This window comes from Bradyrhizobium sp. CCBAU 53421 (assembly GCF_015291625.1).
Taxonomy (GTDB): Bacteria; Pseudomonadota; Alphaproteobacteria; order Rhizobiales; family Xanthobacteraceae; genus Bradyrhizobium.
Map to the genome: position 1 here is coordinate 5,091,929 of NZ_CP030047.1, position 55,339 is coordinate 5,147,267.

The window sequence follows — 55,339 nt, forward strand, 5'->3', positions numbered from 1 at the left end:
TAGCTGACCTGCGACAGGTTCGCCGCCGAGACATCGATCTCGGTGTTCGCCGCCTGGGCGACGCCATTGACCACAAAGTGACCGTTGCCGCCGGTGTCCCAGAACGCGTACTGGGTGATCGTATCGTTGTCGGCATCGCTGACCGAGAACAGGCTCGAGGCAGGCGCCGACGTCTGCCCGTGATTGGCTGTTACGTTCTGCGCCGTCACAACCGGAGCGGCATCGCTCCCCGGCCCTGCTATGATCGCTTTCCAAGGCCCCCACAACGTTCCGTCGTTCGCCTTGATGTACAACGTGTCAGGGGCTGATCCCGGAGGCCCGAAGACGTAGCTCAACTGCGGCAACTGCGACGCAGGAATATCGATCTCGGTGTTGGCAGGCAGAGCCACACCGTTCAACGCCCAGTGGCCACTCCCTCCGGTGTCCCAGAGGGCATACTCGGTGATCGTGTCGTGATCCGGATCGCTCACCGTGAACAGGCTCGATGCGGCAACCGACGTCTGGCCGTGCGCCCCGGTCACACTGACCGCGTTCACGGTTGGCGCGGTGTCCACAAATCCCGTTGCCGAAAATTGAGTCCAGCCGCCCCAAACCGTGCCGTCATTGGCGCGAACGTAAAGCGTATCGGCCGGAGAGCCACTTGAGCCGAAGACGTAGCTCACCTGCGACAGGTTCGCCGCCGCAACGTCGATCTCGGCATTGGTGGGCTGGACGACGCCGTTGACGACCCAGTGTCCGCTACCTTGGGTGTCCCAGAACGCATATTGGGTGATGGGATCGCCATCGGCATCCGAGGTGGTGAAGAGGCTGGACGCGAGCGCAGAGCTCTCGCCACGAACTGCCGTGACATTGGACGCGGACGTGACCGGTGCGACGTCGGCCCGCGTCGTGACCAGCGTGCCGGTGCCGGAATCCGCGCCGACGCTGAAGCGCACGCCGGGCGTCGTATCAAGCTGCAGATCGAAGGAGGAAGCCCCTTCGGTGACATGCAGGATGTTGCCGGCGAGCAAGGTCGCCGACCCGCCCGAGACGAAATTGAGGCCCGCCAGATCGATGCTGTCGCCCAGCACCAGACTGCTGATGGTCGTGCCGACCAACGACGTGCCGTCGATCTTGAGCTGTCCGCCGGACCCGCTGAAGGTGATGCCGCCGGTGGCAACACTGCCGGCCTGCAACTCGATCAGGCCGCCGGAGATCGTCACCGGCCCTGTGGAGCCACCGGAGGAAACGACCTCCTTGCCGCCGCCAAACACCGCGACGTTGTTGGTCACTGCGCCAGCCACATTGAACGTGCCGCCGCTGGAGACGGCGACATGGTGGGCGGTTGCCCCGGACTGAACGTTCAACACGCCGCCACTGATGACGGTCGTGTGGTCGATCGCGCCTCCCGACGACACGTTGACCGTGCCACCCGAAATCCCGGTTCCGGAGCCGGTCACGCCGGTGACCACGCCTCCGGAGAACACGTTCTCGATGCCGCCGGCAAAGACCCCGACGTTGCTCAGAACCGTGCCGCCGACGTTGAAGACGCCGCCGCTCGAGACGGAGATATGGTCTACCGTCGCGCCGGACGAGACATTCAGGTCGCCGCCAGCGAAGACGGTCGCATATTCGAAGGAAGCTCCGGAGAGAACGTCGACCAGCCCGAAAATTGCGGTGCCCGAACCGGTGACGCCGGTAACGGAGCCACCCGCAGAGACGATTTCGTGGCCGCCGTTCTGGACAGTGACATTGCTGGTGATCTTGCCCTGCACGTTGAGCGTGCCGGACACGTTGATCATGCTGGCCGAGCCTCCGGCCAGGACGTTCAGCGTCGCACCGGCCGCGATGAACGTCCCGGTACCGGCCGTGCCGCTGATGGTGCCCTGGATGACGCCACCGGACGAGACGTTCTCGGTGCCACCGCTCAGGACCGCGACCGTATTGGACGTGGTCCCCGTCACGTTCAGAGTGCCGCCCGCCGAGATCGTCGCCACGGTGGCAAATCCGCCAGCCAGCACGTCGAGCGTGCCCCCGGAGACGAGCGTTCCGCTGGCCGCGCCGCCACTGCTGACAAACATCGTCGCGCCGCTTGCCACGACGGCATTGGTATCGCTGCCCGCGACCGCTTCGGTGCCGCCGGAAGAAACAGTCGTGCCGGTGTCGTTGCCGCCCTTGCTGATGGTCAGAAGCCCGCCGCTGCTGACCGTGGTGCTGACGGCTGTGCCGCCGGAGGCAACGAACATCGAACCGCCATTGAGGACGGTATCACCGGTGTCGGTTTGGCCGCTCGACACCGTGTAGGACGATCCGCTGCTCACGGTCACCGGAGCGCTTTCGATAACGACTGTGCCGCCGTTGCTGGTGACGTTCGTGACATTGGCGCCGGCAATGAGAATCAAGGTGCCGCCGCTATCGACAGTGATGCCGCTTGCGGTGCCGCCGGACGAAACGACCTCGGTGCCGCCGGAGCTGATCACCGTGGCGCTGGCGGTCCCGCCCGCCATGACGACCTCTGTACCACCGGCGCTGATCACCGTGGTCCTGGCGATGCCGCCGGACGAAACGATTTCGGTACCGCCGGAGCTGATCACCGTATTGCTGGCGATGGGGCTGTACACGCCACCGCCCCACACGATCTGTTCACCGCCCGCGATCAGCGTGGTGGAGATCGCCGTTGCGCTTCCGCAGTATTGGCCACTGCCGACATATTGGATGCTGCCGCTGCCGGTGACCGTCGTGCTGACGGCCGTGCCGGTTTCAACGTAGCCGTATGGCGCAATGTACTGGATTCCACCGCTCGTGATGGTGGTATTGCTTGTGACACCAATACCCGCGGATCCAAAGGCGGCGTAGCCGACGTACTGTATCCCGCCATTGATGACGGTGTTGACCGCGGTGGCAGCCCCGAGAAATCCTACGATCTGTTCGGAACCGCTTCCCGTCACCGTGGTGTTGGATGCGACTGCGCTGCCGTAGGCGCCAGGGTTGTTGTTGTAGTCGTTTGTGACGTACTGGTACCCGCCGTTCTCGATCGTCGTGTTGATGGCGGTGCCACCAAAGATTTCCTGAAACCCGCCATCGAGGGTAGTGTTGCTGGTGGTTCCGCCGAACAAGTACAACACGCCATGACCACCGACCGAGGTATGGCCGACCGAGGTGTTGATTGCGGTGGAGCCACTGTCGACCGACATTTCACCAATGTCGATCGTGTCGGTCGCAGTTGCAGCTCCAATCGTGTTTGTGTACGGATCGCCGCCGACGACCAAGTTGCCGCCGCTGACCACGGCGCTGATGACAGTGCCGAGCACGTACAACTGCGCGCCACCGTTCGAATCGAAGGACACGGTGTCGGCGAAATCGGTGCCACCAGAGGAAACAACGACGGTACCAAAATCGACGGTGTTGCTGATATAGCCGCCATTCAGCACGTAGAGCGTGCCGCCGTCCTGGACTGTGTTGCTGGTCTGCGTATCGGACACAGAAGCGCTGGTGCCGCTGGCAACGTTCACACCCATAGACCCCTCCCCGGAAAAAACTGATCTCGAAATCCAATAAGTCTGTCCGGCAATTCGACCCGCGGCCAAGTCTGGCCGATGGCCTGCCGACACCTCAATCAAACGCCCGCAAGCCCTCGCCAATTCGCTTGGCGCGAGCTTTTGATCACTGAGTTTTGGAGAGCAGTTGAAATGCTGGCGGGACGCGAGCCAGATTCAAATTACCACGTCATCCAAAATATAAAGGCCGGTCCGAATTAAAAACGCGATCAGCTTACAATTCGCGCAAAAGCCGTCAAGGTCCGGTCGGCGAAAGTTCAATGTTCCTCGCCTGTTGTTCACATTCTGGAACCGGCGCGCCCCACTTCTCGCTCTCGGTGAGTGCAAATGTTTCTGGGATGAAATGATTCATCCACATCGTCATGCATTGCGGTCTGGGTCCTCCCGCCTCAGCACCAGGCCCAGATGCAGCCGACGAATCGATAGCGATAGATCCGCACCTGGTGGACGCCGGACGCGCGTCGCGGCCGGGCCGTATTCGGCTCGGCTGGCACCTTGGGGTCCTGGCTCCCCGGGTCGACCTGAACCGCCCGGCGCCGCAGCTCGGCCGCCTTGGCCGGATCACGCGCGCCAAGCAATCCACGCTCCTGCATGACGGCAAGGTACTTCAGGGAAAATCCATCGTTCAGATCGGCCGCCTGCTGAAAATATTGCGCGGCCGCCTCGTAGTCGCGCGGCGTTCCCTTGCCGTAGAAATACATCAGGGCGGTCTGCGCGAGCGCAAAGGGATCGCCCGCCTCGATCGCCTTCTGATAGAGCTCGAGCGCCCTCGCCGGGTCCTTCTTCACGAAATTGCCGTTGGAATACATCGCGCCGAGATTGCTGATCGCGCCCGGCTCCCCGGCGGCGGCCGCCTTGCTGAAGAGCTCGAAGGCCCGTGGCATGTCTTCGACGACGCCGCGCCCGGTCGCGAAATACACCCCGAGCTTGCCTTGCGCCGGCGCGTAGCCGGCTTCGGCGGCCTTGGTCAAATAACGCTGCGCCGCCAGATAGTTTTTCGTTCCGCCATAGGCGAGGCCGAGCAGGAATTCGAGACGTGGCTGATCGGGATTGGCACGCAACGCCGCTTCGCAGATCGGGATCGCGGCAGCGTAATCATGCGTGTTCGCGATCTTCAATTGTTCAGGACTGGCGAACGGCGGCGCAGGCGCAGCCGCGCGCTCGCATTCGCTGTCCGGGCCGCCGGCGGCAGTCGGCGTCTGCGATGTGACGCGATGCGGATCGACCGGTGCGTCCGCCTGTGCCGCGACCTGGGATGGAGCAACCTGTTGCGGCGTCGCGGGCGGCGCTGCAGTGGCGACCGGGGACGGCGAGGCCGCCAGATAGACATCGCCGACCAGAGAAGAACTATCCCAAGGCGTCTGCTTCCGGTCAGTCGCCACGAGCACGTCGCCGCGGACCCTGGACAGCATCTGGCGCACTTCGATCCCGGGCGTCGCGATATGTTTCAGCAGCGCGGCGGTGAACGGCGAATTCCGCCCGGCGCCGTCGAGCGCGACATTGTTCGGTTGCGTCGAGTAGACGATCAGCGAGCCCTGCCCGGTCGCATCGACGCGGCCGAGGCCGCGCGTGGGTGCCGCGCGGCTGCCACGTGCGAGCTTCTCGAGAAAGGGATTGTTGCGGCAGGCGTCGAGGATGATGATGTTGGCGCGCCCCGCCCCCTCCATCTCCTGCTGGATGTCGGTCAGGTTCACGGTGTTGAAACGCACATCGGCGGGCGTTTCGATTTTCGCGTCGACCGGGACCAGATAGTTTTCACCGTTCATCTGGAGGCCGTGGCCTGCGTAGAAGAACAACGCGACGTCGGCACCGTTCAGGCGCTTGGAAAAATCGCGTACCGCATTGGCCATGGCCTCGCGGGTCCCGTCGCGCTGTTCGATCACGTCAAAGCCGATGCCGCGCAAGGCCGTGGCAAGATCGGCTGCGTCATTGGCGGGATTATCGAGGGCAGGAACGGCTTGATAGTGGCTATTGCCGAGCACTAGCGCGAGGCGCGTGCCGGCGACAGCCTCGATCGGCAGAACGGTCAACGCAAGGCAAAACGCGACGAGAAGCAACCGGCAATGGAGTTGATGCATCGTGCTTGCTTGCGGCTTGCAGTATCGGCTGAGACCGGGATTGAGAGATGCAAATCATACCGGCAACGCCGATGCCAGTCAAAATCCTGATCCAACGGGATCGCTTCTCGAAACCAAGTGGCAGGCGAAGACCACCAAACAATCTTGCTTCTATCTGCACGGAACCGCACACAACATCGTGCGGTTCACTCACCGCACAAGATCAGCAAGCGTTGTGTGACCTCCGCACATCCGTGACGATGCGTGCGTCGATCCGATCGGCAGTGTGAGCGAACCTCACGCCGCCTTCTTGCTCTCGGCGAGATTGGCCAATTGGCGCAGGATCTCGGTGGTGCCGGCGAGCCGCTCTTCCGGCGTATCCCATTCCTGGAAGAACACCACCTTCATGTCGGGCCGCACCTTGGCGGCCTGGCCGTGCTGGCGGATGAAGCTCACCAGCCGCTCCGGATGCGCAAAGCTGTTGTCGCGGAAAGCGATCACGGCGCCCTTCGGGCCGGCATCGACCTTGCCGACATTGGCTCTGCGGCAATAGGCCTTGATCGCGGCGACCTTGAACAGATAGCGCACCTCGTCCGGCAGCACGCCGAAACGGTCGCGCATTTCTGCTGCGAAGGCGTCGATGTCCTGGTCGGTGTCGAGATCGGCGAGCCGGCGATAGAGCGACAGCCGCACGCTGAGGTCATTGACGTAGTCCTCGGGGATCAGCACCGGCATGCCGATCGTGATCTGCGGCGACCAGCGGTCGGCGGCGGGCTCGGCGACGCCGGCCTTGAGGTTGACGATCGCCTCCTCCAGCATCGACTGGTACAGCTCGAAGCCGACTTCCTTGATGTGGCCGGACTGCTCCTCGCCGAGCAGATTGCCGGCGCCGCGGATGTCGAGGTCGTGCGAGGCGAGCTGGAAGCCGGCGCCCAATGTCTCCAGCGATTGCAGCACCTTGAGCCGCCGTTCGGCCTGCGCCGTGATCTTCTGCTGCGCCGGCAAGGTGAACAGCGCATAGGCGCGCAGCTTGGAGCGGCCGACGCGGCCGCGCAGCTGGTAGAGCTGGGCGAGGCCGAACATGTCGGCGCGATGCACGATCAGCGTGTTGGCATTCGGGATGTCGAGACCGGATTCGACGATCGTGGTCGACAGCAGGATGTCGTATTTGCCGTCGTAGAACGCGGACATGATGTCCTCGATCACGGTCGGCGGCATCTGGCCGTGGGCGACCGCGACCTTCATCTCCGGCACATTCTTGTCGAGGAAATCCTTGACGCCGGCGAGGTCCTCGATCCGCGGCACGACGTAGAACGCCTGCCCGCCGCGATAGCGCTCGCGCAGCAGCGCCTCACGGATCATCAGGGGATCGTGCGGCGCGACGAAGGTACGCACGGCGAGACGATCGACCGGCGGCGAGGCAATGATCGAGAGCTCGCGGACGCCGGTCAAAGCCAGTTGCAGCGTGCGCGGGATCGGCGTTGCCGACAGCGTCAGCACGTGGACCTGGGCGCGCAGCTGCTTCAGCCGCTCCTTGTGGCTGACGCCGAAATGCTGCTCCTCGTCGACGATCAAGAGGCCAAGGTCCTTGAACTTGATGGCCTTGCCGAGCAGCGCATGGGTGCCGACGACGATGTCGACGCTGCCGTCGGCAAGCCCCTTCTTGGTCTGGTTCAAATCCTTGGTCGAGACCAGCCGCGACGCCTGCGCGACATTGACCGGAAAGCCCTTGAAGCGCTCGGTGAAGGTCCGCGAGTGCTGGCGCGCCAGCAGCGTGGTCGGCACCACGACCGCGACCTGCCGACCTTCCAGCGCCACGGCGAACGCCGCGCGCAATGCCACCTCCGTCTTGCCGAAGCCGACGTCGCCGCAGATCAGGCGGTCCATCGGGCGGCCGATCTCGAGGTCGTTCAAGGTCGAAGTGATGGCGCCAAGCTGATCCTCGGTCTCCTCATAGGGGAAGCGCGCGCAGAACTCGTCATAGATGTGCGGCTGCAGCGGGAATTTCGGCGCCTCGTGCAGCTGCCGCTCGGCGGCGATCTTGATCAATTCGCCCGCGATCTCGCGGATGCGGTTCTTGAGCTTCGCCTTGCGCGCCTGCCAGCCGCCGCCGCCGAGACGATCGAGCTCGACATTGGCGCTGTCGGAACCATAGCGCGACAGCAGCTCGATGTTCTCGACCGGCAGGAACAGCTTGGTCTCCGCCGCATAATGCAGCTCGAGACAGTCATGCGGCGCGCCGGAGACTTCCAGCGTCTGCAGGCCCACGAAGCGGCCGATGCCGTGCTCGACGTGCACGACGAGATCGCCGGTCGCAAGGCTCGTCACCTCCGAGATGAAATTGTCGAGCTTGCGGCTCGCCTTGCGCGGCCGCACCAGGCGGTCGCCGAGAATGTCCTGCTCGCTGATAACGGCGAATTCGTCGGTCTCGAAGCCGGACTCCATGCCGAGCACGGCCAGCATGGTCTCGTTGCGCGGCGTCGCCTGCACGATCCGCCAGGTGTTGACGCTGGTGGTGTTGAGCAGCTTGTGGTCGCGCAGCATCGCGCCCATGCGGTCGCGCGAGCCCTCGCTCCATAGCGCGACGATCACCTTCTTGCGCCGCGACTGAAGCGCGCCGATGTGGCCGACCACGGCTTCGAACACGTTGACATTGCTGTCGGCGCGCTCGGGCGCGAAATTGCGGCCCTGCCGCGCACCGGCATCGAACAGGTCGCCGGAGCCTTCGGGCACTGCGAACGGCGTCAGCCGCGCCAGCGGTGCGTCGCCGAGCAGTTTTGTCCATTCGGCTTCGGTCAGATAGAGCTTGTCCGGCGGCAGCGGCTTGTAGATCGCGCCGCTGCCCGGATGCTCCAGCGCTTCGCGCCGCGCGTCGTAATAGTCCGATATCTGCGAGAAGCGTTCGCGCGCGGCGTCCTCGCCCTGCGGCTCGATCGCGATCGTTGCGCCGTCGAGATAGTCGAACAGCGTGTCCATCCGCTCCTGGAACAGCGGCAGCCAGTGCTCCATGCCGGGATGGCGCCGTCCCTCGGAAACCGCCTCATAGAGCTGGTCGTCGCGCTCCGGCGCGCCGAACGCTGCGACATAGCCCATCCGGAAGCGGCGGATGGTCTCGGTGGTCAGCTGGAATTCCGAGACCGGCACGAGATCGAGCCCGCGCATGTCGAGCAGCGTGCGCTGGGTCTCGGCATCGAAGGTGCGGATCGACTCGAGGCTGTCGCCGAAGAAGTCGAAACGCACCGGCTGGTCGAGGCCGGCCGGAAACAGATCGAGGATGCCGCCGCGCACGGCATATTCGCCGGGCTCGCGCACGGTCGACGAGCGGGTGTAGCCGTTGTGCTCGAGCCAGGCGACGACCGAGTCCATCGGCACGACGTTACCCGGTGCAACCGACAGCGCCTGCGCCGCCACCTGATCGCGCGCCGGCACCCGCTGCACGGCGGCGTTCACGGTGGTCAGCACGATCAGCGGCTTGTCGGAGCCGACCAGCCGCGACAGTTTTGCCAAGGCGGTCAGGCGTTGCGCCAAAATGCCGGAATGCGGCGAGACGCGGTCATAGGGCTGGCAGTCCCAGGCCGGAACCTGCATGACCGCGATATCGGGCGCAAAGAACTCCAGCGCGCGGGCGAGCTGCTGCATCCGCGCGCCGTCGCGGCACACCACGGCAAGACTGACCGCGGGCCGCTTCGGCTGCGCGGCGATGGCGCGCGCGAGATCCGAGATGACCAGCCCCTCGGCGCCCTCGGCGACGTTGGCGATGGTCAGCACCCGGCCGGGCGCGAGCATCGCGGCCGGTGATTTCATCGGCTGCTTCATGCGCTGGGATCCGCGACGCGGAACGCCTTGATGCGGGCAAACAGTGCGGTCTGATGCTCGGCGGCCAGCACCTTATCGCCGGTCAGCGCGGCATAGAGGTCGGGGTCCGGCACCTCGATCAAATGCTCGAGCTCGCCGAGCTCCTGATCGGACAGGTCGGCGATGGTCGAATCGGCGAACCGGCCGAGGATCAGGTCCATCTCCCGGGTGCCGCGATGCCAGCAGCGAAACAAAAGCCGCTTGCGGCGGTCATCGAGCCCCTGGCTCGATCGTGTCGATCCCGTCATGTCCCAAAATCCATCGAACGCCAAAAGCCCGGACGTGCCGGGCGGGCTTGATATAGCGATGGCGGGGGCCGATGTCAGCCCTCTTTCGCCGCCTGAGTGGCATGCCGTCACGGCCGAGCCTGCAGACAGGACCGGCCGTCCATACCGGCTCCAAAAACATGCCGGCTCCAAAAAAAGACGTGGATGCCCGGCACAAGGCCGGGCATGACGTGTCGAAACGGACCTAGATTCTCCTGATGCGCCCCAGCCTGCTCAATCCGCTGTTTGCCCAGGTCACGACCCTTCAGGGTGTCGGCCCGAAGCAGGACAAGCTGCTGCGCTATCTGCTCGACCGCAGCGAGACACCGCGGCTGGTCGACCTGCTGCTGCATCTGCCGGCGAGCGTGATCGACCGCCGTGCGCGGCCGAAGATCCGCGACGCCGCGGTCGGAACCATGGTCACGCTCGAAGTCACCGTCGACCGCCATCGGGCGCCGCCGCCGCGCAATTCGCGTGCGCCCTATCTCGTCTACGCCAGCGACGACACCGGCGACGTCGTGCTGACCTTCTTCCGCGCCCAGCCCGGCTATGTCGAGAAGCTGCTGCCGGTCGGCGAGAAGCGCTACGTCTCCGGCACGCTCCAGATGTATGACGGCATTCCGCAGATCGTGCATCCGGACCGCGTCGTCGATGAGGCCGGCTTTGCAAAACTGTCCGGCATCGATCCGGTCTATCCGCTGACCGAGGGCCTTGCGATCGGCTCGCTCCGCCGCGCGATTGCGCAGGCCCTGACCAAGCTGCCGGACCTGCCGGAGTGGATCAGTCCCGAGGTGCTGCGCCGCTGCAACTTCCCGCCGATCAGGGAGGCGCTGACCCGCGTCCATGTTCCGGTCGAGCTGACCGACATCCTGCCCGACGGCCCGTTCTGGTCGCGGCTCGCATTCGACGAACTGCTCGCCGGCCAACTCGCGCTGGCGCTGATCCGCGCCACGCTGCGTCGTCCCGCTGGCGTGCGCAATGCCGGCGACGGCCATCTGCGCAACAGAATCATCGACGCCCTGCCCTATGCGCTGACCAAATCGCAGCAGCAGGCGGTCGCGGCGATCACCGAGGATCTGCGCCAGCCGGTGCGGATGCTGCGCCTCGTGCAGGGCGATGTCGGTTCCGGCAAGACCGTGGTGGCGCTGCTGGCCGCGGCCGCCGTCACTGAGGCCGGCAAGCAGGCCGCGCTGATGGCGCCGACCGAAATCCTGGCGCGCCAGCACATCAAGACCATCGCGCCGCTCGCCGAGCGCGCCGGCATGCGCGTTGCGATCCTGACCGGCCGCGAGAAGGGCAAGGAGCGCCGCGAGCTATTGGCCCAGCTCGAGGCCGGCGAGATCGATCTCCTCGTCGGCACCCACGCGCTGATCCAGGACGACGTGATCTACAAGGCACTGGCGCTCGCCGTGGTCGACGAGCAGCACCGCTTCGGGGTGCGAGAGCGGCTGGCGCTGACCTCCAAGGGCGAGGCCGTCGACGTGCTGGTGCTGAGCGCGACGCCGATCCCGCGCACGCTGGTGCTGACATACTTTGGCGACATGGACGTCTCCGAGCTGCGCGAAAAACCGGCTGGCCGCCAGCCGATCGACACCCGCGCGGTGCCGATGAGCCGGATCGAGGACGTCATGGACGGAGTCGGTCGCGCGCTCGGCGCCGGCAAGCTGGTGTATTGGATCTGCCCGCTGGTCGATGAATCCGAGGCCGAGGGTACCGAGCATCTGACCAACGCGACCGAGCGTTTCGAGAGCTTGCAGCAGCGGTTCGGCGATCGTGTCGGCCTCGTGCACGGCCAGATGAAGGGCACCGAGAAGGATCGCGTGATGGCGCAATTCGCCGCGCACGAGATCGGGCTGCTGGTCGCGACCACGGTGGTCGAAGTCGGCGTCGACGTGCCGGCGGCAACCATCATGGTGATCGAGAACGCCGAACGCTTTGGCCTCGCGCAACTGCATCAGCTGCGCGGCCGCATCGGCCGCGGCTCGGAGGCCTCGACCTGCCTGTTGCTCTACAAGGAGCCGCTCGGGGAAATGTCGAAGGCGCGGCTGAAGGTGATCCGCGAGACCACCGATGGCTTCAGGATCGCCGAGGAGGATCTCAAGCTGCGCGGCGAAGGCGACGTGCTCGGCATCCGCCAGAGCGGCCTGCCCGGCTACCGCATCGCGCGTTCCGAGGTGCACGGCCAGCTCATCACCCAGGCCCGCGACGAGGCGCTGCGGATCATGAAGGACAATCCGAAGCTGAAGGGCGAACGCGGCGAAGCACTGCGCGTCCTGCTCTACCTCTACGAACGCGACGAGGCCGTGCCGCTGATCGGCGCAGGGTGATTCAACGCGACACACGCTGCCGTCCGTCCCGTCATCCTGAGGAGCGGCCCTTGGCCGCGTCTCGAAGGATCGACGGCCACAGGCGGGGCCGATTCATCCTTCGAGACCCGCGCAAGAGCGCTCTCCTCAGGATGACGGTGCGGTAGCTCGATCGTACGGCTGGACACGCCGCATGGGCGCGCCGGCCCCTAGTCCACCTTCGCCGGCGCGGGCTGCGTGGCCGGCTGCAGCGAGGCCTGGTTGGCGACGCGTGCGGCATTGGCCATGCCGGCGAGCGCCGCGGCGCGTTTCTGATCGTTGGTGCCGGGCTGCACCACGCCGGCCGACATGATCAGCGTCGCGGCATCCTCGGTGCTCATCTCGATCTCGATGATCTTGCTCTTCGGCACATAGAAGAAGAAGCCGGTGGTCGGGTTCGGCGCACACGGCAGGAACACCGAGATATGCTCCTCCTCTCCGGGGAAGCTGGCCGCGAGCTCGGCGCTCGGCGCCTGCGAGATCAGCACGATCGACCACATCCCGGGCGAGGGAAACTCGACCAGGCCGACGCGACGGAAGCTGGAGCCGTTGCCGGAGAACAGCGTCTCGAACACCTGCTTCAGGCCGCGATAGATCGCACGCACCGCAGGGATCCGCCCGAGCAGCCGCTCGCCGAGATCAACCAGCGTTCGCCCGATCAGGTTGGCGGTAAGGAAGCCGAGCAGGGTCAGTGCGACGACGGCAACGATCAGGCCGGAACCGGGCAGCCCGAACGGCAGATAGGTTTCCGGCCGGTAGGCCGAGGGAACGAACGGCCGGACCAGATTGTCGACCCAGTTCACGAACCACCAGGTCAGATAGAGCGTGATCGCAACCGGCCCGGCCACCACCAGGCCGGTCAGGAAATAATTGCGGAAACGCGCCATCAGCCCGCGGGGGGCATCCGGGGGCAAATCACCCGTGACGGGAGGCACTTGGTTGGAGGTCATTACGGTTCCAAGGTCGTCGAAGCGGCGTCGAAGCGGCCGTTGTCCACCACCCAGCTAAGCCATTCTGACGCATTTTTGAAGGGCCCGTGTGACGGGCCCCCTTGCGACTATTCGACCGTGACCGATTTGGCCAGATTCCGGGGCTGATCCACGTCGGTGCCCATCACCACGGCGGTATGATAGGCGAGCAGCTGCACCGGCACGGCATAGACCATCGGCGCGAAGGTCGCCCCCATGTCCGGCATCACGATCGTCACCAGCGACTGGATGGTCGCCTCCGTGGCGCCCTTGGCGTCGGTCATCAGGATGATCTTGCCGCCGCGGGCGGCGACCTCCTGCATGTTGGACACGGTCTTCTCGAACACCTTGTCATAGGGCGCGATCACCACGACCGGCATGTGCTCGTCGATCAGCGCGATCGGCCCGTGCTTGAGCTCGCCGGCGGCATAGCCCTCGGCATGGATGTAGGAGATTTCCTTCAGCTTCAGCGCGCCTTCCAGCGCCAGCGGATAGCTGGTGCCACGGCCGAGATAGAGCACGTCGCGCGACTTCGAGATCTCGCGCGCCAGCTTCTCGATCTGCAACTCGGTCGTCAGCGCTTCCGACATCAGGCGTGGGATCTCGACGAGGCCATGCACCAGCTTGGCCTCGTCGGCATCGGACAGCTCGCCGCGTGCCTTGCCGGCAGCAACCGCAAGCGAGGCCAGCACCATCAGCTGGCAGGTGAACGCCTTGGTCGAGGCGACGCCGATCTCCGGACCGGCCAGCGTCTGCAACACGGTCTCGCTCTCGCGCGCGATCGTCGAGGTCGGCACGTTGACGACCGACAGCGTATGCGCGCCCTGCGCCTTGGCGTAGCGCAGCGCCGCCAGCGTGTCGGCGGTCTCGCCGGATTGCGAGATGAAGATCGCAAGGTCGCCCTTGCGCAAGGGAGCTTCGCGATAGCGGAATTCCGAGGCGACATCGAGCTCGACCGGCAGCCGCGCCAGCTTTTCCAGCCAGTATTTGGCGACGAAGCCGGCGTAGCTCGCGGTGCCGCAGGCCGTAATCGAAACGCGCTGGATATCCTTGAAGTCGAACGGCAGCTTGACCGGCATGGTGACGCGCTCGGTCGCCATATCGACATAACGCGCGAGCGTGTGCCCGACCACTTCCGGCTGCTCGTGGATCTCCTTCGCCATGAAGTGGCGGTAGTTCGCCTTGTCGACCAGCGCTGTTGCGGTCGTGTGCTTGATCGCCTCGCGATGGACGATGGCGTTGTCCTTGTCGAAGATCGTCGCGCCCCTGCGGTTCAGCACCACCCAGTCGCCGTCCTCGAGATAGCTGATCGTATCGGTGAAGGGCCCGAGCGCGATCGCATCCGAGCCGAGAAACATCTCGCCCTCGCCATGGCCGACCGCGAGCGGCGGACCGTTGCGGGCGCCGATCATCAGATCGTCCTCGCCGGCGAAGATGAAGCCGAGCGCGAAGGCGCCCCGCAGCTGCGACAACACCGCCCTCACCGCTTCGACCGGTGCGACGCCGCCCTTGAGCAGATTGTCGACCAGATGCACCACGACCTCGGTGTCGGTCTCGGTCGAGAACACCGCGCCCTTGTGCTCGAGTTCCTCGCGAAGCTCGCGGAAATTCTCGATGATGCCGTTATGCACCACGGCGACGCGTTCGGTGGCGTGCGGATGGGCGTTGTTCTCGGTCGGCCTGCCGTGGGTGGCCCAGCGGGTGTGGCCGATGCCGGTGTGGCCGCCGAGCGGCTTTTCCTCCAGCCGGGCCTCGAGATTCTTCAGCTTGCCCTCGGCGCGGCGCCGCGCCAGCGAGCCGTTCTCCAGCGTGGCGACACCGGCTGAATCATAGCCGCGATACTCCAGCCGCTTGAGCGAATCCACCAGTTGCTCCGCGACCGGAGCGCGTCCAAGAATGCCGACGATGCCGCACATGCGGTTCAATGTCCCCAAAAATCGCCGAAAATTTGCCGAAGCGGCGACACGGTCCCTTAACGGGAATCGCCGGCCGCAAGATACTCAATAATTATTGCCGATTGCGACAGTCTTAAACGGCAAGGTTGATGCGAAAGGCTGGTTAATCGGGGCTAACTATTTTGGCAAGAGCACGTCAGTGCGACCCGCCGGGACGGGCCAAGGTTTCGCCTCCCAGATCGAGGTCCATTCTTGACCCGCGCCACACGCAGGGCCGCTGACCTCAACGCGAACCACGATAAAGCTTTCGCGATTGGTCACACCCAGCCGATAGACGTGCCGCAAGCGTACACTCGGACATTCGTCCGTTGAGGTTTCGGCCTGAAACAAGCCGGTCTCTTCGTTCCATGTGATGATACCCGGAGTGTCCGTCGTGCCGAACCCCTGCTTCGCAATGTAGGGAAATTCCAATGGCTTCGGCCTACTCACATCGGAGAGATCGAATGCTCGGTCCGATCCGGTCACGGACAAGCGACAGAACATGAGGGCGAGCCGATGCCCGGCCACTTTCTTGAAGCGAACCGGCAGTTGTCCAATGTCATCCTCATACTTGCAACCGGACTGCCGAGCCGCAAGCGCAAGCATTTTGGGCAGATGCGCCGGATCGAAAACCTCAAAGTCCGCGCGCCCGTTGGCAAGGCCGCTCCATTCGCGGAGCGCCTCGCGTCGTGCATCGATGCTCAGGGTTTCGTCGCCGCGTGCAACCGCCACGATCACCGGGCTGCCCGCCAGAAGGCATGCGAACAGTGCGACGATGGCAAGTGACCCAACATACGAACGAAGCGCTTTCCTCACTCAGGCCTCCAATTTGGCTCTCCAGTCCGCAGCAGCTCACCCATGTGTCTTGCTGTAGACGAACAGAAAGACAGCTCCCCAAAATATCATTCCGCTGAACATCGATATGAGGTCATGCGGCCGCAGGCCGACCAGCCCCCACAGCCCTCGGCCGGTCCTGGTCAGGACCATCTCGACCAAGGTTCCAAGCAGAAAACGGATCAGGCTGTCGATCACGGTTCCCACCCCCGGCCGCGCACCCAGACGTCGCGGCAGGTGACCAGCATGCCGTGCAGTCCGTTCTTGAGGAAAAACAGATAGAGCGCGAACAGCAGCACGAAGCTGAGCCGGTCGTCGCCCCAGGAAACGAACTCGGGTTGGTCGTGCGTCTTCCGCGACAGCACTGCCAGCTGTCCGGTCTCGGCCCATTGGCAAAGTCGTGCAGCGCTGAAGTACGTCACCAGGCTGCAAAAGACGCCAATCAGAACGGTCGCGGCATGTTTGCGCATGACGTGTTTTGCCCCGTCGCCTGCTAAGAGCGATGAAACCGCAGACCGCAAACGCCGTTGGCCACGTCAACGCACCATTAACGCCTTTCGGCGAGGGTGCCGCCGGCGGAGGTAGCCCGATGCACACTGCGCATGATCGCGAGGCCCGTCGCCTCGATACGCTCGCGGAACTCGACATCCTCGACACGCCGCGCGAGCTGGCCTTTGACCGCCTGACCTCGCTGTGCCGCAAGATGTTCCGCGTGCCAATGTCGACGATGACCTTCATCGACGGTCACCGGCAATGGTTCAAGGCCTCCGACGGGCTGGACCTGCGCGAAACCGACCGGCGACCGGCGCCGTGCAATGTGACCATCACGCTGGATGAGCCGCTGGTCGTCCCCGATATGCAGCGCGATGCGCGCTTCGCCGACAACATCTTCGTGCGTGGGGCGCCGTTCGTCCGTTTCTATGCCGGCGCACAGCTCAGGCTGTCCGGCGCCGTGATCGGAAGCCTGTGCGCCATCGACACGCGCCCTCGCGATGATTTTGACGCCGAGGCGACCAGCATGCTGGTCGATCTCGCCGCGATCGCCGTCGACGAGCTGAAGCTGCGGAATCTGTCCATGCAGGACGGTCTCACCGGCTGCTCCTCGCGGCGCGCCTTCCGCGGCGAAGGCGAACGGCTGACCGCGCTGGCGGCGCGGCATCTCAGTCCGCTTGCCTGCGCCGTGCTCGATGTCGATCACTTCAAACAGGTCAACGACACCTATGGGCATGCGATCGGCGACATGGTGCTTGCGGCGGTCGCAAACGCATCGCGTGACGCGCTGCGTGGCTCCGACGTGATCGGCCGGCTCGGCGGCGAGGAATTCGGCATCCTGCTGCCGCACACCAGGCTCGACCAGGCGATGGGTGTGCTCGAGAAGGTGCGCGCCGCGGTCGCGGCCACGCGGATCGAGACGCCGGCCGGCACGATCGGCGTCACCTGCAGCCTCGGCGGCGCCGCGCTCTCGCCCGGCAACGGCTTCGACGACATGCTGCACAACGCCGACCTCGCGATGTACGGCGCCAAGCAGGGCGGCCGCAACCAGGCGCTGGCCTGGGTCGACCGGGCGCCGTCGATCGCGCCGACCGCGCGCCGCGTGTTCAAGGCCGGCACGATCAGCTTCAACGCCGGCCATTCCACGATCGACTGCACGGTGCGCGGCCTGTCGCGCGACACCGCGACGATCGAGGTGATGTCGACGTCGGGCATCCCCGATCAGTTCAAGCTCGCGATCGCCGCCGACGCGCTGTCGCGGGCCTGCCGCATCACCGCGAAGGCCGACAACCGGATCGAGGTCGCCTTCACCTGAACGGCGAAGGGGGATTATCTCTGCAGGACATCTCCAGTCGGCATTCCGGGGCTCTCGCAAGACGCCCTATTGTTCCACCCGGTAGAGCCGCCAGCGCTCCGGCACGCCCTTGAGCTGGTGCGCGCCGCGATCCTTGAAACGGATTTCGGACTCCAGCATCAGATTCCTGACCGCGCTCGAGACCAGGACCTCGCCAGCCCGCGCTTTCGCAGCGACGCGGGCGCCGATATGAAACGCAAGACCGATCACCTCCGCGCCGCTCACCTTGTATTCGCCGGCGTGCAATCCCACCCGGATCTCGAGCCCCAGCGTGCGCACGGCATCGCGGATCGCGGTCGCGCAGCGAACCCCGGAAACCGGCACACCGAACGTCGCCAGCACGCCGTCCCCCGTCGTCACGACTTCCTTGCCGCGCAGCGCCTTCAGCTCGCGGCGGACGGCGGCGTAATAGTGATTCATCACCGTCGCCCAGCGCGCGTCGCCGAGCCGCGCGGCTTTTTCGGTGGAACGAACGATATCGACATAGAGGATCGTGGCGAGCGCCTGCTTGAGCTCCGAGCCTCGATCGGCGGTCCGGCGCCGGTTCGCGATATTTCCCGTCAGCGGTTCATAGCGATGGCTGCGCCGCCGCGCGATGGCGGCCTTGGTGTAGTCCTGGGCGCGCTGCACCGTGCGGCAGCGAATGGTTTTTTCCTGCGGTGGAAACGTCCAGTAGACCTTGCGCCCGGCTCCGGCGCCCTGCACCTCCACGGCGCCCCATTTCAGGAACACCGTCGAGCCCGTCCGCCGAATGCACCAGGCTTTCGACGTGTATCCCGACACGTTCGACTGATGCACTCCGATGCGAAGGAATTTGGGCATGAGCGTCCGGCCGATCGAACGAGCGCTTTAGGGGCTTACCTAGGGTAAACCGTAGCCAGACATTCCCGCGTTGGCAACAGGACCGGTGAGCAGCCAACCAAATCAGCGATCTGCGATGTCTGCCTCGACGGACAGAATTGCTTCGTCCTGTGCTTTCGCAATTTGCAATTCTTCATCGCGAAAGCGTGCCGGGGTCAGCCGGCGGCGGTCGACCGTCATGCCGAAGATGTCGAAGCGGTTGTAGTAGCCGACCACGTCGTGAAACTGTTTCGGCTCGACGCAGCGATTGAGATCGATCTCCGCATAGGCGATCCCTTCCTGGTCCTGCAATTCATCGCCAAACACGCCCCCCGTCGGATCGACGAAGAAGCTCGCCGCACGTGGCGTCTGGTCGATCACGTCGGCGATGGTTCTGTCGCGTTCAATGAGGAAGGCCCGCATCGGCTGGTCCATGTAGCCGGCGGTGACGATCCCGAATACCTTGGCTTCGAAGCAGTGGGCGCTGGCCCGGATGCGGTTGGCGGCGACGTTGTCGAAATTGCCGCCGCCTGCCGGGCGCCGTGTTGGCCACATCGGCGGCCAGCTCGAGATGTGCACCTGTTCGCCCTGCGCCATCAGCGCGAAGCGGGCCAGTGGATTGGTGTTCTCGCCGCAAATCAACCCGCCGATCCGGCCCTGCCGTGTGTCCGCGACCTTGAGGCCCGCACCGTCGCCCGACGACCACACCAGCTTCTCATAGAAGGTCGGCACCAGCTTGCGGTGATGGACCAGGATTTCTCCGGTCTCGCCGATCAACAGGTTCGAGTTCCACAGCCCGCCGACGCTGACGGCCGAGCGTTCGCTGATGCCGATCGAGACGGTCACGCCGAGGCCGCGCGCCTCGGCGCAAAGCCGCGCCACTTCCGGTCCGTCCACCAGCACCGACTGCTCCGCCATGCGCACGAACAGGTCGTGATTGTCGATCGGAGGCCACAGCGCGGCCCACACCGGAAAGGCGGGAATGTAGGTTTCGGGAAATGCGATCAGCTCGGCGCCGGCCCTGGCCGCCTCGCGCATGATGGCGATCGCCTTTTCGGTGGTCGCCCGGCTGTCGAGGAAAACGGGCGCGGCGTGGACGGCGGCAGCCTTGAAACGAGGGAGCATGACAAAAATTCCGGCTAGGATCAGAAGGCCGAAGCGGTATCATCCTCGCCTTCCCGGCATGCATCGGAATTGTCGCAAGGTCGGTTGCGAGAGATCGGAGCCGCCGCGCGTTGGAACGGGAATTGCTTTGCTGAGAGGGGCCGCAATCCGGAGGCAGGTCATGTTCGATACGATCAACTGGGACGATCTGCGGGTCTTTCTCTGCGCCGCGCGCGCCGGGAATTTGAGCCAAACGGCAAAGCGGCTGCGGCTGGACCATTCCACCGTGAGCCGGCGGATCGCCCAGATGGAGGCTTCCCTCGGGATCGCGGTGTTCGAACGCCACCGCACCGGGCTCAAGCTCAACGAAGTCGGCGAACGCCTGTTGCGCCATGCCGAGCGGGTCGAGAGCGCGGTGATCGCCATCCGAGAGGAGGCCAGCGCCAGCGACACCCAGGGCCTCGTCGGAACCGTGCGGCTCGCCACCATGGAAGGGATTGCCTCGCTCTATCTCGCGCAACGCTTTGCGAAACTCCGTCACACCGCGCCACAACTCACCGTCGAGCTCGTCACTTCAGCGCAGACGGTCTATGTCCACAAGCGCGAAGCCGATCTGTTCGTGTCCTTCTTCCGGCCCCCCGGTCCGGGCCTGATCTCCGAGCGCATCGGCAAGTTTCGGCTGGGGCTATTCGCCAGCCAGAGCTATCTCGACCATCACGGCATGCCTGTAAGCCTTCGCGACCTCGCCGATCACTGGTTCGTCTCCTATATCGGGGACCTGATCCAGGTCGACTCGGTGCGCTGGCTCGCCGACGTCATCGAGGAGCCGAAGATCGCGTTTCACTCCAACAGCATGATCGCGCAGATGAACGCGGCAGCCGGCGGCCTCGGCATCGTGATGCTGCCGAGCTTTGCGACCAACGACCGGCCCGACCTGATCCCCGTGCTGCCCGCCCTCGCCGGCACCGTTCGCGAGGTCTGGCTCAATGTCCACAGCGACCTGCAATTCGCCCCGCGCATCCGCGCCGTCCGCGCGTTTCTGAAGAATACCCTGAAGCAGGACCCCGACATGCAGGTCTCGCTGGCCGACGGCGTGCCGCAGCCGCGCACGGCAGATTGCAAAAATCCATAGTTCCCTTCCACCGGAGCCCGGCTGAAGCTTGTCCGATTGGCGCAACGCGGGGGCGAAGTTTTGAGGGGGCCGAACATGAAGGTGGGTATTCCTGGCAACGTGGATCCGGCGCCGAACGTTGGCGCATTGGCCAAGAATCTGGCCAAGAAGCGGCTGACAGTCGCGCTCGTGCTCAGTGCGGCGATGATCGTGATCTATTTCGGCTTCATGGGGTTGTTCGCGTTCGACAAACCGCTGCTCGGCACCGTCCTGATGCCCGGCCTGTCGCTCTGCATCGTGCTCGGCCCGCTCGTCATCATCTCTTCCTTCGCGCTCTGCCTGGTCTACGTGCTGTGGGCGAACCGGGTGTTCGACGCCGGCATCCGCAAGCTTCGCTAAGGGGGGCAAGGAAAGATGGGCAGCAGCACGCTTTCGATCGGGTTCTTCTTCGCCTTCATGGCATTGACGCTGGCGATTACCTATTGGGCCGCACGGCGCACGCGCACCACCGAGCACTTCTTTGCCGCCGGCGGCCAGGTCACGCCATGGCAGAACGGCTGGGCGCTCGCAGGTGACTTCCTGAGCGCCGCCGCCCTGCTCGGCATTGCCGGCATCGTCACCTCGAATGGTTTCGACGGCATGGTCTATTCGATCGGGTGGCTGGTCGGCTGGCCGATCATTCTGTTCCTGATCGTCGAGCCGCTGCGCAACGTCGGCCGCTTCACTTTCGCCGACGTCGTGGCATATCGGCTGCGCCAGCGCCCGGTGCGCCTCGCCGGCGCGGTCGGAACGCTCGCCGTCATCCTGTTCTACCTGATCGCCCAGATGGTCGCGACGGGATCGCTGATCAAGCTGCTGTTCGGCCTGCCCTACACCTGGTCGGTCGTCGTGGTCGGCAGCGTCATGCTGGTCTATGTGCTGTTCGGCGGCATGTTGGCGACGACCTGGGTGCAGGTGGTGAAGGCTGCTCTGCTGATGGGCGGCGGCATCCTGCTCGCCTTCCTCGTGCTGACCCATTTCGACATGAACCCGCTCAAGCTGTTCGCCGCCGCATCCGAGAAATATGGCACGAAGGTCCTGCAGCCGGGATCGAAGGTCGTCTCGGGCCAATGGGATGCCATCTCGCTCGGGCTCGGCCTGATGTTCGGGACCGCCGCGATGCCGCATGTGCTGATGCGGGCCTATACGGTGAAGGATGCCAAGGCCGCGCGGCTATCGATCCTGTATGCCACCGGCCTGATCGGCGTGTTTCATCTCATGGTGTTCATCATCGGCTTCGGCGCCATGGTGCTGGTCGGCGCCGACGCGGTGGCCAAGGCCGGAGGCGGCGGCAACATGGCTGCGCCCCTGCTGGCGCTCGCCGTCGGCGGTAACGCCTTCTTCGGCTTCATCTGCGCGGTCGCGTTCGCGACGATGCTCGCCGTGGTCGCGGGGCTGACGCTGTCGGGCGTCGCCACGCTCTGCCACGACGTCTGGACCAACGTGATCCGCAACGGCACCGCTTCCGAGGCCGAGCAGCTCAAGGTCGCACGCGTTGCGACCGTCATGATCTCGATCTTCGCCATCATTCTCGGCATCGCGTTCGAGGGCCAGAACGTCGCCTTCATGGCAGGCCTTGCATTCTCGATCGCCTGCGCCGCCAATTTCCCCTCGCTCGTGCTTGCCATCACCTGGCGCCACTTCACGACGCCCGCCGCCGTGGCGAGCATCCTCGTCGGCACGCTGAGCTCGCTGGTGCTGATCTATCTGTCGCCGACCATCCAGGTCGACATCCTCGGCAAACCGCTGGCCGCGATCGAGCATCAATGGTGGTTCGTGTCGCTGCGCAATCCAGCGATCATCAGCATGCCGCTGTCGTTCGCGGTCGCGATCCTGCTGTCGCTGGTCACGCGCGAGAAAAACGCCAATCTCGCCTTTGACGAGATGCAGCAGCGCATCCTGTTCGGACCGGTCCAGCCGAACGCGAGCGAGCAGGCCCAGGCGAAGAATGCAGCCTGAACGGCATCAGCCGGTCAATCGCGCTGTGGGGTCTCAACGGCCCTCGCGCCTCCAGACCTCCAAGGTTGCCGGGGCCGCTTTTCACAGTCGTTCGTGACGCCGACGACGCTGGAACTTTTCTCTCCTCCGAGCTTTTATATTCCCGCTTTTGGGGCAGCCAACGTCAGCTTTGGAGAGAGGAGTCATGAAGCGACGCCGTCGGATTAAACAGATTTTCCCCCTTGAAGAACGCCTTGCCAGAGAAGCGCAAGAGCTACGGCAACGGGCTAAGAACATTCCCCCAAGCCGTGAGCGTGAGAAGCTATTGAGGAAGGCGCGGCAGGAAGAGACCGCTGCTCGTTTGACGGAATGGCTGATGTCGTCAGGCCCACGGGTGCCTATCTAGGACGGAACGACATTCCGGCGAACCACCGCCATGTCGATGGGGTGGAAGCTGCCTTTGTCTGCGCTGCCGCGGTGTCCTTTTTGACCCTGATCGCAAGTGTGGCCTGGCTGCTGGTTCGGTGAAATCCCGCTTCATGTGATTTCAGCTGCAAAGTCGGCCAATTGTTGCTGCGCTTTGTGAGGGGCCGCTTGCGAACGATGCGGAGCCTGTCACGGATGGCCGGCTCCGTATGCCTTGGCTTTTGAACCATCTCTCGCCGTGTCGGACCCCTCCCTCGCTGTCGCATCAATACCCGCGACTCGTCCTCGATGGGCAACGGCTGCCAACCCGTCCGGCACCCAGCAGTCGCTCCTCGCAACGACTGACGAAGCCGAAAATTTCTTCGCGCACTTCTTGATTTCGAAAACCCGTTTTCTATTTTTTTCCCGCTAGGCCCCAACGGGCCAGTTCCTGGGCGCCAGTGGGGCTCAGGCGAGACGGGCACCGGTCGTGTCCGGTGCCGTTCATATCCATCTTGCTCTATGGAGGATTTGGCTATGCGCACGTACGACTTCTCTCCCCTGTTCCGGTCAGCCATCGGCTTTGATCGGCTCTTTGACCTCGCTGAAACAGTCCAGCGGGCCGGCGAGGACAATTATCCCCCCTACAACATCGAACGGCTCTCGGAAGACCGCTACCAGATCGCGCTCGCGGTCGCCGGCTTCGCTCCTGACGAGATCTCGGTGACGGCGGAGCAGAACGTTCTGACCATCGAAGGCACCAAGGTCGAAAAGGCTGAACGCGAATATATCTATCAGGGCATCTCGACGCGTCGCTTCAAGCGACAATTCAGTCTGGCCGATCATGTCGAGGTCAAGAATGCGGCATTCGACAACGGGCTACTCAGGATCGATCTCGCGCGGGAAGTGCCGGAAGCCATGAAGCCGAGGCGAATTGCGATCAATGCAATTCCAGGCAAGGCAACGCGCCAATTGGAAGGCGTGGCGGCCTAACGACGCGCAAAGCCGCGCTCCGCTGGGGCGCGGCTCCTCGTTTCCGATTTCGTCTCAAGAATGGAGGCACCGATGCGGCCGACGACCGCACCTGTCGACAATGTCCTTGCATTTCGCCTGCCGGCAGGAGGCAGGCCAAAATACGAACATCCGCGCGATCTGCTGCGCGACCCCGGTCTGACGACGGCGGCGAAGAGAAGCCTTCTGGCATCCTGGGCTTCGGATGCGTGCGCCGTTCCATCCAATCCCGCCCTGCGTGCGCCTCCAGAACTCAAATCGCCCGTTCCAATCAGCGATATTCTGGACGCGCTGCGCGCCCTCGACGATCCGCGCGAACCGCCGGGAGGAAAGCCGGCCCGGCTGCACTCCACCGAACGCCATACGGCTGCTGCATAGGAGCGAGTCCATGACCGACATCAGACTGCCGAAACAAGTCATCGACAGGATCGAAGGTCGCTGGTGGTCAAGATTCAACAAGGATCGGCAGCGAGCTTCAGATCAGATTGATGAGCGTCTCGAACGGTTGCGCTCGCATCGCAACAATATTGCCCGGTACAGGCGGCTGCTCAAGACCGAGCTTTCCGACCTGGAACGTGACTTCATCAACCGACGTCTTTCCGAAGAGACGATTGCAATGCAGAGATTGACCGCCGACATACCGCCTCTCGTCGTTGACCAACCAGCGAACGACGAAATTGTCGGGCGGTCGGGAGAGGCCCAGCCATGACCGAGCTGCAGCGTCTGCTGATACGTGGGAGCGAAAAGGTCATAAGCCATTATCAATTCCTGCTCGATACCGCGAAATCAGAACACGAGCGCGAGCTATTCAAGCGAAGAATCGAGAAAGAACGTCAGATGCTGAACGATCTGCTTCAAGGCTCGGATCCGTCTGCGCGTGCCGCCTGACGAAGCCGCGACAACCTATCGTGGAGGCAGGCCGGGAATCACGTCGGGAGAAGATCACTTCCCCTTCGCGGCCTTCGCCTTCAGCTTCGCCGCGCGGTAGCGTGCGGCGCCGCCTTCACGGATCGATTGTTCACTACGCTCAATGGCCATCGCGTCGTCGGGGACGTCCTTGGTGATGACCGAGCCCGAGCCGATATAGGCGCCCTTGCCGATCGTCACCGGCGCGACCAGCGACGTGTTGGTGCCGACGAAGGCGCCCTCGCCGATCAGCGTCTTGTGCTTGAGGAAGCCGTCATAGTTGCAGGTGATCGTGCCGGCGCCGAGATTGGAATTGGCGCCGACATGGGCGTCGCCGACATAGGAGAGATGGTTGACCTTGACGCCGGCCTCGAGCGTCGCGGCCTTGGTCTCGACGAAATTGCCGATCCGCGCGCCGTCGCCGAGCGAGGTGCCGGGCCGCAGCCGTGCATAGGGGCCGACCGACACCTTCTTGCCGATCCGGGCTTCGACGATGTGCGAGAAGGAGTGGATCACGGCGCCGTCGTCGATCGAAACGCCCGGTCCGATCACCACGAACGGCTCGATCACGACGTCCTTGCCGAATTTGGTGTCGGCCGCGAGATAGACGGTCTCCGGCGCGATCAGGGTTACGCCGGAATCGAGCGCCTGCTTGCGCAGCCGCGCCTGCATCACGGCCTCGGCCTCGGCGAGCTGCGCCTTGGTGTTGATGCCGCGCACTTCGTCTTCGCTGGTCTCGATCACGACGGCCTCCAGTCCGAGTTCCCTGACAATGCCGACGGCATCGGTCAGATAATATTCGCCCTTGGCGTTGGCATTGCCGATCTTCTCGATGATCGCGAGCGCCCTCCTGCCGTCGAACGCCATCACGCCGGCATTGCACAGCGTGATCTTGCGCTCCTCAGGGCTGGCGTCGGCCTGCTCGCGGATCGCAACCGGTCTGCCGTTCTCGGTCACCAGCCGGCCGTAGCCGGTCGGGTCGGCGGCCTGGAAGCCGAGCGCCGCAAGGGCGGCGCCCTCGCGCAGCGGCGCGCGCATCCGCGCAAAGGTCTCGGCCGAGATCAGCGGCGTGTCGCCGAACGCGATCAGCAGATCATCGGCGCCGCGGGCGATCGCCTCGCGCGCCGCCAGCACCGCATGCGCGGTGCCGAGGCGCTCGCGCTGCACGAAGGTCTGCGCATCGGGCCGCACCCGGCGCGCCTCGGCGGCCACCGCCTCATGGTCGGGGCCGATCACGACCGCGAGCTGCGATCCCTCGCCGGAGGCGGCAGCATTGAGCACATGCGCCAGCAGCGCCTGCCCGGCGACCGGGTGCAGCACCTTCGGTAGCGACGAGCGCATCCGCGTGCCCTCACCGGCCGCAAGCACCACTGTCAGGCTCGTTCGCGCAGTCATTCGCAATCCCCGGTATCGCGCGCAGTTCGCAGCGCAAGGCTTTCTTGGAGGCCGTCTTTAATTGTTTTCCCCGGCAGAAGAAACCGATTCGCCGCTCAGGGCCTCCGGATTCAAGTTCCCGGTCCATTTCCTGTTAATCTTTGCCTCGTGATTCGGCGGGCCTTGAGGAGGGCTAAGCGGGCTTTGGCCAAAGATCGCGACAATCTGGCGGCGGATTTCGACACCGAGAGCACCTCCGGCTTTTTGGCCGAGGAGGATGCTTTCGATCGCCGCATGCTGTGGCGGCTTGGCTCGTGGGGCGTGGCTGCGGTCGGCGCCGTCACCATCGCCGTGATGGCCAACCAGTCGGCGCTCTCACTGCGGCGTGACCAGGTCGCCGCGTCCGATATCGCACGCCAGGCCCAGCAGCTGCAAACGCTGGCGAAGGAGAGCCACAACGAGACGCGCCGGCTGGCATCCGCGATCGATACGCTGAACGGCGACCGCGACCGGCTGTATTCGCGCGTCACCACGCTGGAACAGGGCCTCGACTCCGTGACCGGCACGATCGCGAAACAGCCGGCGGCGGCGGTACCGGCACCACCATCAACCTCGGCAGCGGCGATCGCGATGCCGCCCGCTTCAGCCAGTTCGCCGCCCACTGTGGCAGCACCAGCCGTTGCCGCCGTCCCAACGACGCCGCCAGCCGCTTTGGAGAAGCCGGTCGCGGCCGACAAGATGCCCGCATCCGTCGACAGCAAGGCGCAGGCGCCGGTCGAGAAGCCGGGCGCTGCGGCCGAGAAGCCCGTGGCAGTCGAGAAGAAGCCGCCGCCCGCTGCGAGCAGGCCGCAGGCTGCCGCGGAGAAGCCGCCGGCGCCCGAGGGTTCGCCGCCGGTTTTGGCATCCGCCCCATCGGTTGCCAGTCCGATGAGCGCCGCCGCGGCGGCCAATGCCGAGGACACAAAAGCGGCCGCGGACAAGCCGCTGATGGCATCGCTCGATCCTGCGCCGAACAAGGCAGCCGAAGCGGCCAGACCGCCGACCGCCAAGGATGTCAGCGCCGCACCGATCCCGCCGCTGGTGATCACACCGGATCCGGACGCCGAAGCTGACGACGATGCGCCGAAGGCGCTGATCCAGCGCACCGAGTTCGGCGTCGATCTTGGCACCGCAAATTCGGTCAACGGGCTGCGTGCGCTGTGGCGCGGCCTCCTGAAGTCGAAGGCCAACGCGCCGCTCGCGGCGCTGCGGCCGATCATCGTCATCAAGGAGAACAGCAACGGGCTCGGCATGCAGCTCCGCCTGGTGGCCGGACCGCTGAACGACGCCGGGACCGCCGCCAAGATCTGCGCCGGACTCAGCCTGGTGCAGCGGACCTGCGAGACGGCGATTTATGATGGCCAGCGGCTGGCGCTGAACGAGCCGCCCGCCGCAGCCAGGCCGGCCTTGCCGCACCGGCGCGCCGTGCCGAAGCGCACCACCATCGCCCCGCCGCCACAGCCTGTCGCCGAGGAAAAGAAGCCGGAGCCGACGACAATCTCCTCGATGTTCCGGCGAAACGGCCAATAGTCATGTCCGGCAAGGTATTGCAGCCAAATTCTCAACCGATTTCGCTGCTTCTCGCCGAGCCTTGTCCCAGACCCCGTTCCCGACCATAGTGCCGCGATGACAAAACCTCCGTTCCGCCTCTCCCCCTATCAGGTCCAGTTCCTGATGGTCGTGGGCTTCGTCACCGTCGGTTACGCGCTTTACGTGCGGTATCTCGCGATCGAATTCTCGCCCGTTGCACTGGCCTGCGACGCCGGCATGCAGACCATGCTGTGCAAGGCGCGCGCGCTGTCGACCGTACTGTTCAAGAACTCGGTGTTCGGGATCACCGCCCTGGTGATCGCGGTGCTGAACCTGACGCGGCCGTCGATCGTGCTGCTGACCGTCGGCCTGATCGCTGCGGGGCTCGGGATCGTGCTCTACAACGTCGTGCTGTCGGGGCTTGCGATCGGCCTGTTCATCCTGGGTTTTGCGCGGCCCGCGCCCGCCACAGCGTAGCGGCGAGCAAGAGGTACATCACGCAGGTCCAGTCCGACTGCCAGTTGATCGTGCCCTCGTTGAACATCGTGTAGAGCGCGGCGATCACGAGCAGGCCGGCGAATACGGATTCCGCGAGCGGCCGGAGGCCTTCCTTCGGGCGGTTGAGCATGGTCAGCAGCGCGAACGGCACCACCGCCATGGTGAGTGAGGCATAGGGGAAATCGCGGTAGCGCGGATCGAAGGTGAAGCCGAGCGCGGTTTCGGCTGCGATCACCGTGGTGATGACCAGCACGATCGCCAGCAGCGCGCCGATCGCGCCCTTGCCGCGATAGTCGCGCGGCCCGACCAGCTCCAGGAAGGTCGGCAGCGAGCGCCCGGCGATCAGCGCATGCGCGGTCAGCAGCGGCGAGGCGATCGCGGCGGCGAGCAGCGCGCCCCAATGCAGCCAGCCGCTGACGCCATAGCTCTCGTAGTACATCTTGTCACCGGCGATCCCGAGCAGCGCCCCGGCCGTCGTCGCCGAAATGGCGACCGCGATCCAGGCCGACGGCCGCGGCGTCCACGGCCTTCGGCGCAGCGTCAGCCAGGCCGCGAGGAAGGTGGCGACGGACAGCGCCATGCCGCCCACCATCTGCAGCTTCCAGTCCGGATAGTTGCTGATGGCAACGCCGGGCGGATACTTCACCTCCCGTTTGATCGAATCGAACAGGCCCCAATTGCCGCCGACGGTGCCCTCCAGCATGCGCTTCCAGGGCTGGTCATAGGCCTCGATCAGGTTGACCCGAAAGCCCTCGCGCTTGGCGAGGTCGAGGATCTCGGACACCACCCGCGCCTGGTTGGTGCGCGACGGCAACGCGCCCTCCCGCATCCGTCCCTGGCTCGGCCAGCCGGTCTCGCCGATCAGGATCTCCTTGCCCGGGAAGGTCACCGCCATCCGCTTGCGGATATCGTCGACATGCGCCGCGGCGTACTTGGCCTTGACCGGCACGTCCTCCCAATACGGCAGGATGTGGATGGTGACGAAATCGACCGCGTCATAGATCTCGCGGTTCTTCACCCAGTATTCCCAGACGTCGGCATAGGTGACCGGGAGATTGCCCGCTGCAGCCTTCACCGCGCGGATGTTGCCGGCAAGATCGGCGGCGGTCATCTCGCCGCGCAGCAGCACCTCGTTGCCGACGATCAGCGAGGTGACGACGCCAGGATATTCCTTGGCGAGCCGGACCGCGATCGCGATCTGCTGCAGATTCTTGAAGCGGTTGCTGCTGAGCCAGATGCCCTGCATCACCTTCAGCCCGACCTTGGCGGCAACGCCGGGCACCTGGTCGAGACCGTTCTCGATCGAATAGGTCCGCACGCAATCGGTGACCTTGGCGAGATCGGCGAGGTCCTGCTCAATCTGCTCGACCGGAACCTGCGTGGTCGGATCAAGCGGCGTCTGGGCGCCGCGGAACGGCGTGTAGGACACGCATTGCAGTTTTGCTGCAGGATCAATCGGCGCGCGCGCGAGGGTAATCGGCGTGGCGAGCCACCACCACACGGATGCAATCACGGCGAGCGAGATCAGGAGAAGCGCCAGCGGCGTACGAAGCGAAATCGGTTCCATCCTCCGGGGGACCGTCGAATTAGCCGGTCACGGCCCGTCTGCCAAGTCCAGGAATCGGTCAATACCATGGTTGTCCTGCGACAGTTTTGCGCTGGATCGATAAAGTTGTGAGTTTGCTGGACAAAATACCAAATTCCGGTCATGGGATTCCGCCAGAGTCTCCGCCGCACTGGAGACCTATTTGGACGGCATCACGCCAGCCGTTAGGATGATCCCGCGGGGGCAGGAACATATCGGGGAATGCATGCGTCGACGGCTGCTTGAGTTGAAGAACACTGCTTTGCGCCACCTTGCCGTAACGGGCCTTGTCACCGCGCTTGCGCTCCTGAACGGAGCCGGCGGCGCATTCGCCCAGAGCGGCACGCCCAATCCGCCCGACCAGGCCAAGCAGCAGCCCGGTCAGCCCGACGCCAACGCAAATGCCGCGCGCGAGGCCAACCAGCGCAAGGTCGAGGAATTCGTCGAGGCCCAGCAGGCCATCAACGGCCCGGCCGGCAACCCCGAATGCGTCTGGCTCGGTCGCCGCGTGGTCCGCCTGATGTGGAACGACGACCTCGATACCGCCTTCCGCCATCTCGATCTCTACGACCGGTTCGGCTGCCCCGGCGGCCACGTCCAGGCCGCCTTCCGCTGCCTGACCCGGTTCGGCGCCCAGATCGACAGCAAGGTGAGCGGCAGCCTCGACGGCCGCATTCACGCCTGCTGGATCAACCCGGGTGCCCAGCCGCAGGCCGCCGCAGCCGCCGCGCCCAGCCCGGCGCCGTCGACGGCCGGCAATGCCGCACCTGCGCCGGCAGCATCGCCCTCGCCTGCGCCGACCCCGTCGGCGTCACCCGCGCCGGCGTCGAAATAGCCGCATCTATTGATCGGACCCGGCCGCGATTTTTTTCGCGGCTGGAACGGCTTGCGCCCTTAAAACGCCATTGCGGCATACCAGTTGTTAAATCGGATGGCGGAGATATCTTTGCCTCCGCCGCCATGTTGGTCGAACCCAGGGGACGGGTTCGCTTAGTCCTCAATCTCAGGCCCCGTATGGTTTAACCGCGATGCGCGCCGTCGTCGCCGTCCTGTTGCTTGTCACCGCCGCCCACGCCGCCCTGTGGGGTCTCTTCCAGGAGAAGCAGTCGGCGCCCGATTTCCGTGGCACGCTGCCGAGCCTGTCCTATACGCCGTTCGAGCCGAAGCACACCGTCGTCGATGGTGATGCCGACAAGGTACGCGCCGACCTGAGGAAACTCTCCACGCTAACGCGAGCAGTCCGTGGATACTCCTCGACCGAGGGCAACGAACTGGTGCCGCCGATTGCTGCCGAGTTCGGCATGAAGGTCATGATCGGCGTTTGGATTGGCACGGATGCCGACCGCAACAGTCGCGAACTTGCATCCGCTATCGATCTTGCCAAGAGCAACAGCAACGTCACGGGCATCGTGATCGGCAACGAAACCGTCTATCGTGGCGAGCAGATTCCAATCGAGAACCTCGGGCCGATACCAAAGCTCAAGCCAACCTCCGAAGAGAACGAGCGCTATACAGCCGAGTCTGCGCGCTTCCTTCACGAAGAAACCCCGCGCATCGATCAAGAAGAGGATGGACGACTTCAAGACGCCAAGGCGCAGCCCGAGGACAAGCGGGATGAAGCCGTCAAATGGGCGATTGCCGAAAACAACGTCCATCGGCTGATCAAGGTGATCCAGCGCGTCAAGAAGTCCGTCAGCGTTCCCGTCACGACAGGTGAAATCTGGAACATCTGGCGCGACCATCCGCAGCTCGCCAATTCGGCCGACTTCGTCGCCGCGCACGTGCTGCCGTACTGGGAAAACTTCACCGACAAGCAGGCGGTGGACCAGGCAGTCGACCGCTACAACCTGCTACGCGACTCGTTCCCCGGCAAGCGCATCCTGATCGCCGAATTCGGCTGGCCGAGCCAGGGCTACAATCTGCGCAGCGCCGAGCCAGGTCCGTTCCAGCAGGCCACGGTGCTACGCAACTTCGTCGCGCGAGCCGACGCCATCGGCATGGACTACAATATCGTCGAGGCCATCGATCAGCCCTGGAAATTCAACGAAGGCGGCGTCGGTCCCTATTGGGGCATCCTCAATGCCGACCGCGAGGCAAAATTCGCCTGGACCGGCCCGGTCACCGATCTGAACTACTGGAAGATCGCGCTGGTCGCCGTGCTGGTCGGCCTGTTCATGTCGCTGCCGATCCTGCGGCTGGACCAGCCGACCGTGATGCAGGCGCTGCTGCTGTCGGCCGCGGCCAACGGCGTCGGCGCCTGGGTTGCGACCGTGTTCTCGTACTGGACCACGCACTATTTCGTCTGGGGCTCGGCCTTCGCGCTCAGCCTCGGCCTGGTGCTGCTGGTTCCGCTGGTCCTGATCGCGATGGCGCGGATCGAGGAGATCGCGGCGGTGGCGTTCGGCCGCGGCCCGCGCCGGCTGATCGGCAAGAGCGCGCAGCTCGCGCCGGCCACGATGGGCGAGGACGTCAAGTTTCCGAAGGTCTCGATCCACATCCCGGCCTATTTCGAACCGGTCGAGATGCTGAAGCAGACGCTCGATGCGGTGTCGCGGCTCGACTATCCGAACTTCGAGTGCGTCTGCATCATCAACAACACGCCCGATCCCGACTTCTGGCGGCCGATCCAGGATCACTGCCGGCTGCTCGGCGAGCGCTTCAAGTTCATCAACGCCGAGAAGGTGCAAGGCTTCAAGGCCGGCGCGCTGCGGATCGCGATGGAGCGGACCGCGGCGGACGCCGAGATCATCGGCATCATCGACGCCGACTATGTCGTGCATCCGGACTGGCTGAAGGATCTGGTACCGGCCTTCGCCGATCCGCGCGTCGGCCTGGTGCAGGCGCCGCAGGAGCATCGCGACGGCGACCGCTCGCTGATGCACTACATCATGAACGGCGAATACGCCGGCTTCTTCGACATCGGCATGGTCCAGCGCAACGAGTTCAACGCCATCATCGTGCATGGCACGATGTGCCTGATCCGCCGCGCCGCGATGGACAAGGCCGGCGGTTGGTCCTCTGACACGATCTGCGAGGACACCGATCTCGGCCTCTCGATCCAGCAGCAGGGCTGGCTCACGCTCTACACCAATGTGCGTTACGGCGAAGGCTTGCTGCCCGACACCTATGAGGCCTTCAAGAAGCAGCGCCATCGCTGGGCCTATGGCGGCTTCCAGATCGTCAAGAAGCACTGGCGGCGCTTCCTGCCCGGCGCCAGCCGGCTGACGCCGGACCAGCGCCGCGAATTCTCGCTGGGCTGGCTCAACTGGCTAGGGGCCGAAAGCCTCGGCGTCGTGGTCGCGATCCTCAATCTGATCTGGGTGCCGATCGTCGCATTCGCCGACATCGCGATCCCCGACAAGATCCTTACCCTTCCGATCATCGCCTCCTTCATCGTCTCGCTGGCGCACTTCGTGGTGCTCTACCGGCTGCGGGTGAACATCAAGGCGGCCCAGATGCTGGGCGCCATGATCGCGGCGATGAGCGTGCAGTGGACGGTGTCGCGCGCGGTGGCGCAGGGCCTGATCACCGAGCATCTCGCATTCGCCCGCACATCGAAGGGCGGCCTGTCGCGGATGTCGATCGAATTCCAGGCGTTCTGGGAAGCGGTGATCGGCGTGCTGCTCCTGATCGGCGCCATCGTGCTTGTTGTGACCAACGGCTACAAGCAGGTGCGCGAGATCTACATCTTCGCCGGCGTGCTGGTGCTGCAAAGCCTGCCATTCCTCGCCGCGGTCTCCATCGCGATCCTGGAGAATTCGCGGATCAACGAGTTCGCGTTCTGGCGCAACAGCGCGATCCGCACCGCGGAACTGATCGGGCTCCGCCCGGTCAGCCTGCCCCCGGTCACCGCCCCGTCACAGCCCGTTGGTTCGGAAATCCGCCACGACAGCTGAGCTACTTCAAGAAACGGCCCTAAACACAGGCGTCGGAACGGCAAATCCGGCGTAGCGGTGCACAATTGACCGCCCCTCGGCTATTGACCCGATGGGCCCTGCCCCCTACACAGCGCGGGCTGGAGCATGATCCGAGGATGCTGGTTGACCGCCGACATCCGGATCCGATGTTCAGGTGAGTGAGCGCGTAGCTCAGGCGGTAGAGCACGTGACTTTTAATCATGGGGTCGAGGGTTCGAGTCCCTCCGCGCTCACCAAACAAAATCAAATACTTAGCAGCAATCTGGAACGGCTATTTAGAGGAAGCGTTTTCTCTCATTCCCTCGCCGATCCCTCATAATCGGGGGCGGCCGTGATTGCTCTCATGGTTTTCGGCATCATCGCGCTGGCGATCTTCACACCTTTTGTGGCCGCGGTCGCACTCATCGCAAAGGTCAACAGCTTCGGTGATCCGGGCTGAGCCGGTAAGTCTATGGCACAGCCGGTGGCACTACGTTTGAGGCTGGGGATTTCAGCGTCCCAGTTCAGGAAGAAAACGCCGCCGGGCGTATATTTGTGAGACCGGCGGCGTAATTTTTTGGGACGATCAAAACAGCATGGCGCTGCCGATCGTTGCTAGCTTGCGGCTGAGCAGGATCAGGTATCGCGCCAACCTGAGCCGGTAGCGCGTGAGCAATAGCCGGATCAGCATTACGCCATTGCCCCTTGCTGCCAGTCTTGGGTGCCGACCTGCTCCAGGAGCCCGTCAAGATCGGCGATGCCGCTGTCATTGTCGTCCTCGCGGTCGTCGGTGCCACCCTCCGCCCAACGGGTCTGGAGTGCGCCATCGAGGCTCCCGAGATCGGGCTCGTCGTCCTCAAAGCAGTCCTCGCGGTCGCAATCGTCCCATTCCCGCTCGGTCATCACGTATTCGTCGCTCGCATCGAGGAACGCGATCAACCGCTCGATTTCGGCGGATGCCTCTTTCCTGAGTCTGCGAAGGCGCTGGAGAGTCGTTTCCCACTCCCGCTGTTGGATAGCGAGGCCGGACAAAATTGCACCAGCGGACTCCGCTGGCCTTTCTGAGAGGGTTTGCATTTCGGTTCTCTGGATTACCGGCTTTCCACGGCCGGGTGCCAGTGGGCAGCACTGGCGCCGGGAGGGTGGAAACATGGCCAGAGACCATGCGCGACGGCCTTTCCCTTTCGGGTCTTGTATAGCCGTCGCTCTCCCGGCATAGTGGTGCCGTTCGCGCCGACGGCTAATCGGCACGTTCTTTTCGTTGGCGACGTTTGATCCCGGCAAGGATCGCCCTGCCAACGCTCTGGTGCCTACGCAGGCCGGCAAGCCTGTAGGCGGGAGTTTCCACGCTCCGTCTGGCATCACATCCGATTTGCGTTAAGAAATCCATCCCCTCCCTTAGGGGGATTGCGTTTGCCCGCGCCTTCCGGTTGAATCGTCGGCGGAGGGCTACCCAATGAATAATTCGAAACTGGCCGGCCGAACGCTCGGCGGGATGTTACTTGCTGCGATCAGTTTGTGCCTGACCGGGTGCGGCGTGGCGCGATCTGTTCAAGCGAACAATGCCTATGACGCTTCGCTGACAGCCTACAAGGATTGCTTAGCGCGGTCAGGCGCCGCGGGTTGCGAAGCGCAGAGGTTGGCGCTGGAGGCCGATAAAGATCACGTTGCGATGACCCGTGCCCCGGTCGTCATCGGTGGAGGCGGCGGTTCTTCCTACGTTGCACCCAGAGTCGACCCCGTTGTGTGCAACACCATGCGCACTGGGATCATGTCATCGACGACCTGCAATTAGCATGGCTAGCAATGATCTCATCGGCCCAGCCGTAGTCGCCGCGATCGTCTCCGGCATCGTCACTACCATCGGCTTTATCGTTTCGAACAAAACCGCGACCAAGCTGCACTCTGAGAAACTGAAATTCGACGAACGTCTTGCCGAAAAGAAATTCCAGTTCGACATCGATCTAGCAGAGCGGAAGTTTGAGTACGAAAAAGGACTGCACGACCACAAGCGGCGAATAGAATTCGGCGAAGAACTTCTCGCAGCGTTCTATAGAGCCAATGACGTCCTGATTGCTGTCCGCTCGCCGGCGGCATTTGGAAAGGAAGGCTCTTCACGCCCGCAGGAGGAGGACGACCCAAACATAGCCAGAAAGAAAGACACTTACTTCGTTCCATTAGAACGATTGAACAAGAACGGGGACTTCCTGTCGGACTTTTTCAGCAAGCGCTATCGTGCTCGCGCTATATTCCGGGACACACAGCTTGATCAGGCATTCCAGCTTCTGCATGAAGCAATCGTGGCAATCCAAGTTTCAGCCAGCATGTTGATGAATACTGTTAGCTCTCCTGGCCAGCGCGATTTTTCTTTTTGGGAAAAGCGTGAGGCTGACATCTGGGCCGGCTTTGACGAGGATCCAGTGGGGGCTAAGATTAAACAGGCGATCGAACTAGCTGACTCCACACTCGGAGCTGTACTGGAAGCGGCGGCACAGCCAAGCGTCGAGGCTCACGATTGAACAGGATCGGAAAGTAGACCGTCGAAATCGGCAAACATCCTATTCAATGGATCATCCCAATCACCGGGCCGCGACTGGCGATAGAGCGTCATCGAGCTGTACCACGGCGTGGCGTCCGCATCCCAAAACCAGGGCCACACTGACGTCGCATCGGACCGGAGCAAATTCCAGACAGGTTTGCCAAGCGCGCCAGCGAGATGGGCAAGCGCAGTATCGACCGTGATGACTAAATCCAACTGATCGACAATCCCGGCGGTGTCGGCGAAGTCGCTCACGCCAGCCATCGCATCGACAATCCCGAGCCCACGAAGATCATCGTTGTGCTCGAGCTGCAGAGATATCAGGTTGACGCCCGGCCGCGCCAGCGATGCCAACCTGCGAAGCGGGAGGGACTTCCGCTCGGCAAACTGCGGATTGCCTCCTCCCGAAGCCCAACAGATGCCGACGTTAAATCCGTTAGGAAGCGTCGCGGGCCGCGCTTCGGCAAATTCCGGCCCCAAGTACCTGTCTCTGCAGCCGCCTCCCGATAGGTACGCAATTTCCAACCCCCTGGCAGCCGCTAGCTCTCCTGAGAGTTGCTGGCCAGTGCCGCCCATCGTGAACATTGGCGCCGCGAGCAGCGCGCAAACATAGTCCGGTTTCCATGGCGGCGGATCGCACTGCAGGACTTCCACACACTCGTATGCTGCTGGACCGTATTGCCTGACCACGGCGTCAACGAATGCAAGGCTGCGAGCCAAACGAACGATTGGAGCGCGCACCGAGATGATCACTCGCGCACCCATGTCCTTAACGGGTTTGGCAAACCGCAGCGACAGGATCTCGTCTCCAAATCCCAGTTCGCTGTAAAGCAGGATGGTGCTGCCTCTTAATGGTTCACCGCGCCAAAGCGGGACCACTAGGCATACCCCTGCTCAGGATATTCGATCGGCCGGTTGAAGTTGCTGTTGCTCACCACGGGCGCCCCGTTCGGCTCTGAGAACGTCAACGCCACAGCATCCCCCTCGTCCGGGCTCGGCATGCCGCGTTTCTTCATCTCGTCCTTGCTCTCGAGCATCAGCCGGCCGTCGCTGGTGTACTTGTAGCCGGGCCCGGTCAGGTCAGACTGCAGGCTATCGCTGTCAGGTAGCGAGAAGTGAGAGCCCGACAGTGCGTCCTTTAGATTGGACCACATCTCCGCCCGGCGATTTGCTGGGCCGCCTGACGGCCTGCCGCTGTCGTCCAGCGGGGGCGGCTCGATCGGCTTCGAACCGAAGTTGACGCTGTTCAGGATGCCAGAGCCAAAGCTGCCGCCGTACCCCAGCTCCACCAGCCGGTCATAGATGCCGGCGCCGAGGCCGCCGACGTCGATATTGACCTTGGCCGGCTTCTCGTCCCGCATGATGCTGGCGACCCAGCCGGCGACCTGCATGGTGTCCAGGCCGTGCCGCTTTTCGATCCTCTCGATGCAGCTACCGCGGCGCCACGCTATCGCGGTGCTGTCCGCGCCGAACCGGGCTGGATCGACGCCCAGGATGAGCGGTCCAGTCCCTTTCGTCACCGCAGACTTGCGGGCGAGCAGCACCATGTCGTGCGGAATGAAGCTGTCGAACTGGGACGCCAAAAACGCCTCGTCGGGCGTCAGCGGATATTCGCGTTTGAAGTAATTGGCGTCACCCTTGTCGGCGATCTTGCAGCGGCGCCAATAGATTTGCTCGGCATCGAGACCATGCAGCTCGGCAAGCTGCTTCTCCTCGCTGGTCATCTCGAAATCGTCAGGCGCAGCCCTTCGATAAGTCGGATCTTCCGACCAGGGCAGGAACACCGCCTTGAAGCTGTTTTCGCCGGCCAATGCCTTGCACCAGAACTGGTGAAACTCATCACCGAACTGATTTCCGGTGGTCTCGATGATGATCTCCGTATCCGGTAGATCAGGCACGGTTTCCATCAACGCGGCCAGTTGCTCCTTGAGGTTCACCCAGAACGCAGCTTCCGACGCATGCAGCGCTTGCGCTGTTGACGATCGGCCAGCGCCATCCTCCGTCGCGACCGATACCAGGTAACCGGAATCGATGTTGGCGAACTTCAGCTCTTCAGCGTTCGAGGCACCCGTCGCAGGCCGCATGTCGTCCGGCATGTGATCATGGAAGCGCTTCACCAGATTGAACAGGTTGCGCGAGGCTGGTTTCTCATGCGCCACGATCGCCGTCAGGAAGCCCGGGTTGCGGATCGTTTTGTGATAGTAGCGACCCGCAACATAGGTGCTGACGCCTTCCTGGCGAGCCTTCAGCACGACGAGCCGCACCATGCCGGTCGTGGCGCGCTGCTCCTCGATGACACGGTGCAACTTCTTCTGAACCGGATTGAAAGCGAACGGCACCAACCCGCCCGCCTTCGGCCTGATCTTCAGATGGGTTTCCGCGAAATACTCGAGATCCCCATCAAGCCGCTCGAAGTGGTCGAGCGTCGCGCTGATCGTCTCCAGCGCGTTCATTCAGCACCATATAGCTCGGCTGTCTTGCCCATGACATGCATCGCCTGCGCACACGGACAGCCTCGCGCTCGAAGCTCAATATCTTGGCGAAGGTTCGGCGCTGGAATGTTTTCGAATTCCTTCCGAAGCTCCTCAACGTGCCGATCGATGATCTCGTCGCACTCTTTGCGAATCTGAATGATGCGCTCGTCAAGCTGCGTTTTGCTTGCCATCGGCTTTCAATGCCTCCAATTCCTGTTTTGCGCGGTCGCGATCCCCATGCGCGCGCCGTAGTTCCTTCGCTCGATCAGTCTCCCGTCGAGACAAGATCAATTGCAGATCGTAGGGAAGCTGATGAAAGCGTTCCTTCTCCTCGTTGGCCCAGGAGTGCGGTGGTTCGACGGGATGCACCGCAGCAAAGGCCTTCAACGCGACATCGGATCGGCCCGGCGGGGCATAGCCCAGCGCCTGGTGCTGCTCGTCGATCGCCGCGACCTCCGCGGACAACAAATCTGGCTTGAGGCCGCCTTGATCGCCGATGAAGGCAGCAACCGTGAGAGGCGCAGCTGGCAAAGGATGGTGCCCCATCAGCCGACACCAATTCTGAAAGCGTGTCATCGATCGTAACGCCTCAACGTCTCATGAATTTGACGAAGCCGGGCAACGTGCTGGCGACGCTCAGCACCATCGTGCGCCTCGTCGAGAGAAAGAGGCTGGTCGGCCGCTCCAGCGTCCTCCTGCCCGTACCTGTCGAGCACCAGGGAACGCTTCTCGTGATCGAGGGAAGCGAACCACTTTTCTTGCGCTTCCGGCGTCGGATCAACACCACGATTGATTCCGGATCGCCTGTTCTGCTCGAAATAGTCGTCGCTCATCTCTTGTTTGCCCTCATCGCGGAAAGCAGTGCAAAGGCGTCTTTTTCACTGCCAGACTTGCTCAGCCGTGTGCTCAGGGACGTGATGTCACTTTGCCGCGCCTCACCAGGAGCGCGAGCAACACCGGGACGCTGAACCGGAGGAAGATCGGGTTTGACGACAGCTTTCGGAGCGTTCCGAACTTGCTCCATCTGGGCTGCGTCAATCAGGGCGCGCTGCGCCCAAACGGGCAAGCGTGTCTGCGAAAGCGCCGCGAGGTCCTCGTTGGTCGCGCCAAGTCCCTGCAAATACGATCGGACGCCTTCCCCGGTCGTCCTATCAACGGCGCCATAACGCTGCGCATACGCGCGTTCCTGCTCGGCATTGTATGCACGGACAGCCTGCTGCTCGCGCTGTGCGGCTGCCTGGCGCTCGTTCTGCGCTGCAGCCATGAGCTGCCCGGTGTCACGATCAAGCTGCTGGATCTGCGCAAACCGCTGCGGGTTCTGCTGCTGGATTGCCGAGAGCACGCTAGCCGCATGGTTCGCATCCGTGACGCCGTTCAATTCCGGGATCAGCGCAAAGGTCACCTGCCGGGCAACCGCAAGAGCGCCGTCCAGCTGCTGCGCATACGCAGCGCGCACCTGCTCCGCCGCGGCCGTCGATTGCTGGATGTGCTCCGACAACAAGGCGTGCGCCGCTGGATGCTGCTCCAGCCACTGCACAGCCTGCGCCTGCGGATCGGCCGCCTCTGCTGCAGGATCGGTCGACGGGACATTGTCAGCCTTCGCGCTTTCCGGCGGCTTGTCGAATGCGTCAACACTGTCCAGCAGTTCAGCGTCGGCAACGGTCTGATCGAGCTCATCCTGATACTCGCGCCAGCCGCTCAGCGCATCTGCGGCGGATTCCACCGTCAGCGAGACCTTGGGCCCCTCATGCTCCGGATTTTCGAGATCGTCCCGGAAACCGGTTCGATCATCGTTGTAGAGCCCAATTTTCTCAGGCTCGGCTTCCTCATCCCGGCGATTGGACAACTCGTCCGCGGCCTGCTGCTCGTTGAGCTCTGCGGTCCCCTCGTCCCTTTTGAGTGGCACCCAGCCAGCATCGTGCTCGAGACCGACGACGCCGGTCAGCGGTTCAGCCGGCGCAAACTGTCCACTGTCATCGCGCGGAGCTTCAAGATCAGACATCAGCGTTTCTTACCGTTGGAGGCCATGATTTCAGGAAGCGTTGACTTCGCGATTTCATAGGGCGCCTCAACAACCGGCTCTTGCCGCCCCGTTCGGCCTGTGCCGACCACCATCCGCGGCCGAACAGTGGTGATCGCCTCCGCAGTGGTATCCAGGCCGGATGGATGCCGACCAGGCTTGAGGATCCGGTATCCAAGCAGCGCGATCTCGCGAAAAACCTCTCGGGCTTCAACGCCGTTGAGCGTGCGGAGCGGCGTGCGTGCCTGGAGATAGTCCAGAAAGCTGCGCCACTCCTCATCCGATTCCAAAAACCGATCGGCCATCAGATGATCCTCAGAATGTAGTTGCAGCAGATCGTCGGCTGCGCGAGGCCGAATGCCTCACTTGAACCGCCCTGCGCCGCACCAGTGAAGAATGCAGATGAAGCGGCATATTTTGTCGTGTCGTAGAGCGCCGGGCCGCTTCCCGCCGGAGTGAAGTTTGTTGCAGTAGCACCCGCTGCCACAGTGATACCCGCCGGCGTGACCGAGCCGGAAGGCGTGTAGGGCGGCAGGTTAGCGGTTGAGAGCGATCGAGAATCGGAGCCGTTGGCGAGACCCAACTGTGGAACGCCGAAATAGGTGGAAGTCAGGCGACCAGCCGCAACGCCACCCATGTTGTCAACGCCAGCAGCCACCCGTCCGCGCATGTCCGGCAAATTGAATGTGGTCGAACCATCGCCACCGCCATACGTCGTCCCCATCCCAGTAAACAATCCGGCATAGGTCGTGCGCGAGATCGCCTGCCCAACCGGGAATACAAATGAACTATTCGGGGCGGTGGTAAGCCAATAATCCATGCCCCCGCCAAGCGGAATATTGTACGGATTGCCAAACAGACCCTGCAGATAGAATGCACCGTCCGTGTTGTTGTAGAGAGCGATATATGGCGTCCCCTGGATCAGCGTTCCCGCCGGCAGCTCCACGCTCGGCGCCGAACGCAACGGCTTAGCCCCAAGGCCGTCCACATTCAGGGTGCAGGTCCCGGTCTGCGTCGTGTGCGGAGTAAACGCGATCATCTGTCCTGAAAGGCGGGCCAGGTTGTCAAACTGCTGGTTGGACGTGACCGTGTAGGCGCTCGAAGTGCCCGCCGTGACGATCGCGCCTGCAATGTCATCCCGCCACTTCGCAGTGCTCGCCATCAGCGCCCGAGCGCTGTCGTTCACAGATGAGGGGGCCTGTCCCTCAGCAAAGTTGATCGTCGGGTCGAAAGTGGCGTTATTGCCTGCCGTCTGGGACCACCATGCAACGCCGGTCATGCGTGCTCCTGCGACTTCGCTACCACCGGATAGGTCCGCACCACCCGCTCACCATCGACGCGCAGCGGAAGCTGTTTCAGGCGCCAGTGCAGAGCAGGATCAAACGGGATGGAGTCCTCGTTCTCGATAGGAAGCCACACCCCGCGGTCATCAGCGGTCGGCCGGTAGCTCATCACTGGGTGATCGCCGTGCATCAGCACGTCGCCGTCAACCACCAGCGCATACTGCGTTTCGGCCACCGGGAAACCATCAGCGGCCAGAGCGGAGTCCGCCAGCGAGCGCATCAGCATGCTCAGGTTCACGCCCCTGCGATCCGCAAGGGACTTCAGAAGATCCTGCCGGCTGTACTGGAAGCGAACTTCAGCCATTGCGGCGGCTCTCGCGCTCGATCTGCCGGGAGATATCGCGGTCTAGTTTGGGCTGCGGTGCAGGCTGGCCGCGGTTGATGTAGCTCTCGATGTCGCGGTTCTTGTCCTGCGGCGGCTTGGGTTGACGGTTGATACCATCGGTCATGCTGGTTTGCCTCTACGTGAGTTCGGTGACGGAAAGGGTTGCAGTGCTCGCGGTGACGCCAGCGACCTGCTGGCCGGGCGTGACGATGAACACCATGGGGATCTTGGCCGGCAGATAGGCCTTCACTGCCTCGGACCAACGTGGTTTGCCGTCGATCCGGCACCGCCGCCCACGGTGACGTATTGCGGCTGGCTACCTGCCGCCAGCGTCGCGTCGCACAGCACGGGCCTATGGCTGGTCATGGACCAGTTCCAGCCAGGCGGAACGATAAGATCGCCCACGACACTCGGAACTGCCATCGCAAGCGCCTGCGTGGAATAGGTGCCAACCAGAGAGGCGGGCCCCAGGTGCTGCCCATTCTGGACGACGCTTAACGGTCGATAGAGCTGGTAGTTCGTGGCCATCACTTCCTCCAAATCAGATGGAGCAAGTGTGGAGCGTTCGCGGTGCGACTACAAGACCCCGCGATATTAAATCACATGTTTTATCTGCTATATCAATGCGTTGCAAGAAAATGTAACGTATTCCCTCACATTTCCCTCAGATGTCGTGATTTGCATCTTCCAGCATCAGCCGTTGACGGGTTGAGCCAGCCGACCGCGCAGATCCTCCTCGATCCAGGCGAACACCATTTCAGGATCGAGACCAGTCGCGCAGGCAGCTCGGATCACCTCGACCAGGCGCCGCATGGTGCGCATCTCTTCGCTGTCCAGCGGACCATTTCGCTGCTCGATCGAGACCGCGATGTCTTTCGGGATGATGCTGAACAGCACCCGCAAGTAAGTGCTCGGATCGTCCTCTCTCACACGGGCCAGGGTCGTCTTGCCATGCGTCGTCCAGTCCGCCAGCGCATCAGCGCATGCAGCCTCGGAGAACTTGCTGCGGGCTCCCTGTGGCCTCCCGAGGGGGTTTCCTGACTGTCCCGGCTTCCAGGGTTTCAGTCCACTCTTTGGGTTCTGTTTCATCACAGCCAGTTCATCCTCTCCTAAATTCCCTCTGCCACACGTGCCACACCATAGGTTCGGCAAGGGTTCGGCAGGTTCGGCATTTCCACTGCCACACCACCACCCCCTTAGGGGTGTGGGGTGTGGCGTGGCAAAGTTCTGGCAAGAAAGTGAGGTGTGGCAAATCAGTCATCATTGGCCACCTGCACGTACTTCCGCGTCATGCGCTTTTCGTCCAATTCGTCGACCACGATAAGATTTCCCGCGCCGATCCAAATCTTGATCAGGCCGGTGACCTTGGCCTTGTCCGCCTTGTTCCCATGGAGATCGAGGCCGAGCACTTTGGCAATTGGCCACCCTACCCAGTCCTTCGCCTGAGGATTTTCCCGCCAGCGGCCGGCGCGAATGGATTGGGCCGCGGCTTCGAAGTCGGCGCCGGAAACGCCGTCCAAGGGGTCGGGCCATTTCCACTTGACCACCACGCCAACGCTGTCCCCCTGCGGGGCCAGAGCTGATCCGTTCCCGAGCGAAATGGGAATTATGCGGTACCAGTCCTTCCCTTCGGCGGGAGGCGAGTTGTTGGCCTTGCCATTTTCGGCCTTGAAATATTCGCGGTGGTTTCCGACCCCGGCCTTTGTCCCCTCCTCCGGGGTCATCTTATTGAGCACCTGGGCGGATCGAACGGCATTAAGCAACGACGATGCCCCTCGCCCGTCCTCCACTGTCGCTTCGGCGCCGCCGGTCTTTCTGATGTGGTGGACGAGCTCAACGGCCGAGTTGGTTTCGTCGGCAATGGCGTTCCAGCGCTTGGCAACCAGATCCATGGCCGGATTGTCGCTCTCGACGATCCGGTGAGAAGACACAAAGGGATCGATGATAACGACATCGATCTCGTTGTCCGCGATCGTATCGACCATGCCCCGGACGACGGGCCCCACAATGACGGCGCCGTTCTTCGTGGTCTGCGCTATGACGATTTCCTGCTCGCGGCCACTGTCGATGAACAGCCAGCCTTCAAGTTCTTCCTTGGCGATCGAATAGTGGAGACAGATTGCGGCGATACGCCGCTCGGTCTCCTCCTTCGGGTCTTCGCCGTTCCAGTACCAGACCTTGCACCTTTGCGCGGGTGTGATGCCGAGCAATGCCCGACCCGTTGCCAATGCGATCGCCTCCGTCAGCGCCAAGATGGATTTCCCGACGCCGCCGGCCGCGAACTTGGCTGCCGTGAACTTTCGCGCCAGATGCCGTCCATACAGGAACTGTCGCTGTGGGATTTGCGCAGGATCCTGCCAAGCATAAGGCGTTGCCTTAAGCTTTTTTGGCTTCGGTGCCATGCAGGCGGGCTGAGCATCAGGGTGCTCAGTCCACCATGCTCTAATCACTTCCGGATCGGTGGTGGCCTTGTCGGTCTCCACCAACGGTTCTCCCGTGCGGGCGTTTGCCGGGAGCACAAGGTACCCGTTCGCCGCAGCGTTCAAGGCGTCGTAGAGGTAAGCCGCGGCTTGCTTCATGCTGCCCCCTTCGCCGGGAACGGCATACAGTAGGTTATCGGCAACTCGCCGGTAAACTCGTCAGCGCCCCGCACCGCCTCGATGCGCTCACGCCAAGCGTCTTTCTGGTGCGGGAGCGTTTCGATCAACAGGCAGTTCATCCGGTGCTTGACGGCGACGGTGGCCGCTACCCGATACGGAAATGGATCCGGCCCGCTGGTGATGATGACACCGTGTTCGGCCGCCTTTATCGCGGCCTCAAGCGATTCCGCGGGGAATGCCTGCGGTCCCCACGAAAAATGCATATCATCGCCGATCGAGATTATCCACGGATCGCGCGGCAATTCGAATGGCTTGCAGCCCTGAGGGACAACCAGCAACGAACACGCAAACCGCGCGGTCGCGTCAAACAACGGAAACAAATGCGACCGGCGAATGTTACGGTCACGTTCGATTGCTGAACGGGCAAGCTCTGGATTTACCAGAGAGCTTTCCGTTTCGGGGAGGAAGATGGTGCAGCCATCTGCTTCAAAGGTGATCGTCATGCATCACCTCGCATCAATTCGGGATAGACGAGATCCAGCACGCCCATTTCCTCCAGTTTCGCGTCAGCCTGCGCTGACGTGATCTTGTCGTTCTTGAGCTGGCGGAAGATGACGCGCGCCTCAGACTGAAGCCATTCCGCACGGCTGGCCATGAAGCGCAGGCCGGCGAGTTGGAGCTGTTTCCGGATGTAGGGGTCGGAGACCATAAGGCGATGGTTCATGCCGCACCGCCAATCAAGCGCAGTGTTTCGGCGCCGTAGCGAGCGATCAGAGCAGCCTCTGCGCGGCCGTGATCCTTCTTTCGTTTGAAGTGATCGCCGCACGCCGGGAACAGGCGCAGCGCGAGCGCGCGGGCCTCTTCCTTGTCGGCAGACAGCCGCAGGTGGGCTTTCCATTTTGCTGGCGTGACGAGGTGCAGCGGGATTGTCGCTGCTCCGATCACCCCCAAGACGACCCCGTAGGCTCGCCCAAACTTGAACGTGCTGGATACGCCCTGCCCAGGCATTGCGTTGACGCGCTCCAGGAAAACTAAATCAGGCGCCATCGCAGCCACTCGCTTGGCGAGGTTCACGGCGTCCACATCACCGGCCGCAGTGGGCATGTCTTCCACGGACACCCGTTCGGGGTGGTCGGGAAAGTAGAAGGCGATCGCCCCTGACGCGCCGGGATCAATTCCGAGAATGCATCGCGTCATGCTGCGGTCTCCGGATCGCTGTCGTTCGGAGACTTGCCGGCCAACTCCACGACGTTATCGCCACGCGGCAGGTCGGCGAGCCCACTCAAAAGGCCGAGCGGTTCAGTCATCGGTCTGACCGGAGTGGTGATATGCGCGTTGATCCGCAGAGTTGCGGCATAAAACGCGGCCGATAGCTCGTGCAGGTCGGCAATCAGCTCAACATGCTTGACCGCGTAGTCCGCCAGCGAGCTGATCTGTGATTTTAGTGCTTCGGGGTTCATTGCGCCACCTCGCCGTGCAGGAGAGGAGCAAGAACCGATGCCATCGCGAGGCTGATCGCGCAGCGGCGCGTCAGACGGATAGCTTGCAGTTTGTGGAGGGGTATCTTAGATTCCGAACCGATCGAGCCTGGAAGCAGATCAGAGTTCGGAACCGCCCGCGCTGTCGTCGCGGGCGTTCCAATTTCAACATGCATCTTAAGCGGCCTCCGTGGTGGACTGCCGCACGTTCTTGGCAATAAACGCGTCCAAATCCTCATCGCGGTACATCACGCGACGACCTAGCTTCACGAATGAAGGCCCACAACCGGCGACGCGCCAATGGTTGAGCGTCGATTCCGAGCAGGCGAGACGTTCCGCCGCCGTCTTAGTCGATTGAAGTTTGCTCATATGGTTTCCCGTAGGTGATGCCGGGAAATCCAACTTGCCCGGCGATGTTTCGCGGGGCTTAAAGTGGCAGAGCGTGGCTGGAAAATCTAGCTAAGTGCTTGAAAAGGCAGCGATATTAAGTTTGTAGAAATTTCCCCTACTTCGTGTCGCTGTCTAAATCATCTTCGCTGACTTCAAGAGGTTATACGTTCCGCGATTGCGCTCGATGCGGTCGATGTGAGCCTCGTCGGTGATCGCCGGATCAAGCGTTGGCGGATTCATTTTCTTGCCGACGCGGACGAGCTTGCCAATGCGCTCGCGACCGTCTTCATCTGTGAGCTGATCCATCAGCCAGGCGTCGCCATTAGAGATTTTGAAATGCGACGGCGCGTTGGCTGCTTTTGGCAGATTGTGAAGATGGTCAGCGATTGCTCTCAAAACTTCCTCGCCGACTGCATCAGCGTCGTCGTTGCTGTTTAGCAAGTAACGAAGCGCCCTCGCCTCGGCCTCTCTACCGCGGTCTATGACGGCGCGGATCACTTTTGCTGAAACTTCCTTACCGTCCTTGTTGCGGTGACGCTGCTTGGTCTGCAATTTGGCGCGGAGATCGCGAAGAAGCTCCAGCGTGCCATCGTCCACCACAATCATGTCGCGCTCGCCTTCGCAAACTGAAGGACGTTTGCAGCGGGCGGATTGATGATGCTGTCGAGAAGATTGGACAGCCGCTCTAGAGCATCTTTGCGCTGATCTGCGTAACCCCAGCGGTCGTATACTTCGCGAACGCCGGTCAACTTATGCCCGACGACCATCTCGGCGATGTCGGGCGTGACCTTGGCGCGCGACATGAGGGTTCTGGCTGTGCGACGAAGATCATGCAGCGTCCAGTGCTCCATAGGAGGCAATCCAGCATCCTTGCGTTGCTTCGTGATTACCTTGTCCAGTTCCGCTTTGCCCTTGCTGAAGCCGCTATAAGGCTTCTCTCCTCCCGTTCTGGCACCGAACTTATATCCCTTGGTCTTGGGCAGCATCTCCAGCACGCGCGGCGTCAAGTAGACGTAATGCGTCCCCTGGTTCTTGTAGCGACCGGCTGGAATGATCAGTTCGTTTTCGCCCTCGATTTCTCTGTCGTGCATCTGTGCGATGTCGCTGCGGCGCTGGCCAGTGTAAAGCAGGCTTCGCACGAGATCAGCAAATGCAACTGGCACCTTGTCAGATTGAAGAGCGGTCCAAAGCGTACGGATTTCATCGTCGCTTAGAGTGCGCTCGCGGGCTTTTGAAGCGCTCCGCACCATCTTGGAAATGATGGGGCTCTTGTATTTGCTATTTTGGCCTTCGTACCAATTTAGAGCCGCTCGGAGATTGGCGAATACGCGGTCCCGCGCGACCTCGCCGGCAGACTTAGCAACGCTCTTGAGCATGACATGAATGTGGTCCCTATCCAGTTCCGAAATCGGCGTTGATCCTACCGCCGGCCGAATATGGTTCTTGAACATCTTTTCAATTGCTGTTGCCGATCGCAGTTTCGGCCTCACCCACTCCACAAGGTAGCTATCGAGAACGGCATTTAGGGTGTTCTTTTTCTTGTCCCGAACTGCCGCCTCGGCAACCTGCTTCGCCTTGTCGTCGTTGTAGGGATCTTCCCGGTTCTCCACCCGCACCGCTAGCGCGCGGGCATCCTTGCGAGCTCGCTCAGCGGTGTAATGGCTCCGACCGTGAACACCCAAACTGATCCATCGCTGCGGCTTGCCTTTGATTCGATACCGGAAACCGTAGGTGATTGCTCCGGTCGGCAAGCGCCGGGCCATGAACCCGTCAATGTCGGTATCGACGATCCTGTCGCCGGCAGACAAGGCCTCTACCTCAGTCTTTGTGATCCTCACCTTGACGGATTTGTTTCGTTGCATTTTCAACCCCGTGATTTTTTGAGGGAACGCATTCCCTTGCTATACCCTCACGAGATCGGCAATTCAATGCAAATCGCTGCATTCCCCCGAATGTTGTTGAAATGCATTAGATTCAATGATTTACTGGCGACCATTGCGTTTATTGAGCAGAAACAAGGTCTTGTCGGAGGGCAGGCTATGCGACTTTTAATCATGGGGTCGAGGGTTCGAGTCCCTCCGCGCTCACCAAGCAAATTCAATAGCTTAGACGAAAATTCGATAAGCCTAAAAATCTGCCGTATGGGCAGTGTGTTGGCAAATTGAATGCAGTGTCAGCGGTCTCAAATGCCAGTAAAAATTCTGGAAAAAAAGACTTCGAGCGGACCGTAGAAATCCCTAACGGCTCCGTCGTCACCCTCAGGTTGGACGAGGAATTGTACAGCGTCGAAGCGTTCACAGAGGAAGGCGAGCGGATAGGGGAACTATCGTTTTCCCAAGCAGAGAGCGACGATCAGTACACGGCGCCCTATTGGCGCTTTATGTGGGCTCACTTGGATTTCCTGGGCGACAAGTTCAAAAAGCAGGGTATCGGGCGAGCCGCTTTGGAAATGTGGCATGAATGCTCTCGGGAGAAGGCCGTTGTCGCGCGCAATGACGGGATAACCCGGGAGGATGGCAGCAGTCATCTAACAGGTGATGCTCCAGGCTTTGTCGACCGGATGGTCCAAGAAGGACTGCTGCTGTACGAGAACTAAACGCGCGGCGATTCGCGGTCGAGCTCCAAACACCGGCAAGACTTAACGCGACCAACTGGCGGCTTTCACACTGCTTGCTGTGTGAATCGTGCATAACGGATCATCTGACTTAACGTCGGCGGCCGCGGCCCTACGATGCACGCGCTCGGTGAAAGAGCAGAAGGCCGGTGTCGGAAGCACCGGCCTTCCATTGCTCACTGAGCTGGCGCGCCCAAGGAGGTGGGTCCAGGGCAATGCTCTGGACCCCCTCAACCTTGCATCAGGGTAGCTTGCCCGGCAACGGCCTTTGGTTTTTTCCACACCCGTCCACACGGCTTCGACGCTAAAGTGCAGCCGATGAACCCTGACCTCCCCGCCCTCGCTGGCATCCTCGCCGATTGGCTCGAGCCGGCTCGCAATATTCCGGCCGTGTACCTGTTCGGCAGCCGTGTCCGAGGCGATCACAGGCCTAACAGCGACGTCGACCTCCGACTGTTCATCGATGAATGGCGCAACCTGGAGCGGGCGGACATGGATTGGTGGGCCAAGGAAAACGAAACAGATTTCGCCCTGCTCAAGAGCAGGCTCCCTGGTCCGCTGGCCATCCACCGTGAACAGTCGGATGACGCCGATCGTGCTATCGGTACTCGTGTTGGGCCGGGTCGTATGCGTGTGGACGCCACCGAAAAGAAAGCAGGCGCGCGGCCCGTACCCCGCCCCTCCGCCGGAGCCTCGTGGCATAGCCGTTGCTGATATTCATCCGCTGGGATTGCAGTCCCCAGATTGAAACAGGGCGCCGCCGGGACAAATCATTTCGGGCCCGGCGGCGTATCTTTTTGGGATTGGCGAGACAGCCCGCGGCGGTGGCTCATCAGTCGCACGTGATACCCGTCACGGATCGGCAGCTCAGCCTCCCCTATCGTCTTCCCACAGTTGACAGGAAGGTCCCGATCACCGGGGCGACCAGGAGAGACTGATATGAACATCGATCGCGAATTGAGCCTAGATCAGCTGGAGCAAGCCTCTGGAGGCGTTGGTCCCATCGTCATGTGGCTGGTGGGCGTTGCCGGGGGCGTCGTTGGAAATGCGATCTACGACGGACTGAAGTCGGGTGATCTCCAGAAGGGAATCGATCCGGTGGGCATGGCCCAGCAGTACGCGAACCAGCAGAAGGGCCGTTGAAAGCCTCCAATCGCGGCCTTCAAAAGTGCATTGTTGTCGGGCGGCGGTCGTTGAAAACCCGCCGGCGCGAACCGGCGGCTCGTTGTTCACCGCCTCAGCCGCCGGCGGTGTGCCGCCAGCCGCTGCCGGTTACGCTTCCGGTACGATCGTCGAGGGCGTTTCACGAGCAACGCTTGAACATGAGCCTCATGTCCTCCACGACCGTGGGTGCGCTTAGAACTTCCGTCCGGAAGAATCCATTTTTCTGCATTCCCCGCTGACCGCAAGGGATTTCCCTTCCGACGACAGGGTTTTGGTAGCTTTGCCGGACTGTCGGGAAATTGTGATCGAAAGCGAAGCTACGTGATCCTTTCCCCCAATAGTGATGTTTGCCGAGCCATCGAAGGCGAAGGAATCGTCGTTAACTCTCCAACCTCGTGCAGCGTCGACATAGTATTGAAGGGTCGACGCGGCCATGTTCCAGTCGTCAGTTGAAGCGGGTGGAAAGTCGCACTCCAATGCTGCGACCACAGTTTGCGCGTGACCTGCCAGGGGCAGCGCTCCCAAGGCCAGAAGCGATAGAAATCCATTTCGTATGACTTGCACGTAAGAACTCCTCGAAGCGCTTATCGCATATCGATTGACGACCGGACGATCTCACCAATCCTGCATCTTAGTTTCGTAACTGGATTGATGCCATCCGCAATGTGCGGCCAGCCACCGCAAATGTCGGCTACCAGCTCACGGGTCCACCGTCAGCGGCAGCTCGCCCTGACCGCCCGTCCAGTCGATGATCTCGAGCTGCAGCCCGCGCTTCAGCATCTCGGCCTCGAGACTGCCGGCATGGCGTTTCCACTCGGGCGTCGCGCGGACGCGGAATTTCGGCTCTTCGCCGTTGGCCTCGAATTCATCGTCGGCCTTGAGCGCGCCGCGGATGGCTTCGTACATCATCTTCAGGCTGGCGTCGGTGAAGGCGCCGTAGTCCATCGGTCGTCTCCCTCAGCACGGTGAGACGCAAAAGGCCGCCACGAAACTTCCCGTGGCGGCCTTCTGCTAGCGGCCCATCCAGACGGCCCGAAATGACGTTGCGCGAGTCGGGTTAATGAAAGCTTGCAGCCTTTGCCGTGAACGTCGGTCTCGCTATGTCGCCCTGCCGACCGTGTCGGCCATTGTCGCGCCACGCGCACCGAGCGGCTTGCGGACGCCCTCGGTCGAATCGATGGCGGTTTGATGCTCGATCTCCGAGTTCAGCTCGGCGCCGCACAGCACGATGATGGCGGACATCCACATCCAGGTCATCAGGCCGATGGCCGCGCCGAGCGAGCCGTAGGTCGCGTTGTAATTGCCGAAATTCGCAAGATACCAGGAGAGCAGCGACGAGCCGATCAGCCACAGCACGGCCGCAGCGACGGCGCCGACGCTGAGCCATTGCCAGCGCGGCTTGGTTCGGCTGGGGCCATAGCGGTAAAGCACCGCAAGCGCGGTGAGGAGCAGCAGCACCAGGATCGGCCACCGTCCGAACCGGACGACGAGCTCGGCCCGTGTGCCCAGCCCAACCTGCTGCAGCAGAAGCGGGACGACGACCACCGCTGCGACCATCAGCATGATCGCGATGAGCGCTGCGACGGTGAACGAAAGAGACATCAGATTGAGCTTGAAGAAGCCGCGCTTTTCCTTCTCCTCGTAGACGACGTTGAGTGCATCGAAGACCGCCTTCATGCCGGCATTGGCGCTCCAGATCGCGATCAGCAGGCCGATCGCAAAGGTCAGGCCAAGCGTCGAAGTGCCCTTCGCCAGCACGCGGGCGATCTGGTCCTGGACGATCGCGAACGAGCCTTCCGGCAGCATCAGCGCCAGGCTCTGCAGATTGGATGAGATCGTGGATGGATCGGCGAACAGGCCGTAACTCGAAACCAGCGCGGTGATCGCCGGGAAGATCGCCAGCAGGCCGTAGAACACGACGCCGGCGGCGGTCGCCAGCAGCCGGTCCTCGTCGATCTGCTGATAGGTTCGAAGCAAGATGTCCTTCCAGCCGGCGCCTGGAATCTGACGCGGCGTCTCGGCCAGCCGGCCACGATCCTGCGTTTCGGCCCGCGCCGGCTCGGTGTCCAGCTCCCGTTTTACCGGTGTCTCCGATCCGGACACGTATCGATAGATCGCCAAGGTCGCCAGAGCAGTTGCACCGGCGAGCATCAGGTCGTTTGGCCACGTGGAGCGCTGCGCCATCGCTAGTCCTGGATGGCGTCGTGCCGCCGCCCGAAGCGCGATGCGGCGAACCAGCCGACGAGCATGATTGCCGCCCCGGCCGCCAGTGCCTGGGTCGCGGGATCGACGCGCGTCCCCGCTGCTGACCTGGAGGTGGCGATCAGCCGCGCCGCGACGGGCACGACGATGGCGCGCTTGAGCATGCCGGCCTGCCGGCCGGGCCGCGGCACTGCCGGTGCCGGACCCGCGAGCAGCATGCGGCCCGCCAGCAGCCCCGCAAGCCCGAGCAGCAGAAAGGCGCCTCCGACCACGGCGTATGCGATCCAGATGTCGAAATGCAGCTCAAGGGCATGGAAACCCGCGCCAACCCCGAACCCGATCGCAATCAGGAATGAGACCGCGCCGATCAGCAGGACTCCGCACGCCACCGCGTAGCCGGTCACCAGCTGGGCGATCCATCGTCGCACGTCTCCGAGATAGGAGCGGAAGACCAGGCTCAGCGAAGGCGATCGGGTGTTGACGCCCATAGCGATATCCTCGGCGATATCCATTGCAAGTCGGCATCCGACAACCCGGCAGGATCACCGACGTTCCCTACCCCGCCACGTGTGCCGGCGCCGGCCTCGGTGAGGATGGCGATCACGAGTCCATCAGTCGCCGCTTGACGGCGTCGGCGTCGGCCGACTTCTTCGGTGCGCTGACCGTCAGCTCGACGAACGCCTAGCCGACTGGACGATGACTCGCGCGTGGCGGAAGAGTGCTGGGGAACGGCTGGGCCACCATGAGCGTCTCACGCTCGTTGGTTTCCAGTGCAATCTTCTGGGCCAGCATCACGTCACCAGCCACCAGACAGCCGACCGGCCGGAAGCACCAACCGACCACGATGCGGTCCCGACCATCCACCTCGTAGACGTTGGTCGATGTCCCGTAGCAGATCCGGTATCGCTTGCCGGACTCCGAGCCGATGACGTCGAAGCGATTGGATTTTTCGAATTGCGCGCGCTGCTCCGGCGACAGCCATGCGGACAGCAACGCAAGCCCGCGCGCCTCGATGCGCTCATAGGCCTGCCAGCGGTTCCAGATCGCGGCAAGGGTCGCGTGCAACGTGCCGGCGGCGCGCCGGAGCCCAGACGGCAGGGACACCTCGCGCAGACGGGCCATCATGGCGTCAGCCGCCGACCAGCCTGGGATAGAACAGGGTTTCCTCGGCGGTCGGATCAAGCGTGCGAACCAGCGCGGCTTCGCCGGAGGATCTCCGCACTGCGGCGGTATAGCCGTCCGACGTCAACTCGCTGAAGCGCGCATGCGCCCAGGCGAGCTGCTCACTGTCGTTGGGGTCGAACTGCTGCTTCGTGTCGCCGGAATGATCCATCACCAAGATCGTCGCCATCATTGTCTCCTTTGAACGACATGCACAACTGCGTCAGACCACCGGCACAACTGTCGTCGGCTTGCCGCCCATCCACTCGGGCAGCGCAGCGCCGTCGCGGTGCCGGCCGCCGGCGCAGGACGCGGCCCAGGCAGCAACCGCGCCGAACAGCAGCGCCGCCGCAACCGAGAACGCCAGGATCACCGCGCTACGGCGCGAGGTCTGGATGGCCACTCTCGCATCGCCGATCACGCTGTCGACGCGCTTCTCGGCTTCGGCTGCGGCCAGGCCGGTTGCGGACGCAACCTGCTGGATCAGATAGCTATGGTCTTCGGTGTTGATGCCGCTGCGACTCGAACTGGTCAGCAGAATGCGGCCCGCCTCCGCCCGCTCGTATCCGATGTCGATGTTGGCCGGGCGCCGGATGGACCGGTACAGACGGTCGAGTTCGGCGCTCAGCAATGGCTCTGCGGCCGTCGCAGACGGTCGGCTCTGCACCAGCGGGCGCGCGGCCGACAGGCCGACAAGCGCAACGATTGCCGCACTGACGATGATAGCGAGCGCCCAGGCGGTCAGACCGTGAAGTCCGTCGCGGCCTTCGATCTCATCGGCCGACGTCGCGCCGATCATGCGCTGCGCGCGGCCAGCGATGTAACCGCCGACGCCGAAGCTCACCAGCGCCTGCAGGATCAGGTACAGCCCGGACAGCAGCGCGAGCGCAGACGATGCATCGCGCCATGACGGCGAGCTCGAGCTCACACCCAGCCCGACGGCTGTGCCGAAGCCGATCAGGATAACCGATAGCGCCGCCGCAGCGAGCGCGCCGGCAAACACCGGACTCCATTGCAGCCGAAGGCCGGTCCTGTTGTCAGTCGACACGGCAAGCCCATGCTCATTATCCATGACGGGATCCATGACGGGCCTATCGAAGTCCGAAGAACGA

Annotated in this window: 58 protein-coding genes and 1 tRNA gene (1 of these 59 only partly in view); 19 read left to right on the forward strand and 40 right to left on the reverse strand. The window is 63.1% G+C overall.

What is annotated here, in order from left to right:
• The 4 genes from XH92_RS24290 to XH92_RS24305 form a co-directional block, all read right to left on the reverse strand.
• Positions 1 to 3,497: the 5' portion of an AIDA repeat-containing protein gene (locus tag XH92_RS24290; RefSeq protein WP_194454350.1), read on the reverse strand. 2,758 nt of this gene lie to the left of the window's left edge; the window shows 3,497 of its 6,255 coding nt (coding positions 1-3,497); it begins with the start codon at positions 3,495 to 3,497; the stop codon falls past the left edge of the window.
• Positions 3,498 to 3,925: 428 nt separating this feature from the next.
• Entirely contained in the window at positions 3,926 to 5,566 is a 1,641-nt protein-coding gene (locus tag XH92_RS24295) for a caspase family protein (protein ID WP_194454351.1), read from the reverse strand.
• A gap of 324 nt (positions 5,567 to 5,890) precedes the next feature.
• A complete protein-coding gene (mfd, locus tag XH92_RS24300) occupies positions 5,891 to 9,409 on the reverse strand; it encodes a transcription-repair coupling factor (RefSeq protein WP_194454352.1) in 3,519 nt (1,172 codons plus the stop codon).
• The gene (locus tag XH92_RS24305) at positions 9,406 to 9,696 is read right to left on the reverse strand and encodes a succinate dehydrogenase assembly factor 2 (RefSeq protein ID WP_194454353.1); all 291 of its coding nucleotides are present in this window, start codon (positions 9,694 to 9,696) and stop codon (positions 9,406 to 9,408) included. The genes mfd and XH92_RS24305 overlap by 4 nt, the downstream gene beginning before the upstream one ends.
• A gap of 236 nt (positions 9,697 to 9,932) precedes the next feature.
• On the opposite strand from XH92_RS24305, the gene recG reads away from it, so the two are divergent.
• On the forward strand, positions 9,933 to 12,041 hold the full coding sequence (gene recG / locus XH92_RS24310) for an ATP-dependent DNA helicase RecG (RefSeq protein WP_194454354.1): 2,109 nt from the start codon (positions 9,933 to 9,935) through the stop codon (positions 12,039 to 12,041).
• A 188-nt stretch (positions 12,042 to 12,229) separates the two neighbouring features.
• Here the strand turns inward: recG and XH92_RS24315 are convergent, their stop codons facing one another.
• From XH92_RS24315 to XH92_RS24335, 5 genes are all read right to left on the reverse strand, one after another.
• A complete protein-coding gene (locus XH92_RS24315) occupies positions 12,230 to 13,009 on the reverse strand; it encodes a DUF502 domain-containing protein (RefSeq protein WP_194454355.1) in 780 nt (259 codons plus the stop codon).
• Between the two features lie 107 nt (positions 13,010 to 13,116).
• Positions 13,117 to 14,943, reverse strand: a complete 1,827-nt coding sequence (gene glmS / locus XH92_RS24320) for a glutamine--fructose-6-phosphate transaminase (isomerizing) (RefSeq protein WP_194454356.1) — start codon at positions 14,941 to 14,943, stop codon at positions 13,117 to 13,119.
• A 156-nt stretch (positions 14,944 to 15,099) separates the two neighbouring features.
• Positions 15,100 to 15,777, reverse strand: coding sequence for a hypothetical protein (locus XH92_RS24325; RefSeq protein ID WP_194454357.1), 678 nt, complete (start codon positions 15,775 to 15,777; stop codon positions 15,100 to 15,102).
• A gap of 36 nt (positions 15,778 to 15,813) precedes the next feature.
• Positions 15,814 to 15,993, reverse strand: a complete 180-nt coding sequence (locus XH92_RS24330; protein ID WP_194454358.1) for a hypothetical protein — start codon at positions 15,991 to 15,993, stop codon at positions 15,814 to 15,816.
• Positions 15,990 to 16,265 carry a hypothetical protein gene (locus XH92_RS24335; RefSeq protein ID WP_194454359.1) on the reverse strand — a complete coding sequence of 92 codons (276 nt, stop codon included), beginning with the start codon at positions 16,263 to 16,265 and terminating at the stop codon, positions 15,990 to 15,992. The genes XH92_RS24330 and XH92_RS24335 overlap by 4 nt, the downstream gene beginning before the upstream one ends.
• A 119-nt stretch (positions 16,266 to 16,384) precedes the next feature.
• Here XH92_RS24335 and XH92_RS24340 point away from each other — a divergent pair, with 119 nt between their 5' ends.
• A complete protein-coding gene (locus XH92_RS24340) occupies positions 16,385 to 17,602 on the forward strand; it encodes a sensor domain-containing diguanylate cyclase (protein WP_194454360.1) in 1,218 nt (405 codons plus the stop codon).
• Between the two features lie 66 nt (positions 17,603 to 17,668).
• Here the strand turns inward: XH92_RS24340 and XH92_RS24345 are convergent, their stop codons facing one another.
• Positions 17,669 to 18,463 (reverse strand): adenylate/guanylate cyclase domain-containing protein, encoded by a 795-nt coding sequence (locus XH92_RS24345; protein ID WP_194454361.1) that lies wholly within the window; start codon positions 18,461 to 18,463, stop codon positions 17,669 to 17,671.
• A gap of 102 nt (positions 18,464 to 18,565) precedes the next feature.
• Positions 18,566 to 19,606, reverse strand: coding sequence for a carbon-nitrogen hydrolase family protein (locus XH92_RS24350; RefSeq protein ID WP_194454362.1), 1,041 nt, complete (start codon positions 19,604 to 19,606; stop codon positions 18,566 to 18,568).
• A 160-nt stretch (positions 19,607 to 19,766) separates the two neighbouring features.
• Between XH92_RS24350 and XH92_RS24355 the strand changes: the two genes are divergently transcribed.
• The 7 genes from XH92_RS24355 (at position 19,767) to XH92_RS24385 (ending at position 24,977) form a co-directional block, all read left to right on the forward strand.
• Positions 19,767 to 20,717, forward strand: a complete 951-nt coding sequence (locus XH92_RS24355; protein ID WP_194454363.1) for a LysR family transcriptional regulator — start codon at positions 19,767 to 19,769, stop codon at positions 20,715 to 20,717.
• 75 nt (positions 20,718 to 20,792) lie between these two features.
• Positions 20,793 to 21,095, forward strand: coding sequence for a DUF485 domain-containing protein (locus XH92_RS24360; RefSeq protein WP_194454364.1), 303 nt, complete (start codon positions 20,793 to 20,795; stop codon positions 21,093 to 21,095).
• A 15-nt stretch (positions 21,096 to 21,110) separates the two neighbouring features.
• Positions 21,111 to 22,694, forward strand: a complete 1,584-nt coding sequence (locus XH92_RS24365) for a cation acetate symporter (protein WP_194454365.1) — start codon at positions 21,111 to 21,113, stop codon at positions 22,692 to 22,694.
• A gap of 921 nt (positions 22,695 to 23,615) precedes the next feature.
• The gene (locus XH92_RS24370) at positions 23,616 to 24,071 is read left to right on the forward strand and encodes an Hsp20 family protein (protein WP_194454366.1); all 456 of its coding nucleotides are present in this window, start codon (positions 23,616 to 23,618) and stop codon (positions 24,069 to 24,071) included.
• 72 nt (positions 24,072 to 24,143) lie between these two features.
• Positions 24,144 to 24,467, forward strand: a complete 324-nt coding sequence (locus tag XH92_RS24375; RefSeq protein WP_194454367.1) for a hypothetical protein — start codon at positions 24,144 to 24,146, stop codon at positions 24,465 to 24,467.
• 10 nt (positions 24,468 to 24,477) lie between these two features.
• The gene (locus XH92_RS24380; RefSeq protein WP_371817807.1) at positions 24,478 to 24,798 is read left to right on the forward strand and encodes a hypothetical protein; all 321 of its coding nucleotides are present in this window, start codon (positions 24,478 to 24,480) and stop codon (positions 24,796 to 24,798) included.
• On the forward strand, positions 24,795 to 24,977 hold the full coding sequence (locus XH92_RS24385) for a hypothetical protein (RefSeq protein WP_194454368.1): 183 nt from the start codon (positions 24,795 to 24,797) through the stop codon (positions 24,975 to 24,977). Before XH92_RS24380 ends, XH92_RS24385 begins: the two co-directional genes overlap by 4 nt.
• 54 nt (positions 24,978 to 25,031) lie before the next feature.
• Here the strand turns inward: XH92_RS24385 and glmU are convergent, their stop codons facing one another.
• The gene (glmU, locus tag XH92_RS24390; RefSeq protein ID WP_194454369.1) at positions 25,032 to 26,390 is read right to left on the reverse strand and encodes a bifunctional UDP-N-acetylglucosamine diphosphorylase/glucosamine-1-phosphate N-acetyltransferase GlmU; all 1,359 of its coding nucleotides are present in this window, start codon (positions 26,388 to 26,390) and stop codon (positions 25,032 to 25,034) included.
• Positions 26,391 to 26,573: 183 nt separating this feature from the next.
• Between glmU and XH92_RS24395 the strand changes: the two genes are divergently transcribed.
• Positions 26,574 to 27,938, forward strand: a complete 1,365-nt coding sequence (locus XH92_RS24395) for a hypothetical protein (RefSeq protein WP_194454370.1) — start codon at positions 26,574 to 26,576, stop codon at positions 27,936 to 27,938.
• 96 nt (positions 27,939 to 28,034) lie between these two features.
• Entirely contained in the window at positions 28,035 to 28,415 is a 381-nt protein-coding gene (locus XH92_RS24400) for a hypothetical protein (RefSeq protein ID WP_194454371.1), read from the forward strand.
• Here XH92_RS24400 and XH92_RS24405 read toward each other — a convergent pair.
• On the reverse strand, positions 28,375 to 30,003 hold the full coding sequence (locus XH92_RS24405; RefSeq protein ID WP_194454372.1) for a beta-(1-6) glucans synthase: 1,629 nt from the start codon (positions 30,001 to 30,003) through the stop codon (positions 28,375 to 28,377). The two genes, XH92_RS24400 and XH92_RS24405, sit on opposite strands and share 41 nt — an antisense overlap.
• 244 nt (positions 30,004 to 30,247) lie before the next feature.
• Between XH92_RS24405 and XH92_RS24410 the strand changes: the two genes are divergently transcribed.
• The 3 genes from XH92_RS24410 to XH92_RS24420 all read left to right on the forward strand — a co-directional run bounded on the left by XH92_RS24410 (position 30,248) and on the right by XH92_RS24420 (position 34,174).
• On the forward strand, positions 30,248 to 30,856 hold the full coding sequence (locus XH92_RS24410; protein WP_194454373.1) for a beta-1-3, beta-1-6-glucan biosynthesis protein: 609 nt from the start codon (positions 30,248 to 30,250) through the stop codon (positions 30,854 to 30,856).
• A 193-nt stretch (positions 30,857 to 31,049) separates the two neighbouring features.
• Complete coding sequence (locus XH92_RS24415) at positions 31,050 to 33,917, forward strand: glycosyltransferase (protein WP_194454374.1); 2,868 nt, start codon at positions 31,050 to 31,052, stop codon at positions 33,915 to 33,917.
• Between the two features lie 181 nt (positions 33,918 to 34,098).
• Positions 34,099 to 34,174 (forward strand) — tRNA-Lys (locus XH92_RS24420).
• 433 nt (positions 34,175 to 34,607) lie between these two features.
• Here XH92_RS24420 and XH92_RS24425 read toward each other — a convergent pair.
• On the reverse strand, positions 34,608 to 34,994 hold the full coding sequence (locus tag XH92_RS24425) for a hypothetical protein (RefSeq protein WP_194454375.1): 387 nt from the start codon (positions 34,992 to 34,994) through the stop codon (positions 34,608 to 34,610).
• 379 nt (positions 34,995 to 35,373) lie between these two features.
• On the opposite strand from XH92_RS24425, the gene XH92_RS24430 reads away from it, so the two are divergent.
• Together XH92_RS24430 and XH92_RS24435 are read left to right on the forward strand one after the other, a co-directional pair.
• Positions 35,374 to 35,712: a hypothetical protein gene (locus XH92_RS24430; protein WP_194454376.1), complete on the forward strand. Its 339-nt coding sequence runs from the start codon at positions 35,374 to 35,376 to the stop codon at positions 35,710 to 35,712.
• Between the two features lies 1 nt (position 35,713).
• Entirely contained in the window at positions 35,714 to 36,436 is a 723-nt protein-coding gene (locus XH92_RS24435) for a hypothetical protein (protein ID WP_194454377.1), read from the forward strand.
• Here the strand turns inward: XH92_RS24435 and XH92_RS24440 are convergent.
• The 20 genes from XH92_RS24440 to XH92_RS24535 form a co-directional block, all read right to left on the reverse strand.
• Positions 36,427 to 37,335 (reverse strand): glycosyltransferase family 9 protein, encoded by a 909-nt coding sequence (locus XH92_RS24440; RefSeq protein WP_194454378.1) that lies wholly within the window; start codon positions 37,333 to 37,335, stop codon positions 36,427 to 36,429. The genes XH92_RS24435 and XH92_RS24440 overlap by 10 nt on opposite strands.
• Positions 37,335 to 38,909, reverse strand: coding sequence for a hypothetical protein (locus XH92_RS24445; protein ID WP_194454379.1), 1,575 nt, complete (start codon positions 38,907 to 38,909; stop codon positions 37,335 to 37,337). Before XH92_RS24445 ends, XH92_RS24440 begins: the two co-directional genes overlap by 1 nt.
• Positions 38,906 to 39,121 carry a hypothetical protein gene (locus tag XH92_RS24450; RefSeq protein ID WP_194454380.1) on the reverse strand — a complete coding sequence of 72 codons (216 nt, stop codon included), beginning with the start codon at positions 39,119 to 39,121 and terminating at the stop codon, positions 38,906 to 38,908. The genes XH92_RS24445 and XH92_RS24450 overlap by 4 nt, the downstream gene beginning before the upstream one ends.
• Entirely contained in the window at positions 39,099 to 39,506 is a 408-nt protein-coding gene (locus XH92_RS24455) for a hypothetical protein (RefSeq protein WP_194454381.1), read from the reverse strand. The genes XH92_RS24450 and XH92_RS24455 overlap by 23 nt, the downstream gene beginning before the upstream one ends.
• On the reverse strand, positions 39,503 to 39,763 hold the full coding sequence (locus tag XH92_RS24460; RefSeq protein WP_194454382.1) for a hypothetical protein: 261 nt from the start codon (positions 39,761 to 39,763) through the stop codon (positions 39,503 to 39,505). Before XH92_RS24460 ends, XH92_RS24455 begins: the two co-directional genes overlap by 4 nt.
• The gene (locus tag XH92_RS24465; protein ID WP_194454383.1) at positions 39,760 to 40,932 is read right to left on the reverse strand and encodes a hypothetical protein; all 1,173 of its coding nucleotides are present in this window, start codon (positions 40,930 to 40,932) and stop codon (positions 39,760 to 39,762) included. The genes XH92_RS24460 and XH92_RS24465 overlap by 4 nt, the downstream gene beginning before the upstream one ends.
• Positions 40,932 to 41,255 carry a hypothetical protein gene (locus tag XH92_RS24470; RefSeq protein WP_194454384.1) on the reverse strand — a complete coding sequence of 108 codons (324 nt, stop codon included), beginning with the start codon at positions 41,253 to 41,255 and terminating at the stop codon, positions 40,932 to 40,934. Before XH92_RS24470 ends, XH92_RS24465 begins: the two co-directional genes overlap by 1 nt.
• Positions 41,255 to 42,229 (reverse strand): tail fiber protein, encoded by a 975-nt coding sequence (locus XH92_RS24475; protein ID WP_194454385.1) that lies wholly within the window; start codon positions 42,227 to 42,229, stop codon positions 41,255 to 41,257. Before XH92_RS24475 ends, XH92_RS24470 begins: the two co-directional genes overlap by 1 nt.
• Complete coding sequence (locus XH92_RS24480; RefSeq protein ID WP_194454386.1) at positions 42,226 to 42,597, reverse strand: hypothetical protein; 372 nt, start codon at positions 42,595 to 42,597, stop codon at positions 42,226 to 42,228. The genes XH92_RS24475 and XH92_RS24480 overlap by 4 nt, the downstream gene beginning before the upstream one ends.
• Positions 42,590 to 42,742, reverse strand: coding sequence for a hypothetical protein (locus XH92_RS24485; RefSeq protein ID WP_194454387.1), 153 nt, complete (start codon positions 42,740 to 42,742; stop codon positions 42,590 to 42,592). The genes XH92_RS24480 and XH92_RS24485 overlap by 8 nt, the downstream gene beginning before the upstream one ends.
• A 122-nt stretch (positions 42,743 to 42,864) precedes the next feature.
• Positions 42,865 to 43,146: a hypothetical protein gene (locus XH92_RS24490; RefSeq protein ID WP_194454388.1), complete on the reverse strand. Its 282-nt coding sequence runs from the start codon at positions 43,144 to 43,146 to the stop codon at positions 42,865 to 42,867.
• 165 nt (positions 43,147 to 43,311) lie between these two features.
• A complete protein-coding gene (locus XH92_RS24495) occupies positions 43,312 to 43,707 on the reverse strand; it encodes a DUF5681 domain-containing protein (RefSeq protein WP_194454389.1) in 396 nt (131 codons plus the stop codon).
• A 164-nt stretch (positions 43,708 to 43,871) separates the two neighbouring features.
• The gene (locus tag XH92_RS24500) at positions 43,872 to 45,197 is read right to left on the reverse strand and encodes an AAA family ATPase (RefSeq protein WP_194454390.1); all 1,326 of its coding nucleotides are present in this window, start codon (positions 45,195 to 45,197) and stop codon (positions 43,872 to 43,874) included.
• Positions 45,194 to 45,721, reverse strand: a complete 528-nt coding sequence (locus XH92_RS24505; protein WP_194454391.1) for a hypothetical protein — start codon at positions 45,719 to 45,721, stop codon at positions 45,194 to 45,196. Before XH92_RS24505 ends, XH92_RS24500 begins: the two co-directional genes overlap by 4 nt.
• Entirely contained in the window at positions 45,718 to 45,942 is a 225-nt protein-coding gene (locus XH92_RS24510; protein ID WP_194454392.1) for a hypothetical protein, read from the reverse strand. Before XH92_RS24510 ends, XH92_RS24505 begins: the two co-directional genes overlap by 4 nt.
• Positions 45,939 to 46,415, reverse strand: coding sequence for a hypothetical protein (locus tag XH92_RS24515; RefSeq protein ID WP_194454393.1), 477 nt, complete (start codon positions 46,413 to 46,415; stop codon positions 45,939 to 45,941). Before XH92_RS24515 ends, XH92_RS24510 begins: the two co-directional genes overlap by 4 nt.
• Positions 46,412 to 46,678 carry a hypothetical protein gene (locus XH92_RS24520; protein WP_194454394.1) on the reverse strand — a complete coding sequence of 89 codons (267 nt, stop codon included), beginning with the start codon at positions 46,676 to 46,678 and terminating at the stop codon, positions 46,412 to 46,414. The genes XH92_RS24515 and XH92_RS24520 overlap by 4 nt, the downstream gene beginning before the upstream one ends.
• A 195-nt stretch (positions 46,679 to 46,873) precedes the next feature.
• Positions 46,874 to 47,065: an AlpA family transcriptional regulator gene (locus XH92_RS24525; protein WP_194454395.1), complete on the reverse strand. Its 192-nt coding sequence runs from the start codon at positions 47,063 to 47,065 to the stop codon at positions 46,874 to 46,876.
• 153 nt (positions 47,066 to 47,218) lie between these two features.
• A complete protein-coding gene (locus tag XH92_RS24530; protein ID WP_194454396.1) occupies positions 47,219 to 47,692 on the reverse strand; it encodes a hypothetical protein in 474 nt (157 codons plus the stop codon).
• A complete protein-coding gene (locus XH92_RS24535) occupies positions 47,689 to 48,948 on the reverse strand; it encodes a site-specific integrase (RefSeq protein WP_194454397.1) in 1,260 nt (419 codons plus the stop codon). Before XH92_RS24535 ends, XH92_RS24530 begins: the two co-directional genes overlap by 4 nt.
• Positions 48,949 to 49,361: 413 nt before the next feature.
• Between XH92_RS24535 and XH92_RS24540 the strand changes: the two genes are divergently transcribed.
• The 3 genes from XH92_RS24540 to XH92_RS24550 all read left to right on the forward strand — a co-directional run bounded on the left by XH92_RS24540 (position 49,362) and on the right by XH92_RS24550 (position 50,843).
• Positions 49,362 to 49,682 (forward strand): hypothetical protein, encoded by a 321-nt coding sequence (locus XH92_RS24540; protein ID WP_194454398.1) that lies wholly within the window; start codon positions 49,362 to 49,364, stop codon positions 49,680 to 49,682.
• Between the two features lie 336 nt (positions 49,683 to 50,018).
• Entirely contained in the window at positions 50,019 to 50,414 is a 396-nt protein-coding gene (locus XH92_RS24545; protein WP_194454399.1) for a nucleotidyltransferase domain-containing protein, read from the forward strand.
• Between the two features lie 225 nt (positions 50,415 to 50,639).
• Positions 50,640 to 50,843, forward strand: coding sequence for a class IIb bacteriocin, lactobin A/cerein 7B family (locus XH92_RS24550; protein WP_194454400.1), 204 nt, complete (start codon positions 50,640 to 50,642; stop codon positions 50,841 to 50,843).
• 720 nt (positions 50,844 to 51,563) lie between these two features.
• Here XH92_RS24550 and XH92_RS24555 read toward each other — a convergent pair.
• The 6 genes from XH92_RS24555 to XH92_RS24580 all read right to left on the reverse strand — a co-directional run bounded on the left by XH92_RS24555 (position 51,564) and on the right by XH92_RS24580 (position 55,299).
• Positions 51,564 to 51,809 carry a hypothetical protein gene (locus XH92_RS24555; RefSeq protein ID WP_194454401.1) on the reverse strand — a complete coding sequence of 82 codons (246 nt, stop codon included), beginning with the start codon at positions 51,807 to 51,809 and terminating at the stop codon, positions 51,564 to 51,566.
• A 153-nt stretch (positions 51,810 to 51,962) separates the two neighbouring features.
• Positions 51,963 to 53,048, reverse strand: coding sequence for a YihY/virulence factor BrkB family protein (locus tag XH92_RS24560; RefSeq protein ID WP_194454402.1), 1,086 nt, complete (start codon positions 53,046 to 53,048; stop codon positions 51,963 to 51,965).
• A 2-nt stretch (positions 53,049 to 53,050) separates the two neighbouring features.
• A complete protein-coding gene (locus tag XH92_RS24565) occupies positions 53,051 to 53,578 on the reverse strand; it encodes a hypothetical protein (RefSeq protein ID WP_194454403.1) in 528 nt (175 codons plus the stop codon).
• A gap of 169 nt (positions 53,579 to 53,747) precedes the next feature.
• On the reverse strand, positions 53,748 to 54,191 hold the full coding sequence (locus XH92_RS24570) for a hypothetical protein (protein WP_246787597.1): 444 nt from the start codon (positions 54,189 to 54,191) through the stop codon (positions 53,748 to 53,750).
• 4 nt (positions 54,192 to 54,195) lie between these two features.
• On the reverse strand, positions 54,196 to 54,417 hold the full coding sequence (locus XH92_RS24575; protein ID WP_194454404.1) for a hypothetical protein: 222 nt from the start codon (positions 54,415 to 54,417) through the stop codon (positions 54,196 to 54,198).
• Between the two features lie 33 nt (positions 54,418 to 54,450).
• Positions 54,451 to 55,299: a hypothetical protein gene (locus XH92_RS24580; RefSeq protein WP_194454405.1), complete on the reverse strand. Its 849-nt coding sequence runs from the start codon at positions 55,297 to 55,299 to the stop codon at positions 54,451 to 54,453.
• Positions 55,300 to 55,339: the final 40 nt, after the last annotated feature.

Coding starts and splice junctions, on each gene's coding strand:
- mfd (WP_194454352.1), bottom strand. CDS start 9,409: ATGAAGCAGCCGATGAAATCACCGGCCGCGATGCTCGCGCCCGGCCGG.
- XH92_RS24305 (WP_194454353.1), bottom strand. CDS start 9,696: ATGACGGGATCGACACGATCGAGCCAGGGGCTCGATGACCGCCGCAAG.
- recG (WP_194454354.1), top strand. CDS start 9,933: ATGCGCCCCAGCCTGCTCAATCCGCTGTTTGCCCAGGTCACGACCCTT.
- XH92_RS24315 (WP_194454355.1), bottom strand. CDS start 13,009: ATGACCTCCAACCAAGTGCCTCCCGTCACGGGTGATTTGCCCCCGGAT.
- glmS (WP_194454356.1), bottom strand. CDS start 14,943: ATGTGCGGCATCGTCGGCATTCTTGGACGCGCTCCGGTCGCGGAGCAA.
- XH92_RS24335 (WP_194454359.1), bottom strand. CDS start 16,265: ATGCGCAAACATGCCGCGACCGTTCTGATTGGCGTCTTTTGCAGCCTG.
- XH92_RS24340 (WP_194454360.1), top strand. CDS start 16,385: ATGCACACTGCGCATGATCGCGAGGCCCGTCGCCTCGATACGCTCGCG.
- XH92_RS24345 (WP_194454361.1), bottom strand. CDS start 18,463: ATGCCCAAATTCCTTCGCATCGGAGTGCATCAGTCGAACGTGTCGGGA.
- XH92_RS24350 (WP_194454362.1), bottom strand. CDS start 19,606: ATGCTCCCTCGTTTCAAGGCTGCCGCCGTCCACGCCGCGCCCGTTTTC.
- XH92_RS24355 (WP_194454363.1), top strand. CDS start 19,767: ATGTTCGATACGATCAACTGGGACGATCTGCGGGTCTTTCTCTGCGCC.
- XH92_RS24360 (WP_194454364.1), top strand. CDS start 20,793: ATGAAGGTGGGTATTCCTGGCAACGTGGATCCGGCGCCGAACGTTGGC.
- XH92_RS24365 (WP_194454365.1), top strand. CDS start 21,111: ATGGGCAGCAGCACGCTTTCGATCGGGTTCTTCTTCGCCTTCATGGCA.
- XH92_RS24370 (WP_194454366.1), top strand. CDS start 23,616: ATGCGCACGTACGACTTCTCTCCCCTGTTCCGGTCAGCCATCGGCTTT.
- XH92_RS24375 (WP_194454367.1), top strand. CDS start 24,144: ATGCGGCCGACGACCGCACCTGTCGACAATGTCCTTGCATTTCGCCTG.
- XH92_RS24380 (WP_371817807.1), top strand. CDS start 24,478: ATGACCGACATCAGACTGCCGAAACAAGTCATCGACAGGATCGAAGGT.
- XH92_RS24385 (WP_194454368.1), top strand. CDS start 24,795: ATGACCGAGCTGCAGCGTCTGCTGATACGTGGGAGCGAAAAGGTCATA.
- glmU (WP_194454369.1), bottom strand. CDS start 26,390: ATGACTGCGCGAACGAGCCTGACAGTGGTGCTTGCGGCCGGTGAGGGC.
- XH92_RS24400 (WP_194454371.1), top strand. CDS start 28,035: ATGACAAAACCTCCGTTCCGCCTCTCCCCCTATCAGGTCCAGTTCCTG.
- XH92_RS24405 (WP_194454372.1), bottom strand. CDS start 30,003: ATGGAACCGATTTCGCTTCGTACGCCGCTGGCGCTTCTCCTGATCTCG.
- XH92_RS24410 (WP_194454373.1), top strand. CDS start 30,248: ATGCGTCGACGGCTGCTTGAGTTGAAGAACACTGCTTTGCGCCACCTT.
- XH92_RS24415 (WP_194454374.1), top strand. CDS start 31,050: ATGCGCGCCGTCGTCGCCGTCCTGTTGCTTGTCACCGCCGCCCACGCC.
- XH92_RS24425 (WP_194454375.1), bottom strand. CDS start 34,994: ATGCAAACCCTCTCAGAAAGGCCAGCGGAGTCCGCTGGTGCAATTTTG.
- XH92_RS24430 (WP_194454376.1), top strand. CDS start 35,374: ATGAATAATTCGAAACTGGCCGGCCGAACGCTCGGCGGGATGTTACTT.
- XH92_RS24435 (WP_194454377.1), top strand. CDS start 35,714: ATGGCTAGCAATGATCTCATCGGCCCAGCCGTAGTCGCCGCGATCGTC.
- XH92_RS24445 (WP_194454379.1), bottom strand. CDS start 38,909: ATGAACGCGCTGGAGACGATCAGCGCGACGCTCGACCACTTCGAGCGG.
- XH92_RS24450 (WP_194454380.1), bottom strand. CDS start 39,121: ATGGCAAGCAAAACGCAGCTTGACGAGCGCATCATTCAGATTCGCAAA.
- XH92_RS24455 (WP_194454381.1), bottom strand. CDS start 39,506: ATGACACGCTTTCAGAATTGGTGTCGGCTGATGGGGCACCATCCTTTG.
- XH92_RS24460 (WP_194454382.1), bottom strand. CDS start 39,763: ATGAGCGACGACTATTTCGAGCAGAACAGGCGATCCGGAATCAATCGT.
- XH92_RS24465 (WP_194454383.1), bottom strand. CDS start 40,932: ATGTCTGATCTTGAAGCTCCGCGCGATGACAGTGGACAGTTTGCGCCG.
- XH92_RS24470 (WP_194454384.1), bottom strand. CDS start 41,255: ATGGCCGATCGGTTTTTGGAATCGGATGAGGAGTGGCGCAGCTTTCTG.
- XH92_RS24475 (WP_194454385.1), bottom strand. CDS start 42,229: ATGACCGGCGTTGCATGGTGGTCCCAGACGGCAGGCAATAACGCCACT.
- XH92_RS24480 (WP_194454386.1), bottom strand. CDS start 42,597: ATGGCTGAAGTTCGCTTCCAGTACAGCCGGCAGGATCTTCTGAAGTCC.
- XH92_RS24485 (WP_194454387.1), bottom strand. CDS start 42,742: ATGACCGATGGTATCAACCGTCAACCCAAGCCGCCGCAGGACAAGAAC.
- XH92_RS24490 (WP_194454388.1), bottom strand. CDS start 43,146: ATGGCCACGAACTACCAGCTCTATCGACCGTTAAGCGTCGTCCAGAAT.
- XH92_RS24495 (WP_194454389.1), bottom strand. CDS start 43,707: ATGAAACAGAACCCAAAGAGTGGACTGAAACCCTGGAAGCCGGGACAG.
- XH92_RS24500 (WP_194454390.1), bottom strand. CDS start 45,197: ATGAAGCAAGCCGCGGCTTACCTCTACGACGCCTTGAACGCTGCGGCG.
- XH92_RS24505 (WP_194454391.1), bottom strand. CDS start 45,721: ATGACGATCACCTTTGAAGCAGATGGCTGCACCATCTTCCTCCCCGAA.
- XH92_RS24510 (WP_194454392.1), bottom strand. CDS start 45,942: ATGAACCATCGCCTTATGGTCTCCGACCCCTACATCCGGAAACAGCTC.
- XH92_RS24515 (WP_194454393.1), bottom strand. CDS start 46,415: ATGACGCGATGCATTCTCGGAATTGATCCCGGCGCGTCAGGGGCGATC.
- XH92_RS24520 (WP_194454394.1), bottom strand. CDS start 46,678: ATGAACCCCGAAGCACTAAAATCACAGATCAGCTCGCTGGCGGACTAC.
- XH92_RS24525 (WP_194454395.1), bottom strand. CDS start 47,065: ATGAGCAAACTTCAATCGACTAAGACGGCGGCGGAACGTCTCGCCTGC.
- XH92_RS24530 (WP_194454396.1), bottom strand. CDS start 47,692: ATGATTGTGGTGGACGATGGCACGCTGGAGCTTCTTCGCGATCTCCGC.
- XH92_RS24535 (WP_194454397.1), bottom strand. CDS start 48,948: ATGCAACGAAACAAATCCGTCAAGGTGAGGATCACAAAGACTGAGGTA.
- XH92_RS24545 (WP_194454399.1), top strand. CDS start 50,019: ATGAACCCTGACCTCCCCGCCCTCGCTGGCATCCTCGCCGATTGGCTC.
- XH92_RS24550 (WP_194454400.1), top strand. CDS start 50,640: ATGAACATCGATCGCGAATTGAGCCTAGATCAGCTGGAGCAAGCCTCT.
- XH92_RS24555 (WP_194454401.1), bottom strand. CDS start 51,809: ATGGACTACGGCGCCTTCACCGACGCCAGCCTGAAGATGATGTACGAA.
- XH92_RS24560 (WP_194454402.1), bottom strand. CDS start 53,048: ATGGCGCAGCGCTCCACGTGGCCAAACGACCTGATGCTCGCCGGTGCA.
- XH92_RS24565 (WP_194454403.1), bottom strand. CDS start 53,578: ATGGATATCGCCGAGGATATCGCTATGGGCGTCAACACCCGATCGCCT.
- XH92_RS24570 (WP_246787597.1), bottom strand. CDS start 54,191: ATGATGGCCCGTCTGCGCGAGGTGTCCCTGCCGTCTGGGCTCCGGCGC.
- XH92_RS24575 (WP_194454404.1), bottom strand. CDS start 54,417: ATGGCGACGATCTTGGTGATGGATCATTCCGGCGACACGAAGCAGCAG.
- XH92_RS24580 (WP_194454405.1), bottom strand. CDS start 55,299: ATGGATAATGAGCATGGGCTTGCCGTGTCGACTGACAACAGGACCGGC.